The following is a 41462-nucleotide window of genomic DNA, read 5'->3' on the forward strand; positions in this document are numbered from 1 at the left end:
CGACCATGACCGAGGACCAGGACCGCGAGGACCTCGCCCGCCACGAGCGCGAGATCGAGGCGCACGAGAGCTTCAACTACGCGCTGCTGGACGAGGACGAGACCGAACTGCTCGGCTGCGTCTACGTCGACCCGCCGGAGAAGGTGGGCGACGCCGACGCCGAGGTGTCCTGGTGGGTGGTCGACCGGCTGGTCGGCACCGACGTCGAGGCGGCCCTCGACGCGTTCGTGCCGCGCTGGCTGGAGGCCGAGTGGCCGCTGCGGGCGCCCCGCTACGTCGGCCGCGACCTGTCCTGGGCCGACTGGACCGCCCTGCCCGACCGGGACTGAGCGCCCGTGGCGCGGCCGGCCCTGCGGGGAGCCGGCCGCGCCCCGCTCAGGACCCGACGCTCAGAACGGGTACTGCCGCCGGGTGTGCTGGACGCCGATCCAGTGGTCGGTGGTGAACTCGTCGATCGCCCACCCGCCGCCGAACCGGCCGAGGCCCGACTCCTTCTCGCCGCCGAACGCGGTGGTGTTCTCGTCGTTGAGCGGTGAGTCGTTCACGTGGGTCATGCCGGCCTCCACCCGCAGCGCGAACCGGACGCCGCGCTCGGTGTCGCGGGTGAACACGGCACTGGACAGGCCGTACTCGGTGTCGTTGGCGATGGCCAGCGCCTCGTCCTCGCCGGAGGCGCGGATGATCGTCGTGACCGGCCCGAGGACCTCCTGCCGGGCGGTGGCGACGTCGTCGGTGCCGAGCAGCACGTGCGGCGGCAGCACCGAGCCGATCGGGCCGGTCGGGTCGCCGCCGAGGACCTGCTCGGCGCCGTCCTCGCGGGCCTGCGCGACCTCCTCCGGATCCCCTCGGGCTGCTTGCCGTCGATGATCGGGCCGATCACCGTGTCGGACTCCCGCGGGTCGCCGGCCTCGAGCCCGCGCGCCCGCTCGACGTAGCGCTCGACGAACGCGTCGTGCACCGAGTCGTCCACGACGATCCGGTTGGTGATCATGCAGACCCGGCCCAAGCAGACCTGGCCCATGCAGACCTGGCCCTGGTGGAAGGACTTCCCGAAGACGGCGGCGTCGACGGCGAGGTCCGGGTCGGCGTCGACGTCGGCGCTCGCCTCGACCTGTGCCGTGCCCGCCCCCGACCCGGCCGGACCGGCGGTGATCACGGCGCACCTAGACTCCGACGACGTGGCCCGCACCCCGATGATCGCCCCCAGCCTGCTCTCGGCGGACTTCGCCCGGCTGGCCGACGAGGTGGCCCGCGTGGCCGACGCCGACTGGCTGCACGTCGACGTCATGGACGCCCACTTCGTGCCCAACCTGACGCTGGGCCGGCCGGTGGTCGAGGCCATCCACGCCGTCAGCACGGTGCCGCTGGACTGCCACCTGATGATCGAGGCGCCCGAGCGCTGGGCGCCCGGCTACGCCGAGCTCGGCGCCCGCAACGTCACCGTGCACGCCGAGGCCTGCACCGGCGACCCCTGCGACGTCGCCCGCGACATCCGCGCGGCCGGCGCCCTGGCGGGCCTCGCGCTCAAGCCCGGCACCCCGCTGGAGGCCTACGAGGACGTGCTGCGCGACTTCGACACCCTGCTGGTCATGACCGTCGAGCCCGGCTTCGGCGGGCAGGCGTTCATGGCCGAGGTGCTGCCGAAGGTGCGCCGCGCCCGCGAGCTCGTCGACACCGGCCACCTGCAGGTGCTCGTCGAGGTCGACGGTGGCATCAACGCCGACACCATCGCGCAGGCCGCCGAGGCCGGCGCCGACGTCTTCGTCGCGGGTTCGGCCGTCTACGGCGCCGACGACCCCGCCCGCGCCATCGCAGCCCTGCGCGAGCTGGCCACCCCGGCCGCCGGGTGACGGTCAGCCCGGCCGAGTCGGCCGCCATGGCCCGGGCGCGCGAGCTCGGCCAGAGCGTCCTCGGCACCACCAGCCCGAACCCGCCCGTGGGCGCGGTCGTCCTCGACGCCGCCGGCGCGGTGGTGGGGGAGGGCGCCACCTCCCCGCCCGGCGGCCCGCACGCCGAGGTGCACGCCCTGCGCCGGGCCGGCGAGCGCGCCCGCGGCGGCACCGCCGTCGTCACCCTCGAGCCGTGCGCGCACACCGGCCGCACCGGCCCGTGCGCCGACGCGCTGCTGGCCGCCGGGATCGCCCGCGTGCTCGTCGCCGTCCCCGAGCCCACGGGGCTGGCCGGCGGCGGCGCCGACCGGCTGCGCGCCGCCGGGGTCGACGTCGAGGTGGGCGTGGAGCGGGAGGCCGCCGAGGACGGGGCGCTGGCCGCCTGGCTGACCGGCGCCCGCGCGGGCCGGCCGTTCGTCGTCTGGAAGGTCGGCGCCACCCTCGACGGGCGGGTCGCCGCCGCCGACGGCACCAGCCGCTGGATCACCGGCCCGGTCGCCCGCGCCGCCGTCCACCGGCTGCGCGCCGGGTGCGACGCCGTCCTCGTCGGGTCGGGCACCGTCCTCACCGACGACCCGCAGCTCACCGTCCGGGACGCCGACGGCCGCGACGCCGCCCGCCAGCCGCTGCGCGTCGTGCACGACCGCCGCGGCCGGGTCCCGGCCGGCGCCCGCGTCCTCGACGGCGCCGCCCCCACGGTCGTCAGCCGCGCCGCCGGCCCCGCCGAGCTGCTCGCCGAGCTCTTCGACCGCGACGTCCGCCGGGTGCTCCTCGAGGGCGGCCCGACCCTGGCCGCGGCGTTCCTGCGCGCGGGCCTCGTCGACGAGGTGCTGGTGCACCTCGCGCCCAAGCTGCTGGGCGCGGGTCCCTCGCTGGTGGGGGACCTGGGAATCAGCACGATCGGCGCCGCGCTGTCCCTGGAGCTGCGGGAGGTCACCCCGCTGGGCGGGGACGTGCAGATCCGCCTGCGGCCCACAGGTCACACTGGGGTCGGACCGCGCGCCGACGGGAGGGACTGAGGTGTTCACAGGCATCGTCGAGGAGGTCGGCTCCCTCGCCGCGCGCGAGGACTCGGCCGACGCCGCCGTGCTGCGCATCCGCGCCCGGCGCGTGCTCGAGGACGTGCACCTCGGCGACTCGATCTCCGTCAACGGCGTGTGCCTCACCGTCACCGGCGTCGAGCCCGACGCCGACGGCAGCTCGGTGTGGTCCACCGACGTCATGGCCGAGACGCTGCGCCGCAGCAGCCTCGGCCGGCTGGCCGACGGCGACCCGGTGAACCTCGAGCGCGCCGTCGCGCCGCACACCCGCCTCGGCGGGCACATCGTGCAGGGCCACGTCGACGGCGTCGGCACGGTCGTGTCCCGCACGCCGAGCGAGCACTGGGACGTCGTCCGCGTCGCCCTGCCCCCGCAGCTCGCGCGCTACGTCGTCGAGAAGGGCTCGATCACCGTCGACGGCGTCTCGCTCACCGTCAGCGCGCTCAGCGCCGCCGACGACCCCGAGCCCTGGTTCGAGGTCAGCCTCATCCCCGCCACCCTCCGCGAGACCACGCTGGGCGGCCGCGCCCCGGGGGACCCGGTCAACCTGGAGGTCGACGTGATCGCCAAGTACGTGGAACGACTGCTGGGAGCACGCCGATGAGCGCCGTCCGGCTGGACTCCGTCGAGGACGCCATCGCGGCGATCAAGGACGGCCGCGCGGTCGTCGTCGTCGACGACGAGGACCGCGAGAACGAGGGCGACCTCATCTTCGCCTCCGAGCTCGCGACGCCCGAGCTCGTGGCGTTCATGGTCCGCTACACCTCGGGCTACATCTGCGTGTCGGTCACCGAGGCCGACGCCGACCGGCTCGACCTGCCGCCGATGTTCCGGGTCAACCAGGACCGCCGCGGCACCGCCTACACCGTCACCGTCGACGCCCGCGAGGGCGTGACCACCGGCATCTCGGCCGCCGACCGGGCGCACACCATCCGGCTGCTCGCCGACGCGGAGACCTCCTCGGCCGACCTCGCCCGCCCCGGCCACATCGTCCCGCTGCGCGCCAAGGACGGCGGCGTGCTGCGCCGGCCGGGCCACACCGAGGCCGCCGTCGACCTCGCCGTCCTCGCCGGGCTGCGCCCCTCCGGCACGCTGTGCGAGCTGGTCAGCGAGAAGGACCCGACCGGCATGGCCCGCGCCGAGGAGCTGAGGGTCTTCGCCGACGAGCACGACCTGTGCCTGATCTCGATCGCCGACCTCATCGCCTACCGCAAGCGCTTCGACAAGCTGGTCGAGCGCGTCGCGGAGGCCACCGTGCCGCTGGCGCCGGGCACCTTCACCGCCGTCGGCTACCGCAGCTCCTACGACGAGCGCGAGCACGTCGCCTTCGTCTACGGCGACATCGGCGACGGCGAGGACGTGCTGGTCCGCGTGCACTCCGAGTGCCTCACCGGCGACGTCTTCGGCTCGCTGCGCTGCGACTGCGGCCCGCAGCTGCAGGCGGCGCTGGCCGCCGTCGCCCGGGAGGGCCGCGGCATCGTGCTCTACATCCGCGGGCACGAGGGCCGGGGCATCGGCCTGCTGCACAAGCTGCAGGCCTACCAGCTGCAGGACGCCGGCGTGGACACCGTCGACGCCAACCTCGACCTCGGCCTGCCCGCCGACGCCCGCGACTACGGCACCGGCGCGCAGATCCTCGCCGACCTCGGCGTGCACACCATGCGGCTGCTGACCAACAACCCGGCCAAGCGCGCCGGGCTCGAGGGCTACGGCCTCAAGGTGACCGGCCGCGTGCCGCTGCCCAGCCACGTCACCGCCGAGAACCTGGCCTACCTGCGCACCAAGCGCGACCGGATGGGCCACCTGCTCGACATCATCGAGCCCGAGACCGAGTCCGGCCCCGCCGACGTGCCCGTGCCCGTCGCCGGGGAGCCGGCCACCGTGCCCGGCACCGACGTGCCCCTCCACCAGCAGGAGCAGCGACTGTGAGCGGTACCGGACGCCCCGAGGCGGGCGCCGTCGACGCCGCCGGGCTCACGCTCGGCATCGTCGCCACCACCTGGCACGCCGAGATCACCGACGCGCTGCTCGACCGCGCGCTCGCCGCGGCCCGCGCCAGCGGCGTCGGCGAGCCGACCGTCGTCCGCGCGCCGGGCGCCGTCGAGCTGCCCGTCGTCGCCCAGGCGCTGGCCGAGCGGCACGACGCCGTCGTCGCGCTCGGCGTGGTCATCCGCGGCGGCACCCCGCACTTCGAGTACGTCTGCGACGCCGTCACCGCCGGGCTGACCCGGGTGGCGCTCGACGCCGGCCGGCCGGTCGGCAACGGCGTGCTCACCTGCGACACCGAGGAGCAGGCGCGCGACCGCGCGGGCCTGCCCGGCTCGGCCGAGGACAAGGGCTGGGAGGCCTGCGTGGCCGCGCTGGCCACCGCGCTCACCCTCCGCGGCCTGCGCACCCCGCCGCGGTCCACCGGCTTCCAGGCCACCCCCGTCGGGCAGGGCCTGGCGTGAAGACCTTCGACGCGCTGTTCGCCGAGCTGTCGGCGAAGGTGGCCGCCGGCGACCCCGCCTCCGGCACCGTGACCGCCGTCCGCGACGGCGTGCACGCCGCCGGCAAGAAGGTCGTCGAGGAGGCGGCGGAGTCCTGGATGGCCGCCGAGCACGAGGGGCCCGAGCGCACCGCCGAGGAGATCAGCCAGCTCCTCTACCGGGTGCAGGTCCTCATGCTCGCCCGCGGGCTGAGCCTCGACGACGTCTACACCCACCTCTGATCAAGGACCCCCGCGCCCCCCACGGCGCGCTCCGCGCACTGCGGGACCCTGCGCGGGGGCCGTTCCGTCCGCTCACCGAAGGAGACAGACCAGTGCTGCGCATCGCCGTGCCCAACAAGGGCGTCCTCAGCGAGCCCGCGGCCGCGATGCTCGCCGAGAGCGGCTACCGGCAGCGGCGCAGCACCAAGGACCTCGCGGTCTACGACCCCGACAGCGACACCGAGTTCTTCTACCTGCGCCCGCGGGACATCGCCGTCTACGTGGCCGCCGGCACCCTCGACGTCGGCATCACCGGCCGCGACATGCTGCTGGAGACCGCGCCCGCCGAGGGGGAGGGCCCGACCGCCGTCGAGCTCATGCCCCTGGGCTTCGGCCGGTCCTCCTTCCGGTTCGCGAGCCCCGTCGAGTCCGGCATCGACACCGTCGAGCAGCTCGCCGGCAAGCGGATCGCCACGGCCTACCCGACGCTCCTGCAGCGCTTCCTCGCCGAGTCCGACGTCAAGGCCAGCGTGGTCAAGCTCGACGGCGCGGTGGAGACCGCCTGCCGGCTCGGCGTCGCCGACGCGGTGTGCGACGTCGTGGAGACCGGGACGACGCTGCGCGCGGCGGGGCTGCGGATCATCGGCGAGCCGGTGCTCACCAGCGAGGCGGTGCTCGTGCGCCGCGAGGGGGCCGAGGAGATCCCGGCGGTGGCCCAGCTGCGCCGCCGGCTGCGCGGCGTCCTGGTCGCCCGGCAGTACGTGATGCTCGACTACGACTGCCCGAACGAGCTGCTGGCCCGGGCCACCGCGCTCACCCCCGGCCTCGAGGGTCCGACGGTGAGCCCGCTGCAGACCGAGGGCTGGTCGGCGGTGCGGGCGATGGTCCGCCAGAACGAGACCAACCGGGTCATGGACGAGCTGTGGGAGCTCGGCGCCCGGGCGATCATCGTCACGAGCATCCACGCCAGCCGGATCTGAGGCAGGACCCCACCGCCTCACCCCGTCGGCCGGGTGGCCTTCCCGTCCAGCCAGAGGGTGTCGGACTCGTCCCGGTGGGTGCCGGTGCCGCCGACGTGCTCCGAGCTGATCGTCGGCCCGTTCTTCAGCACGTGGACCAGCGCCATGCCGTGGCCGCGGCCGAGCCCGTGCTCCTGCGCCAGCCAGGAGAGGACGTCGCCGGCCTTCGTGCCCGGGGCGTCGAGCCCGCGCTCGTGCGCCTGCGCGATCAGCTGGCGCGGGGTGAGGCCGGTCTTGTCCTCGATCGCGTCGAGGTAGGCCTGGAAGGACATCGCGTGCTCCTCGGGTGGGGGTCTGCGGGAGGGACCGGCCGGGGCTGGCGGACTCATCGGTACACGGCAGCGGCCCCCTCCCCGGGTGGGGAGGGGGCCGCTGCCGTGTCGTGGTGGTGCGGTCAGCGCCGGGTGGTGCGGTCCACCAGGTCGATCGCGGTGCACAGCCCGAGCGCCATCGCGCGGCCGCTGGTGGAGCCGGTGGCCAGCAGGCCCTCGACCGCCGGGCCCAGCGGGCGCTCGCCGACCAGACCCTGCAGCACCGCGGCGTACTCGCCGCTGACGTGGCCGGCCGCGGCGTGCCGCAGGAGCGCCCGCGACAGCTCGGTGGTGCGGCCGGCGGCCAGCGAGTAGACACCCGCGGCGAACCGCTCGGCGGCCGGGTGCCCGAGCAGGACCAGCCCGGCCATCGTGCCGGCCATGACGTCGTCACCGGCCGGGGTGAGGCCGGGGCCGAGCCCGATCAGCCGGACGGCGGTGCGCAGCGCGGCGTCGAGGTCGGCCCGGCGCACCGCGCCGCGCAGCGCCGCGAGCGGCCCGCCCGGCCCGGCCGGCAGGCCCGGCAGCGTGAACGCGCTGTGCGGCACGCCCTCGCCGTAGAGCGTGGTCCGCAGCTGGCGCACGCCCTCGGGCAGCAGCGCCGGGCGCGGGCTGGGCAGCCGCGGCCGCGGGTCCCACCAGGCCGCGGCCCGCACGACGAGGTCGCCGACCACGATCCGGCCGCCCCCGACCTCGGCCGGAGCGCCGCTCGGCAGCGCGACCAGCGGGCGGCCGTTGCTCGGCCGGAAGAGGATGCAGCCCAGGGGGAGCCGGGCCGCGTCGCTGGTGAGCACGCCGACGACGTCGGTGCCGCGGTCGGTGGGCACCTGCAGGTACACCGCCGCCGGGGCGCTCATGAGCACCCGCGCCGGGCGCACCGGGCCGCGGAGCAGGTCGGCGACGCCGGTGCTCGCCGACGCCGGGACGGCCCCCGCCGTCCGGGCGGGCGCGGCGGTGCGTACGGTCTCCTGCGCGGAACTGCGCGGCAGGGGGATCGTGGGGACGCCGGCGCGGGCCGCACGCCCCCGCTCGGTGGTGGTCGTGTGGTCGATGGTGCGCATCTGCTGGCCCTCTCCCCATCGGGACATCCGGGTGACCCTCCGCTCGAGCCCCCGTCCGGCCGGCCCTCCCGCTGGGAGGGAGGAGGGCACCGTGAGCGGTGACCGCCTACCATCCAGCGGACGGGAACCGACCGCGTCTCGAAGCTAAGCGGCGCGTCGCACGTCCTCGTATGGCGAATGTGGCCAAGAATGGGGGTGGCCGTCCAGGCACACCTGCCAGGTTCCTGCAACTCGAGAATGGGATAGGCCGACGAGGAGGGCGAGTCGTGACGCACAGTGAGGTCTCGATGACCTCGGGGTCGTACCCCACGGCGCCGCTGCCGTTCCACCGCGGGTGGCAGTCGGCCGGCGCGGGGCGGGCGGCCCCGGCGCGCGACGAGTGGCGGGACCGGGTCGGCCTGCGCGTGGACGAGGCCCTGCGGCTGCCGCGGCTGTCCGGCGTCGAGGTGGTCGCCGGGCGCTCCGGCCTGGACCGCGTCGTCCGGCACATGGTCGTGGACGACCCCGCGCGGCCGCTGGCCGCCGCCGGTCCCGACGTCGTCGTCGTCCTCGGGGCCCGGCTGCCCCCTGCCGACGTCACCGACGCCCGGGCGCTGGTGGACCGGCTCGACCAGCTCGGTACCGCGGCGCTCGCCTACCGCCGCACCGAGGGCGCGGCCGCGGTGCCGGCCGAGGTGCTCGCCGAGGCCGAGCGGCGCGGCCTGCCCGTGCTCGCGCTGCCCCCGACCGTGCGCATGGACGAGGCGGTGTCGGAAGTCCTCGGCGCGGTCGTCCGCAAGCAGGGCGAGGCGCTCACCCTCTCGGCGCGCATGCACGACCAGTTCATCGACGTCGCCCTGAGCGGCGGCGGGCTGGCCGAGGTCACCGACCGGCTGGCCACCTACCTCGAGGGCGCCGCGGTGCTGGGCCTCGGGCCCGACCGCGAGATCGTCACCACCGCCGGTCCGCCGGAGGACGTCGCCGAGATCAGCGACTGGCTGTGGCTGCTCGACGCCGAGGCCGAGGACGAGCTCGCCATGATGGCGCCGGCCAACCGCCTGTCGGGCGTGCGCGCCGACCAGACCGTGGTCACGCCGGCCGACGTGCTCGCCGACGCCGACCTCTCGCCGGCCGACGGCATCCTGCTCGTCCCGGGCCACCACGAGCTGCCCGGCGGGGTGGGGGAGTACGCCGTCGCGCCGATCATGGCCGGCGAGCAGCGGCACGGCTGGCTGGTCGCGGTGCACCGCAGCGGGCAGATGGTCGTCGGCGCCGGCGGTGTGCTGGAGCGCGCCGCCGTCGTCTCGGCGCTGTCGGTCATCCGCCAGCAGGCCGTGCACTCGGTGGAGCTGCGCTTCCAGGGCGACCTGGTGCGCCGGCTGGTCGCCGGGTCGCTGCGGCACACCGAGCGCGCGCTGGCGCAGACCCGGTCGTTCGGCTGGCGCCTCGACGGGCCGGTCGTCGTCCTGGTGACGGCCACCGAGACCGCCGCCGACCCGCAGGCCGACCCCACCCGCGCCCTCGACGTCCTGGACCGGCTGGCCGACGGCTGGCGCGCGGCGCTGGAGACCGAGGTGTCGGGTGCCGCGGTCGCCGGGCTGTCGTCGGAGATCGTCACCGTGCTGCCGCTGGACGGGCGGACGCCGGAGGAGATCACCGCGCTGGTCACCGCCGTCACCAGCCGGGTGAACGCCCGCGTGCGCCGGGTCGGGCGGGTGCTGGCCACCGGCATCGGCCGGCCGGCGGAGTCGATCTCGGCGCTCGGCGAGGCCCACCAGCAGGCGCAGCGGGCGCTCGGCGTCGGGCAGGAGATCCACGGCCCGTCGACGGTCACCCACTTCGACCAGCTCGGCGTCTTCCGGCTGCTGTCGCTGATCCCCGACTCGACCGAGCTGCGCTCCTACGTCGACGAGGTGCTCGGCTCGCTCGCCGACGCCTCCGATCCCGACTCCGCCGACCTGCGCGAGACGCTGCGGGTGCTGCTGGAGACCAACCTCAACGTCGCCGAGTCGGCCCGCCGCCTGCACTTCCACTACAACACGATGCGCTACCGCATCGGCAAGCTGGAGCGGCTGCTCGGGCCCTTCACCACCGACCCGACGCTGCGGCTGAACCTGCTGCTGGCGCTGCACGCCGCGCGGATGCGCGGGCTGGACCAGCCGCACCGGCCGCCCGTCGACTCCGGGCTGCTCCCGCCCGACGACGGCTACGACGCGCTGATCTGAGCCGGCAGGCGACGGCGCCTCTACGCCCGACCGGTTGCCGGGGACGCCGGGGCGCTGAGCTGTGGCGACCGGGCTGCGCGGACGCCGTCCGCCCGGCAGCATCGCGGGCGTGACCGCGCCGGTGGACGAGCTCGTCGCCCGCATGCAGCGCCTGCTCGACGGGCTGGAGGCCGCGCGCGACCCGGCCCGCTTCTTCCTCGGCACCTACCTGCGCACGACGCAGGCGGTGGGCGCCGCGATCGACGAGGGGCTGTTCGAGGACGCCGGCTGGGTGACCGACTGGGACGTCGACTTCGCCGGGCTCTACCTCGACGCCCTGGAAGCGCACCGCCGCGACCCGGCGTCGCCGCCGGCGCCGTGGCGGGAGGCGTTCGGCGCCGACCCGGCCACCCGCCCCGAGGGGCACGTGCTGCTCGGCATGAACGCGCACATCAACTACGACCTGCCGCAGTCGCTGGTGCGGGTCATCGGCCCGGCCGACTTCGCCGACCCCGCCGTCCTGGGCAGCCGCGCCCGCGACCACGAGCGGATCGACGAGGTGCTCGCCGGCCGCGTCGCCGCCGAGGACCGCGCCCTGGAGGAGGCGGGCTCCCGGCGGACCCTGCTCGACCGGGCCATGGCGGGCGCCAACCGGCGGGCCGCGCGGGTGCTGCTGCGCGAGTCGCGGCGCAAGGTCTGGGCCAACGCCACCGCGCTGCACGCCGCCCGGCTGGCCGGCCCGGACGCCCACGCCCGACGCGTGGCACAGCTGGAGGCGGCCGCCGCCGCGCGGGTGGCCGACCTGCGCCGGGGCGGGCCGGTGCTGCTGCGGCTGGCCGTGCGCGGCTTCGGCGTCGTCCTGCCGCCGGCCTGACCGCCGCGGGGGTCCCGTCCACGCTGCCGGATCGGCGCCCCGGGCGCAGGCTGTCCGGGGTGCCGCACCGGGCGGCGCGGGAGGAGGACCGCATGATCGAGGCCGGCCGGCCGCTGTCGGGGAAGGTGGCCCTGGTGACCGGGGCGTCGTCGGGGATCGGGGAGGCGACCGCCCTCGCGCTGGCCGGTGCGGGCGCGGCCGTGGCGATCGGTGCCCGCCGCGCCGACCGGCTCGACGCGCTGGCGGGGAGGCTGCGCGACGGCGGCGCCCGCGTGCTGACCCTCGACCTCGACGTCACCGACGAGGCGTCCTGCCGGGCCGCCGTCGCCCGCACCCGGGAGGGGCTCGGCGGGCTCGACGTCCTGGTCAACAACGCCGGCGTGATGCTGCTCGGCACGATCGTTGGCGCCGACGTCGAGGACTGGCGGCGGATGCTGTCCACCAACGTCCTCGGCCTGATGTACATGACGCACGCCGCGATCGACGGCATGGTCGAGCAGGGCTCCGGCGACGTCGTGAACGTCTCCAGCGTCGCCGGGCGCACCGCCCGCAAGGGCGCCGGCGTCTACAACGCCAGCAAGTGGGCGGTGAACGCCTTCAGCGAGTCGCTGCGCCAGGAGGTGACCACCCGGGGCGTGCGGATCTCGCTCGTGGAGCCCGGCGCGGTGGCCACCGAGCTCACCGACCACATCACCCAGCCCGAGGCGAGGGAGGCGTCCAAGCGGATGGTCGCGGACATGACGCCGCTGCAGGCCGAGGACGTCGCCCGCGCGATCGCCTACGTGGTGAGCCAGCCGCCGCACATGGCGGTCAACGAGGTGCTGGTCCGCCCCACCGCCCAGGAGCGCTGAGGACGGCGCGAGATCTGCACACCCGGGGCTCTCGGCGTGCCGGGGACCCCGGGTGTGCAGATCTCGCGGACTAGTCGGAGAAGACCTCGATCGAGGCGCCCATCTCGACCAGGCGCTCGTAGAGGTGCTCGTAGCCGCGGGCGATGATGTCGACGTTGCGCAGCACCGACGTGCCGCGCGAGGCCAGCATCGCCAGCAGGATGCACACCGCGGGCCGCAGCGCCGGCGGGCAGACGACCTCGGCGCTGCGCCAGCGGGTCGGGCCGGTCACCAGCACCCGGTGCGGGTCCATGAGCCGGACGTCGGCGCCCAGCCGGGTGAGGTCCGACAGGTGGATCGCCCGGTTGTCGTAGACCCAGTCGTGGATGAGCGTCGACCCCGTCGCCGACGCCGCGATGACGGCGAAGAACGGCAGGTTGTCGATGTTGAGGCCCGGGAACGGCATCGGGTGGATCTTGTCGATCGGGGCCTTGAGCTGCGACGGGTGGATCGTGACGTCGGCCAGCCGGGTGTGCCCGTTGTCGGCCAGGTACTCCGCGGAGCGCTCGAAGCGCAGCCCCATCTCGGCCAGCACCGCCAGCTCGATCTCGAGGAACTCCACCGGCGCACGGCGCACGGTCAGCTCGGAGCCGGTCACGATGCCCGCGGTCAGCAGGCTCATCGCCTCGACCGGGTCCTCGCTGATTGTGTAGTCGACGTCGGCGTCGAGGACGGCCCGGCCGGTCACGGTGAGCGTCGTCGTCCCGAGGCCCTCGACGCCCACGCCGAGCAGCTGCAGGTACAGGCACAGGTCCTGGACCATGTAGTTCGAGCTGGCGTTGCGGATGACGGTGGTGCCCTCGGTGCGGGCGGCGGCCAGCAGCGCGTTCTCGGTGACGGTGTCCCCGCGCTCGGTCAGCACGATGGTGCGCCGCTCGGTGACCCGCGGGTCGACCGTGGCGTGGTACTCGCCGGCGTGCGCCTCGACGTCCAGGCCGAAGGGGCGCAGCGCGATCATGTGCGGCTCGACCGTGCGGGTGCCGAGGTCGCAGCCGCCGGCGTAGGGCAGCCGGAACGTGCGGGCCCGGTGCAGCAGCGGGCCGAGGAACATGATGATGCTGCGGGTGCGGCGGGCGGCGTCGGCGTCGATGCCGGCCAGGTCCAGCTCGTCGGGGACGACGAGGGTCAGGTCGCGGCCGGCCTCGTCCCAGGTGGCGGAGACGCCGATCGAGCGCAGCACGTCGAGGATCCGGTCCACCTCGACGATCCGGGCGACGTTGCGCAGCGTCGTGCGGCCGCGGTTGAGCAGCGCGGCGCACAGCAGGGCGACGGCGGCGTTCTTCGACGACTTGACCGTGACGCTGCCGCGCAGCGGCGTGCCGCCGGTGACGCGCAGGTGGGTGGGGCCGGCCGGGCCGACGCTGATCAGCTCGCTCTCCAGCGCCTCCGACAGGCGCCCGAGCAGTTCCAGGGTCAGGTTCTGGCCGCCCTGCTCGATGCGGGCGACGGCGCTCTGGCTGGTGCCGAGGCGCTCGGCGAGCTGCTGCTGGGTGAGGCCCCGGTGGCGGCGGGCGTCGCGCACCAGCGCGCCGATCCGGGCGGCGCTGGCCGCCGAGCCGAGGGGGGAGGGGGCGGGCGAGGAGGCCGTCGTCTCGGCCGGGATCTCGGTCGCGGTCACGGGAGGCCACGTTATCTCGCACATGAGATGGGGCCGTGCGCCACGCCGGGAGGGACCGGTCCGCCCACCCGGTTCGGCAGACTGTCGGCATGGAGGTCCTCGTCACCGGAGGCAGCGGCCCGCTCGGCCGGAGGCTGGTGCCCGCCCTGCAAGCGGCGGGCCACGACGTGCGGCAGATGTCGCGGCGCGGAGCGGGGCCGGGTGGGGTGCGCGGCGACCTCGCCACCGGCCGCGACCTCGCGCAGGCGGTCCGCGGCGCCGAGGTGGTCGTGCACGCCGCCAGCGACCCGCGGGGCAATCCGTGGGAGGTCGACGTCGCGGGCACCCGCCGGCTGGTGCAGGCGCTCGACCGCGACCGGCTGCGGCACCTGGTCTACGTGTCGATCGTCGGCGTCGACCGGGTGCCCTGGAACTACTACCGCGCCAAGTTCTCCGCCGAGCAGGTGCTCCTGGCCTCCGGGCTGCCGGTGACGCTGGTGCGGATCACCCAGTACCACCACTTCGTCGACGAGATGCTCTCCACCGCCCGGCGCGGGCCGGTGCTCGTGGTGCCGATGGGCTGGAGCGCCGCGCCGGTCGACGTCGGCGAGGCGGCCGGGTTCCTCACCGAGGTGGCGGGCGGGCAGCCGACCGGCGACGTCCTGGAGTTCGGCGGGCCCGAGGACCTCTCGGCGGCCGACCTCGCGCGGGCCTGGAGCGCCGCCCGCGAACCCAACGTGCGGGTCGTGTCCACGCCGCTGCCGGGCAAGCTGTCGGCGGCGTTCCGGGAGGGCGGCGTGCTGCCCGGCCCCCGGTCCGCGCGGGGCCGGCGGACCTACGGCGAGCACCTGCGCGGCGTCTGACCGCGCGTCCGCTGCCGTTCTCCGCAGCCCGGCTGCCAGGCCCGCTGCCGCGTCGGGAAACCGCCAGCGGGAGGTCGCCGGGCCCGCCTAGGGTCCGCCCGTGCACCCCGCCCGCGCCGCCTCGCTCCCGGTCCTGTCCGCCGTCGTCGTCACCGTGCTGGCGTGGGCGTCGGCGTTCATCGGGATCCGCGCCGTCGGTGCGGACCTCTCGCCCGGTGCGCTCGCGCTGGGCCGGCTGCTGGTGGGCACGGCGGTGCTCGCGCTGCTGTCGCTCGGCCGCGGCTGGGTGGCGCCGACGCGGCGGGAGTGGGCCCTGCTCGCCGTCTGCGGGGTGGGCTGGTTCGGCGTCTACAACGTCGCGCTCAACGCCGCCGAGCGCCACCTCGACGCCGGGACGACGGCGATGCTGGTCAACATCGGGCCGATCCTCATCGCCGTGCTGGCCGGGGTCTGGCTGGGCGAGGGCTTCCCGCGCTGGCTCGTGGCCGGGCTCGCCGTCGCCTTCGCCGGCGTGCTGCTGATCGGGATCGCCGGGCGGGGGGCCGGCGGTGACCTGCTCGGGGTGCTGCTGTGCCTGGTCGCGGCGGTGACCTACGCCGTCGGGGTGGTGGCGCAGAAGCCGCTGCTGCGCCGGCTGCCGGGCCTGCAGGTGACGGCGACGGCGTGCGCGATCGGCGCGGTGTGCTGCCTGCCGTGGGCGGGCGCGCTGGTGGCCGAGGGAGCCGCGGCGCCGGCGTCGTCGGTGCTCGGCATGGTCTACCTCGGCGTGGTACCGACCGCCCTGGCGTTCAGCACCTGGGCCTACGCGCTGGCGCGCATGCCGGCCGGGCGGCTGGGCGTGACCACGTACCTGGTGCCGCCGCTGGTGGTGCTGCTGTCCTGGCTGCTGCTCGACGAGGTGCCGGCCGCGCTGGCCGTCGTCGGTGGGGTGGTGTGCCTGACCGGGGTGGCGCTGTCCCGGCGGCGGGGTCCGGTGCGCGCGGCGGCGCCGGTGCCCGCGCCGGCTCAGAGGTAGGCGCGCGGGTCCACGGCCGGGGGCAGCTCGCCGGGCACGACCCGGCGGCCGGTCACCGCCGTGGGGATCAGCCGCAGCCAGTGCCCGTGCTCGCCCGGCGCCCACGGCCGCAGGCCGGTGGCCTCGGTACGGGCGACGAGCTCGGCCCGGTGGCCGGGGCCGACCTCCTCGGCGACGGCGTGCACCACCACGCTCCAGCCGCTGCGGGTCCGGCGGTCGATCTCGTCGACCTCGAAGGTGACGTTGGCGTGGTCGGCCGCGGCGAGCTTGGTGCCCGGTGCGGTGCGGATGACCACGGTCGTGCCGTCCATGGCGTAGTTCACCGGGAAGACCAGCGGGTGCCGCTCGGCGTTGAGGGCCAGCCGGCCGATCTCCTGGCCGGCCAGCAGCCGGTGGCACTCGTCGACGGGGATCTCCTGCATCGAGGCGCTCACGGGCCCATCCTGGCCGCGCCGCGGAACGCCCGCGACCGGTTCAGCGACGGCGCGGGTCGGCCCAGGGGTCGTCGGGGTCGAGGTCGTCGTCCGGTCCGTCGTCGGGCGCCGGAGCGGACTCCCGGTGGCGGGCGGCGGCCTCGAGGGCGTCGTCGCGCTCGGCGGCGCGGCGGGCACGGGCCAGCCGCTCCTCCTCCCGCTCGGCGGCCCGGCGCTGGCGGCGGGTGGGGCCGGTGACCGGCTCGCTGCGGGTCCGGGTCAGCGACCACAGCGCCGGGCCGGTCAGGGCCAGCGCGATCGGCAGCACGTAGGCCGCGGCGCGCTCGGTGCCGCCCTCGCCCAGCAGCTCCACCACCCCGGCGCCGTAGAAGACGGTCATCGCGGTCGCGAACAGCCCCCCGAGGGCCAGCGTGGTGCCCAGCGCCTCCGACCACGGCCGCACGGCGTAGGCCAGCGCGATGACGCCCAGGGCGCCCGCGACGAGGTAGAGGACGGCCCCGGCGGTGTGCAGGGCCGGGCTGGTCAGCCGCGGGAAGACGCCGACGAGCAGGACGCCGAGCGCCGCGGCGCCGAGCAGGCCGACCGCCGGCCGGGCGGCGCGCCCGCGCAGCGCCGGCAGCAGCGCCACCGCGCCCGCGCCGATGAGCGCCGCCTGCACCACGAACGAGGTGTTCATCAGCGCCGCGCCGGGCCTGGTGGCGTCGCCGAGCGCGCTGATGACGTCGGCGGAGCGCGAGTAGGGCAGGGGCGAGCGCAGCTCGACGATCGTCTCCACGACGAAGAACTGCAGGGTCAGCACCCAGGCGAGGGCGCCCCAGGTGATCCGCTTCCGTGGCACACGACCCATCGTCCCAGCCCCCGCCCGCGGGCCGGGTCGTCAGGGGAGGAGGGCGAGGACGGCGGCGTGCTGGGCGGGGGTCAGGTAGGAGGGGTTGCTGCCGGCGGGCATGCGCAGGACCTCCGCGCCGCGGGCCACGGGGTCGGCGAGCAGGTCCGCGCGGGGCAGCGGGGCCGGCAGCAGGGTGAGCCGGACGACGGCGACCGGCCCGCGCCCGTCGGATCCGACGTCGCCCTCCAGCACCCCCGTCGCGTGCACGCCCGGGCGGTCGCGGCCGCTGAGCCACAGCAGGACCGGCGCGCCCGGCCGCATCAGCCCCACCCGGTAGGAGGCGCGCAGGCAGCGGGTGAGCTCGCGCTCCTCGCCGGGCCGCCAGCCCGGCACCAGCGCCTGCGGCGGCCGGGCGGTCTTCACCAGCCAGCAGCCGACGTCGTCGGGGCCGAGGCGGGTCACGGGGCCATCCCACCAGCACGGCACGATGGGCGCGTGCCGCCGCCGGGTCACCGCCCGGGGGACCCGGCCCTCCGGCGCGCCTCGACGGCGGTGTTCCTCGCCGGGCTCGCCGTGTTCGCCGTCCTCTACGCCCCGCAGGCGCTGCTGCCGGAGCTCACCCGCGCGTTCGGGGTGACCCCGACGGCGGCCACGCTGTCGGTCTCGGCGGCCACCGTCGGGCTGGCGCTGGGGCTGCTGGTGCTCGGGCCCCTGTCGGACCGGGTGGGGCGCACGCCGGTGCTGCGGGCCGCGCTCGCGTCGGCCGCGGTGCTCGCCGTCCTGGCCGCGCTGGCCCCCACCTGGCCGGTGCTGCTCGCCCTGCGGGGCCTGCAGGGGTTCGCCCTCGCCGGGCTGCCGGCCGTGGGCGTGGCCTACCTGCGCGAGGAGCTGCACCCCTCGGTGAGCTCGCGGGCGATCGGGCTGTTCGTCGGCGGGACGGCGATCGGGGGCCTGAGCGGCCGGGTGCTCTCGGGTGCGCTGGCCGACCTCGGCGGCTGGCGGACGGCGCTGGGCGGCATCGCCGCGCTCGCCGTGGGGTGCACGGTCGCCGTCTGGCTGCTGCTGCCCGCCTCGCGCCGGTTCACCCGGGTGCCGCGGGAGACGCCGGTGCTCCGCCAGCTCGCCCGCGGGTTCGGCGACCCGGTGCTCCTCGGGCTCTACGCGCTGGCGGCGCTGCTGATGGGCGGGAACGTCGCCGTCTACAACGCCGTGACGTTCCGGCTGGAGAGCGAGCCGTACGGACTGTCCCCGGCGCTCGCCGGGCTGGTCTTCCTCACCTACCTGTTCGGCTCGGTGAGCTCGCCGGTGGCCGGGGGACTGGCCGAGCGGGCCGGGCGGCGGCTGGTGGTGCCCCTGGCGCTGCTGGTCGCCGGGGCCGGCCTGGCGCTGACCCTGGCACGGCCGCTGGTGCTCGTCGTCGCCGGGCTCGCGGTGCTCACCGTCGGCTTCTTCGCCGCGCACGGGGTGGCCAGCGGCTGGGTGGCGGCGCGGGCCGCGCTCGGCGGGCGCCCGGTCGGGCAGGCGGCCTCGCTGTACTCGTTCTGGTACTACGTCGGCTCGTCGGTCGGCGGCACGCTGGCCGGGCGGGCGTGGGCCGACGGCGGGTGGCCCGCCGCGGCCGCCGTCGCCGGTACCGGGTTCGGCGGGGCGCTGCTGCTGGCCCTGCTGCTCGGCCGCAGCCGGAGCCTGCAGGGCCGCTGAGCCGGCGCCGCGGGGGCGGGTGGGCGCCGGCGCGGCGCCCACCCGGGGACCTCGGTCGGTGGCCTCGGTCGGTGGCCTCGGTCGGTGGCCTCAGTCGGTCGCGGCGTGGAACTCCGCGCCGGCGGGGTTGGCGTCGTCGGAGCCGACGGCCTGCCGCTCCTGCTCGGTGCGGTGCTGCAGGGCGTCGTCGTTGGGGCGCGGGTCGGCCCCCGCGTGCTCCTGGCGGTCGCGCGGCGCCGACTCCTCGGTGTCCATCACGTCGTCGAGGGTGGGGCGGTCGGGCTCGGTCATCGCGGTACCTCCGCTGCGTCATCGTCGATCGGTCCCGAACGGCCATAGCCGTGACGCCGCCCCGGTAACCGCTCAGCGCTGTTCGAGTGACGCGGCCGGCAGCCAGGCCTCGACGAGCACCGGGCCGTGCGGTCCGGGGACGGCGTAGGCCACCCGGCCCTGCCAGCCCTCCGGGTGCTGGCGCCACTCGACGAGCAGCCCCGGCACGGTGCCCGACGTGCCGGGCGGGGTGTGCACCCAGCAGTGCCGGCCGGTGCCGTCCTCGCGGGCGCGCGGTGGGACGGCCCGGGGCGGGGGAGCGGCGGGGGCCGGGCGGACGCCGGAGTCGGCGGCCCGCTCGCCCAGCGACGGACGTGAGGACCCCCGGTTCATCCCGCCTGCCACCCGGGCAGTCTGGCACGCCGGTCGAACACCCGTTCGACCGGCGGAGACGGCGGACGCCCCCCGCGAGCGGGCTCGCGGGGGGCGTCCGGGTGTGCGGTGCGGTCAGACCGCCCGGATGCGGCCCTCGCCGGCGACCGGGTAGTCCGCGGCGGTCACGGTGCCGCGGAGGTCCTCCTGCAGGTACTGCAGGAAGGCCTGCTGGTAGGTGACCGGCAGGACGGTGAAGGCGACGCCCGCGAAGGGGTAGCCGTCACCGCCGCGCAGCGTGAAGTCGTTCGTCGCGATCGAGACCGTGCTCACCGCTCCGGTCGGGACCCGGTTCTGCACCAGGTACCGGCCGTCGTCCAGCTGCAGGTCGACGATCCGCGAGCCGGCGGGCCGCGTCACGTCGTAGGTGACCCGGTACCCGGCGGCCTGGGCGAACTGCCCGGCCGCGCCCGGCAGGCCGGACAGGCCGCGCTCGACGCCCGCGATGAAGGTGGCCGCCGGCATCGCCGGCGCGACCGCGACGAAGTTGCTGAACGGCAGGACCGTGTAGGTGGTCAGCTCGCTGATCGGGCCGGCCGGGATGACCGACTCGTTGCGGATGCCCCCGCCGTTCTGGATGGCCACCACCGGGGCGGTGATCCCCGCGGCTGCCGCCTCGCGCCGGCCGGCGGCCAGCAGCGAGTCGGCGACCAGGTTCCCCAGGTTGGTCTCGCGGCTGCGCACGTCGTTCCGGACGCCGTTGAGCGGCACCTCCGTCGTGGCCACGGTCCGCTGCGCCAGGCTCGTCACGTACTGCTGCACGGGGGCGACGACGTCACGGGCGACGACGGCGTCGGCCTGCACGGCGTCGGGACCGGCGGCCACGACGGGCAGCGGACGGGAGGCCGGCTCGTCGAAGCCGATGACCCGGCCGGCGGAGTCGAAGTTCACGACCAGGCGGCCGACGTAGGAGTACAGCGCCGCGGTGGTGACCACCGGGACGACGCGGCCGTCCGCGTCGGTCGGGGTCTGCGGGTAGTCGCCGTAGCGGGGGGTGTTGTTCGCGACGACCGGGTCGTCGGCGTCGGCGAGCAGCTCGTGGCCGCCGCCGCCGACGATCACGTCGACGCCGCGCAGCTGGCGGGCCAGCGCGAGCTCGTTGTCGATGTCCTGCAGGTGCGAGACCAGCACGACCTTGTCCACGCCGGCGCGGGTGTAGGCCTGCGCCTGGGCGTTGGCGATCCGGGCGAGCGCCGGGTCGACGGTCACGCCGCGCGAGCTGGTCAGCTGCGGCAGGTCGGGCGTGGTCAGCCCGATGATGCCGATCCGCTCGCCGCGGACGTCCTGCACGGAGCTCGTGACGATGGTGCCGTCGGCCACCCGGGCGTTCAGCGTGGGCTCCGCGCCGAAGCCGAGGTTGTTCGAGACGAACGTCGTGTCGTCGACGTCGCCGAGCCAGTCGGCGAGGAACTCGGGGCCCAGGTCGAAGTCGTGGTTGCCGAGGATCGAGACGTCGAAGCCGGCCTCGTCGAACGCGATGGCGTCGTAGTTCGGCGCGCCCTCCTGCCGGCTGGCCGCGAGGTTCGGGCCGGGGAGGAAGTTGTCGCCCGCGGAGATGGTGAGCACCCCGCGCTTGCCGGCCTGTCCCGCGCCCGGCCGGCCGGTGGTGGCCGCGTGCTGCTCGCGCTGCACGAGCTCCACGAACCGGTCGACGCCGCCGTAGGTGTAGCCGGTGCTCGTGGTGGTCGGCAGCAGCGCGGACTCGAGGTCGTTCGCGTGCAGGATCGTCAGGGTGAAGTCGGGGCGGGGCGAGGACTGGCCCCCGCCGGGGGCGGCCGAGGCGGTGCCGGTGAGGACGCCGCTCGCCAGGGTCGCCGCGGCGGCGGTCAGGACGACGCCGCGGCGGATGGTGCGGTGGGACATGACGCTCCGGGGGTCGGGGGAGTGCGGGCCCGGGAACGGTCCCTCACGGAGGTGACAGGACTGTGACCGGCAGGTGAGCGGGCACCGACGAGCCGCTCGCTCGTCGTTGCCGATGTGTCACCGGCCGTCAGCGTAACCGTCACGATGGGTGTCTACGGTGGGACCGTTCCGTCACCATCCGAGAGGACCTCCGTGCACCTCCTCCCGCCCGACCGGCGCGTGCTCGCGCGCCGGATGGCACTCGGCACCGCCGCCGCGTCCATCGCCGTCGTGGGTCTCCCCACGGTCGCCTCGGCCGCCCCGCCGTCCCAGCCGTTCATCTCCGAGATCCACTACGACAACGCCGGCACGGACACCGGCGAGTTCGTCGAGGTGCAGCTCCCGCCGGGCACGAGCTCGGCCGGCCTGTCGGTCGTGCTCTACAACGGCGGCAACGGCGCGGTGTACGACACCGACGCGCTGCCGGTGGTCACGGCGCCGCCGGATGCCTCCGCGGTCGCCGTCCTGGACTACCCCGCGAACGGCATCCAGAACGGCTCGCCCGACGCGGTGGCCCTCGTGCGCGGCACGCAGGTCCTCGAGTTCCTCTCGTACGAGGGCACGATGACGGCCACCGGCGGACCGGCCGCCGGCACGTCGAGCACCGACATCGGCGTCAGCGAGGCGGGCAGCGAGCCGGTCGGCCAGTCGCTGTCGCGGACCTACGACGCCACGGGCGACCGGCTCGTGTGGGCGGCCCCGGCCGCCGCGACCCGTGCCCGCGTCAACCCCTCCGCCGCGGTGGAGCCCGAGCCGGAGCCGACCGAGCCCTGCACCGTCGCGCCGACGCACGAGATCGGTGCCGTCCAGGGCACCGGCGCCACGAGCCCGCTCGCCGGGCAGCAGGTCACCGTCCGGGGCACCGTCGTCGGCGACGTCGAGGGCTTCAGCGGCTTCTACCTGCAGGACGTCGACGGCGACGGCGACGCGGGCACCTCCGACGGCGTCTTCGTCTTCAGCCCCGTCCCGGTGGACCTCGGCGACACGGTCGCCGTCACCGGCGAGGTGACCGAGTTCGGCGGCCAGACGCAGGTCACCAGCCGCCAGGACGTGGCGGTCTGCGCCGAGGGCTCCGCCGAGGACCTCCCCGCGGCCGCCCCGCTCGACCTCCCGGCCGACGACGCCGCCCGCGAGCGCCTCGAGGGCATGCTCGTCGCGCCCGTGGACACGCTCACCGTCAGCGAGGTCTTCGACCTCACCAGCTTCGGCGAGCTCACCCTCTCCGAGGGCGGCGTCCTCGTGCAGCCCACCGAGGTCGCCCGCCCGGGCACTCCGGAGGCCGCGGCGGTCACGACCGCCAACACCCTGCGCCGCATCGTCCTCGACGACGGTCTGAGCGCCCGGGTCAGCACCACGACCCGGCCGTACCTGTCGCCGTCCACCCCGGTCCGGGTGGGCGACGAGGTCTCCTTCACCGAGCCGGTGGTCCTCGGCTACGGGTTCAGCCAGTGGCGGCTGCAGCCGGCCGACGGAACGGCGAACGGCGTCCTCGCCCCGCAGAACACCCGGCCGGCGGCCCCCGACGCGGTCGGCGGCGACGTGCAGATCGGCGCGTTCAACGTGCTGAACTACTTCCTGACCTTCGACCAGAGCGTCGGCCGCGGCGCCCGCAACGCCGCGGAGTTCGAGCGGCAGGCCGGCAAGATCGTGCCGGCCATCGCGGCGCTCGACGCCGACGTCGTCAGCCTGCTGGAGATCGAGGACACCGACTCCACGGGCCTGACCCCCGGCAACGCCGACACCGCGCTCGCCGACCTGGTCCGCCGGCTGAACACCGCCGCGGGCGCCGAGGTCTGGAGCTACGTCCCGATGCCGGCCGAGCTCTACGCCGTCGACCGGGACGTGATCCGCAACGGGATCATCTACCGCAACGACGTCGTCCAGCCGGTCGGCGCCCCGGCCGGGCTGGTCGACGAGGCGGTCTGGTCCAACGCCCGCGAGCCGCAGGCGCAGACCTTCGTCAAGGACGGCGACGCGTTCACCGTCATCGCCAACCACTTCAAGTCCAAGAGCGCCGGCGACGCGACCGGCGACAACGTGGACCGGGGCGACGGCCAGGGCCAGTGGAACGGCGACCGCGTCCGCCAGGCGGCGTCGGTGGCGGCCTTCGCGGCGCAGATCGCGCAGCGCACCGGCGACCCCGACGTCGTCCTCATGGGCGACCTCAACGCCTACACCCAGGAGGACCCGATCGAGCGGCTGCGCGACGCGGGCTTCACCGACCTCGGCGAGCGGTTCGACGAGGGCCGCTACAGCTACGTCTTCGACGACATGTCCGGCTCGCTGGACCACGCGATGGCGACGGCGGAGCTGACGGCGAAGGTCACCGACCTGGCGCACTGGAACATCAACTCGGTCGAGTCGTTCGCCTACCAGTACACCGGTGACCCGGCGCTGTACGCCCCGAACCCGTACCGGTCCAGCGACCACGACCCGATCGTGTTCGGCATCGACCTGGACGAGCGCTGCAACGGCCTCGTCCCGACGATCCGCGGCACGGCCGGGAACGACACGCTGCGCGGCACCAACGGCGTCGACGTGATCATGGGTCTCGGTGGGAACGACGTCCTCACCGGCGGCAACGGCGACGACGTGATCTGCGGCGGCGCCGGCACCGACCGGCTGGCCGGGGAGAACGGCGACGACGTGCTGCTCGGCGGGTTCGGCGTCGACACCCTCGAGGGCGGGAACGGCGACGACGCGCTCGTCGGCGGCCCCGGCGCGAACGACGTCCTGACCCAGGGCCGCGGCGCCGGCAGCAGCGAGCAGGACGGCCGCGAGTCCTGATCCGCACCTGAGAACGCGTCCGGCGCGGCACCCCGAGAGGGGTGCCGCGCCGGACGTGTCTGCGGGCTCAGGCGCCCTCGCGGGCCTCCCCGCCGGGCTGCTCGCCGATCGCGTCCTCCTCCGGGTCGGCGGTCGCGCGGACGCCGTCGGCGAGCGTGCGCGCCACCTCCTTCAACAGCGCGTGCCCGGGCAGGTCCTCCACCGTGACCGGCAGCGGCAGCGACCAGTTGGGCCGGTCGGTGGTGCCGGGCATGTTGGGACGGCGGCGCTCGGCGAGGGCGTCGTCGAGCGTGGCCGACAGCAGCAGCGACGGCGCCCGGCCGAGCAGCTCGTGGGCCCGCTTCACCGCCGTCTCCGGCCGCGCGTTCTTCCGCAGCCCGGGGAGGCGCTCGAGCAGCGAGGAGCGGCCCCGCTCCAGCTCCTCGTCCGTGCCGGTGCCGTAGCGGCGCTGTTCCTCGACGTCGGCCCCGCTCCACAGCCCGGCGACCGTCGGCAGGTCGTGGGTGGTGATGGCGGCCATCGCCTCCTCGGGCCACTCGGCGGGGTCGTCGTCCTCGAACCACAGCAGCCGGTAGCTGAGGATGCCGTGCTCGGCCATGGCCTCGCGGACGCCGTCCTCGACCGTGCCGAGGTCCTCGCCGACGACGACCGCCTGCGCCCGGTGGCTCTCCAGCGCGACGATGTCGAGCAGGTCCTCGGCGGGGTAGCGCACGTAGGCGCCGTCGGCCGCGGAGCCGCCGGTGGGCACCCACCACAGCCGGAACAGGCCCATGACGTGGTCGATGCGCAGGCCGCCGGCGCCGGCCATCGTGGCGCGGATCGACTCGACGAACGGCTCGTAGTCCCACGCCCGCAGCCGCCACGGCACCAGCGGCGGGGAGCCCCAGTCCTGGCCCTGCGAGTTGAACTCGTCCGGGGGCGCGCCGACCGTGGCGCCCTGCGCGAGCACGCCCTGCCAGGTCCAGGCGTCCGCCCCGCCGCCGGCCACCCCGATCGGCAGGTCCTGGATGACGGTCATGCCCTCGGTGGCGCGCTCCAGCTGGCGCGACAGGCACCACTGCAGCCAGGCGTGGAAGGCGACGTCGCGCTCGTGCCCGGCGACGAAGGAGGCGACGGCGTCGCTGCGCGGGTCCTGCAGCTCCTCGGCCCAGGTGTGCCAGTCGGGACCGTGGGCGTCGGCGAGCGCGCACCAGGTGGCCCAGTCCTGCAGCTTCTGCCCCTGGTGCCACCACCAGTCGGGGAAGGCGGGGTCGTCGCGGCCGGTGGCGTCGAAGACCCGGCGCAGCGCCTCGCGCTTGCGCGCCCAGATCGCGTCACGGTCGATGAGCTCGCCGTCGGAGAGGTCCGTGCCGGAGCCGACGTCGACGCGGTCGGCGCCGGGCACCTCCTCGACCCGCAGGTACAGCGGGTTGCGGAAGCGGCGGGTGGCCGGCAGGTAGGGGCTGGCCTCCTGGCCGGGTGTGGGGGCGACGGCGTGCAGCGGGTTGATCAGCACGAAGCCCGCGCCCTGGTCGGCCGCCATCTCGCGCACGGCGCGCAGGTCGGCGAGGTCGCCGATGCCCCAGCTCGCGCGGCTGCGGGTGGCGTAGAGCTGCACCGCCCAGCCCCAGGCGCGGTCCTCGGGCAGCCAGCAGCGGCCGGGCGACACGACCAGTCGCCGGCGGGGCCCGCCGGGCACCTGCAGCCAGTGGTAGCCGAGCGGGAAGTCGGCCGGCAGCTCGCCGTCGACGTGCCGGGAGGAGCCGTCCTCCAGGGTCACCTCGGCCTCGTCGACCTCCAGCACGTCCCCGGGCCGGGCCACGATGGGCGCGCGCTCCTCGAGGTCCTCCGGCGGCTCGCCGATCACCTCCCGCAGGCGGTCGATGGTGGCCTGGGCGACCTCGTGTTCCTCGTCGAGGGCGTCGAGCCAGGTGGCGTCGATGCCCCACCGGTCGGTGCTGGGGGTGCGTGTCACCCCTCGATCCTCAGGGTGCGGCCGGGTGATCGCAGCGCAGGCGCGTCGTGGTGCCGCTCTCCTCCACCGGTCGGGGCAGACTCGCCGCGTGCCGACCTGGCTGCTGGTGCACCCGCCCCTGCTCGGGCCCGCCGTCCTCGGGCCGCTGGCCGCGGAGCTCCGCGCCCGCGGGGCGACCGTGGCCGTGCCCGACCTGCGCGGGCTCGTGCAGGACCCGGCGTCGTCGTCGCCGTCGGCCGCCGGCTGGGACCGGCGCTGGGCCGCGGCCGTCCCGCCCGCCGACGTCGCCGTCGCCTTCTCCGGGGCGGGCATCGTGCTGCCCGCGGTGGCCGCCGCGGCCGGGGCGGGCCGCGCGGTGTGGCTCGACGCCGTCCTGCCGCCCGGCCCGGGGACGGCGGGGTGGCCGGACGAGGTGCGCGAGCGCATCGGCCCGCTCACCGCCGACGACGGCCGGGTCGCCGACTGGACGACGTGGTGGGGGCCCGACGCCATGACGGGGTTGCTGCCCGACGCCGGCCTGCGCGGCGCCGTCCTCGCCGAGGGGCACCGGCTGCCCGCCGACCTCTGGTCCACCCCGGTCGCGGTCCCGCCGGTGACCGCGACGGCCCGGTACGTGCACCTGTCGGCGGCCTACGACGGCGACGCCGCGGCGGCCCGCGACCGCGGCTGGCCGGTCGCCGGCGACGGGCGCGGCGAGCACCTCGACGTCGCCACCGCCCCCGCGCGGGTGGCCGAGCTGCTCGGCTGACCGGTTGCGGCACGGGCCGGTCCCGTGGCCGGGGACCGCCGACTCGGGTAGGCACGAGCGGTGACCGTGATCGGCTTCCACAATTCGCACGAGCAGGTCCACCCCGCGGCGCTGCTGGCCGCCTCGCAGCACGCCGAGGAGGTCGGCTTCACCGCCGCCATGTGCTCCGACCACCTGACGCCGTGGAACCCGCGGCAGGGGGAGTCGGGCTTCGCGTGGTCGTGGCTGGGCGCGGCGCTGGCCACCACCGGGCTGCCGTTCGGGGCGGTCAACGCCCCCGGGCAGCGCTACCACCCGGTGATCGTCGCCCAGGCGATCGCCACCCTCGGGTCCATGTTCCCCGGCCGGTTCTGGGTGGCGCTGGGCTCCGGTGAGGCGATGAACGAGCACGTCACCGGCCACGTGTGGCCGAACAAGGAGCTGCGCGACGCCCGGCTGCGCGAGTGCATCGACGTCATCCGCGCGCTGCTGGCCGGCGAGGAGGTCAGCCACGACGGGCTGGTCGTCGTCGACCGGGCGCAGATCTGGACGCTGCCCGAGCAGCAGCCCGCCCTGATCGGGCCCGCCGTCACGGCGCGCACCGCCGCCCGGCACGCCGAGTGGGCCGACGGGCTGGTCACCATCAACCAGCCGCACGACGTCCTGCGCGACGTCATCGCCGCCTACCGCGACAACGGCGGGCAGGGGACGCTGACCATCCAGGTGCACGTCTGCTGGGACCCCGACGAGGACCGCGCCCTGGAGATCGCCCACGACCAGTGGCGCAGCAACGTCTTCCCGCCGCCGCTGTGCTGGGACCTCGACACGACGACGGCCTTCGACCAGGCCAGCGCCCACGTCCGCCCCGAGGACGTGACGACGGCGGTGCGGGTGTCCTCCGACCTCGGCCAGCACGCCGCCTGGCTCAACGAGTACATCGACCTCGGCTTCGACCAGGTGTACGTCCACCACGTCGGCAAGGAGCAGACGGCGTTCCTCGACGCGTTCGGCGAGAAGGTGCTGCCGCAGCTCGGCGTCACCCGCCCGGCGCCCGCGGTCGCGGTGCGCCCGCTGCGGCCGCAACAGGAGCCGCAGCCCGCCGTCCTGAAGTAGCCGGCCGGTTGCTCGCTGTCGATCATCGGATGCGTGCAGGGGCTCCCGGCGCGTCCGCGCGTGTCGCGTGCACGCGTCCGGTGATCAACGACCGCGGACTCGCCTCGACCACCGGCACCGTTCCGTCCCGTTGCCGCGCGGGCCGTGGGCCGAGAGGCTCGCCCGCGTGAAGATCACCGACACCGCGGACCTCTGGTGGAAGACGGCCGTCGTCTACTGCCTCGACGTCGAGACCTACCTGGACTGGAACGACGACGGCATCGGTGACTTCGCGGGCCTGGCCCAGCGCATCGACCACCTCGCCGACCTCGGCGTCACCTGCCTGTGGCTCATGCCCTTCTATCCCACGGCCGAGCGCGACGACGGCTACGACATCACCGACTTCTACGGCGTCGACCCGCGGCTGGGCAGCCACGGCGACCTGGTCGAGGTCATCCGCACCGCCAACGACCGCGGCATCCGGGTGATCGCCGACCTCGTCGTCAACCACACCTCCATCGAGCACCCGTGGTTCCAGCAGGGCCGCCGCAGCAAGGACGACCCGTTCCACGACTTCTACGTCTGGCGCGACGACGAGCCGCCGGACACCTCCGACCAGGTCGTCTTCCCCGACCAGGAGGACTCCGTCTGGACGTTCAACGAGCCGACGGGGGAGTGGTACCTGCACCGCTTCTACAAGGAGCAGCCCGACCTCGACGTCACCAACCCGCGGGTCCGCGACGAGGTCGCCAAGATCATGGGCTTCTGGTTGCAGCTGGGTCTGTCGGGCTTCCGCGTCGACGCCGTCCCGTTCTTCCTCGAGACCGAGGGCGGCGCCGAGGCCGACCGCTTCCCCGACCCGCACGAGTACCTGCGGTCGCTGCGCTCGTTCCTCGGCCGCCGCACCGGCAGCGGCGTGCTCCTGGGCGAGGTGAACCTGCCGCACGAGCAGCAGCGGGACTTCTTCGGCGGTGACGACGGCGACGAGCTCACGATGCTCTTCGACTTCGTCGGCATGCAGGCGATGTACCTGTCGCTGGCCCGCGCCGACGCCGGCGCGCTGGTGAAGGCGCTGGTGGAGCGCCCGTTCGTCGACCCCGACAGCCAGTGGGCCACGTTCGTGCGCAACCACGACGAGCTCACCCTCGACAAGCTCTCCGAGGACGAGCGCAAGGAGGTCTTCGCCGCCTTCGGGCCCGAGGAGCGCATGCAGGTCTACGGCCGCGGCCTGCGCCGCCGCCTGCCGCCCATGCTCGACGGCGACCCGCGTCGGGTGCGGATGGTCTACAGCCTGCTGTTCTCGTTGCCGGGGACGCCGGTGCTCTTCTACGGCGAGGAGATCGGCATGGGGGAGGACCTCTCCGCCGAGGGCCGCCTCGCCGTGCGCACGCCGATGCAGTGGACGGCGGGCACCAACGGGGGCTTCTCCACCGCCGATCCCGACCGGCTGCCCGGGCCGGTGGTCGAGGGCGGCTTCGCGCCGGAGTTCGTCAACGTCGGCGACCAGCGCCGCGACGAGGACTCGCTGCTGTCGTTCATGAAGCTGCTCATCCGCCGCTACCGGGAGTCGCCGGAGCTCGGCTGGGGCAGCTTCCGGGTGCTCGAGCAGCCGCACGCCTCGGTGCTCGCGCACGTGTGCGAGTGGGACGACGGGACGCTGCTGGCCGTGCACAACCTCGGCCCGGAGCCGCGCACCGTGCCGCTCACCCTGGACGGCTGCGACGCCTCGCACCGGCTGGAGGACCTGCTGGTCACCCAGTCGACGCCGATCGGCGAGGGCGGCGCCGTGGAGCTGACGCTGGACGGCTACGGGTACCGCTGGCTGCGGGTGGTCGCCGAGGGCAGCCGCCGGCTCCTGTGACCACCGGTCACGGGAGCTCGACGGGCCGTACCCGCGCGCCGGGCGGGTGGGCGCGGCCCGGCGGCGGTCCCGGCGCGCCCGCGGGCCTGTGCGGCGCTGTCGGACGCCCCGCCTAGCGTGCTCAGGCGATGACCGATCCCGCCGCCCCGCAGCCGGCTCCCCAGCCCGTCCCGCACGCTCCCGGCCCGCAGCCGCCCGTCCCGCCCGCCGCCTCGCCGGGTGCCGGCGCGCCGGTCACCGCCCCGCTGGCCGCGCCCGGTGCCACCGCCGCGGGCGCGGCGACGGCCCAGGGACCCACCGTGGCGCCGTCGGTGTCGCCGTCCGTCGCACCGCCGGCGCCCGAGCCGCTGCCGCCCGGGCACCAGGGCACCGGCCCGCTGCCGGGGCGCCCGCCGGCCCCGCCGGCCGGTCCGTCGGTCGGCCCGCGCCGGCGCACGGTCCCGCGGGTGCGGATGGGCCCGTGGGCGCCGGTGGCCGGGGCGGCCCTCGGCCTGGTCGCCGGGGTGGTCGCCGTCCTGCTGCTCGCGGACCGCGCCGACGGCTACGCCGAGGGGCTGTCCCTCGTGCTGCTCGTCGTGGGGCTGACCCTGCTCGGCGCCGCCGGGGTGCTGCTGGCCGACGAGGTGCAGGTCGTGCGGCGCGGCACCCGCGACGCCGGCGTCCGCCCGCAGTGGGTGGAGGCCACGGCAGGCCTGGTCAACGGGCTCACCCCCGCCCGGCTGCTGCTGGGCACCTCGGCGTTCGTGCTGTTCCTCTCGGCCTACGCCGCCACCTGACCGCGGCCACCTGACCGCGGCCACCTGACCGCGGCCACCTGACCGCGGCCACCTGACCGCGGCCACCTGACCGCGGCCACCTGACCGCCGCGACCCGACCCGCCGCTCCCTCAGACCTCCGGGTGGTGGTCGGGGTCGCGCAGCTCGCCCGGGTCCATCCGCCCGTCGACGATGTCGTCGGCGACGTCGTCGACGACGCGGCCGGTGGCGAAGGCGTGGGCCCGCAGCACCGTGAGGGTGTCGACGACGTCGAGGTCGAGGGCCACCGAGGCGACGCCGGTGGCCTGCCAGACCCGGTTGCGGCGCCGGGCGTCGGGGGAGTCCCACCAGCGGGCGCCCTCGTCGGCCCGCGCGCCGCCCGAGGACCGCACCATCTCCTCGGTGAGCACCAGCACCGCGGCCTCCACGTCCTCGCGCGGCACGGCGGTCAGCGTGTCCAGCTCGCGGGCGTAGAGGTCGACGACGACCGTCGGGCCCAGCGGCGGCGCCAGCGGCAGCGAGAACACCGCCCGGAAGGGCGTCTCGCCGAGCAGCGCGTCGTGCAGCTCGGGCCAGTTGCGGTTGATGTCCTCGATGTCGAACACGATCGCCCGGCCGGTGTCGTGCGCGCGCAGGCACGGCCCGTCGCCGGCGGTGAACTGCAGCTGCTCGGCCCGCGAGGTGGTGCGGTCGCTGGCTCCGATCGGCGTCCGCAGGCCCGCCCCCTCGTGGATGCTCAGTGCGGCGCCGTCGACGCCGACCGCCTCCGCGAAGGCCCGTGCCAGCCGCGAGGGCGCCATCTCCGGGCGGTCCTCGCCGTCTGCCGGAGGCTCCCGCAGTGCCTCGAGGAAGCGCCCCGCCGCGTCGTCCGACGTCACCGATCCGGTCTCCTCACGTGTCGATCGCCCGACCACCTTGGCCCCCCGCCGCCGGCGGCACCACACCGGGGTGGCTCACCTGTAGGCGTCGACGGCCAGCACCACGGCCAGGGCCAGCCCGGCCACCGCGATGACCCGCCGCAGCAGCGCCTGCGGGGCCCGGCGCACCACCCGCGGGCCCAGCCGCCCGCCCGCCAGGCAGCCCAGCGCGAGGGGCAGGGCCGCGCTCCACGCCACGTCCGCCAGCACGACGAAGCCGACGGCGGCCACCGCGTTGGCCGACCCGAGGACGACGTTCTTGAGCGCGTTGCCGCGCGGCAGCGCCTCGCCGGTGCCGAGCAGGACCGTGGCCAGCAGCAGCACGCCCGCGGCCGCGCCGAAGTAGCCGCCGTAGACGGCGATCAGCCCGGTGAGCGCGACCAGCCACCACGGGTCGCGCACCCGGTGCGCCCGGCGGCCCTCGGCGGCGAGCTCCGCCGGCGGCCGCTGCAGCAGGATGGCCAGCGCCGCCGCGCCGATGAGCACCGGCACCAGCCGCTCGAACGCCTCGGCCGGGGTGACCAGCAGCAGCAGGGCGCCCGCCGTCCCGCCGAGCACGCCGGCGACGACCAACGGGACCAGCCGGCGGCCCTGCCCGGCGAGCTCGGGCCGGGAGGCGCTCACCGAGCCGACGCTGGTGAGCACCAGGGCCACGGTGTTGGTGACGTTCGCGGTGACCGGCGGCAGGCCGGTGGCCAGCAGCGCGGGGTAGCTGACCAGTGACGCGAGCCCGGCGATGCTGCCGGTGAGGCCCGCGCCGACGCCGGCGGCCACGAGCAGCAGCCACTCCAGGACGCTCACCGCGCCACCAGCACGACGACCGCGACGACGCCGAGCACGACGATCGCCGTCCGCAGCACCGCCGAGGGCAGCCGCCGGCCGAAGCGGGCGCCGAGCAGGCCACCGGCCAGCGAGCCGCCCGCCACCAGGGCCGCCGAGGGCCAGTGCACGCGGTCGGCGGCCACCAGGACGTAGGCCAGGGCCGCGACCCCGTTGACCGCGGAGGTCAGCACGTTCTTGAGCGCGTTGAGCCGCTGCAGGGGCTCGGCGAGCAGCAACCCGAACAGCCCGACCTGCAGCACGCCCTGGCTGGCGGCGAAGTACCCGCCGTAGCTGCCGGTGGCGTAGGCGGCGCCGACCAGGCCGGCCAGCCGCCACCCGCGCGGCGGCCCGGGGGTGCCGGTGCGGCGGGCGGCCAGTCGCCGGGTGAGCAGCGGCTGCACGGCGACCAGCACGACCGCCAGCCCGACCAGCGCCGGCACGACCGCCTCGAACGCCGCGGCCGGCAGGTGCAGCAGCAGGAAGGCGCCGGTGAGCGCGCCGAGCACCGAGGCCGGGAGCAGCCGCAGCAGCAGCCCCCGCTGGCCGGCCAGCTCGCGCCGGTAGCCGACCGCGCCACCCACGTTGCCGGGCACCAGGCCCAGGCTGTTGGTCACGCTCGCGGTGACCGGCGGCAGGCCGGTGGCCAGCAGGACCGGGAAGGTGACCAGCGTCCCGGAGCCGACGACGGCGTTGATCGCCCCCGCGGCGAGCCCGGCAGCGAGCACGGCGAGGGCCTCGGCGGGGGTCACGCGTCCTTGCGGCCGGCGTCGACCACGCGCATCACCAGCTCGCCGGCCTCGTCGGAGGCCGCCAGGTCCACCTCGGCGTCGATGCCCCAGTCGTGGTCGCCGGCCGGGTCGTCGAGGATCTGCCGGACCCGCCAGACGCCGGGCTCGCCGCGGTCCCACACGAGCAGCGCGGGCCCGCGGGCGTCGGCGCCGGTGCCCACCTCGGCGTGCTCGGCGAAGTAGGCGCGGACCACCTCGCCCCACCTCTCGGCGTCCCAGCCGGATCCGGCGTCGAGTTCGCCGAGGTCGTACCAGCGGCGCCGGGCCCACAGCTGGACTCGGGCGAAGAGCGCGTTGCGCACCATCGCCGTGAACGCGCGCTCGTTGCCGGTGAGCGGCCGGGCGCGGGCCGGGACGGCGACCGGCTCGTCCAGCGGCTGGTCGGGACTGGTGAGCTGCTCCCACTCGTCGAGCAGCGAGGAGTCCACCTGCCGGACCAGCTCGCCGAGCCACTCGACGACGTCGGTGACCTCCTCGGTGCGCGCGGCCGCCGGGACGCCCGAGCGCAGCGCCTTGACCGCGTCGGAGAGGTACCGCAGCACCGCGCCCTCGGAGCGGGTGAGCCCGTAGAGCGAGACGAACTCCTTGAACGTCAGCGCCCGCTCCCACATCTCCCGCACGACGGCCTTCGGCGAGGGGTGCGCGTCGCGGGCCCACGGGTTGCTGCGGACGTAGACGTCGAAGGCGTGCTCGAGCAGCTCCTCCAGCGGCTTCGGGTAGGTGACGTCCTCGAGCAGCTCGATGCGCTCCTCGTACTCGATGCCCTCGGCCTTCATCTGCGCGACCGCCTCGCCGCGCGCCTTGTTGGCCTGCGCCGCGAGGACCTGCCGCGGGTCGTCGAGGGTGGCCTCCAGGACGCTGACGACGTCGAGGGCGAAGGTGTCGCCGTCGGGGTCGAGCAGGTCGACGGCGGCGAGGGCGAACGTCGACAGCGGGGTGTTGAGCGCGAAGTCCGGCGGCAGGTCGACCGTCAGCCGGTACCGGCGGCCGTCGGCGTCGGGCTCGGGCAGCCGCTCGAGGACGCCGGCCTGCAGCAGCGAGCGGGCGATGCCGACCGCCTCGCGGATGTGCCGCAGCTGCCGCTTGCGCGGCTCGTGGTTGTCGGTGAGCAGCCGGCGCATCGCGGCGAACGGGTCGCCGGGCCGGTCGACGACGTCGAGCAGCATCGAGGTCGAGACGCGGAAGGAGCTCTGCAGCGGCTCGGGCTCGGCGGCGACGAGGCGCTCCATCGTCGCCTTCGACCACGGCACCATCCCCTCGGGCGCCTTCCTGCGCACGAGCTTGCGGCGCTTCTTCGGGTCGTCGGCGACCTTGGCGAACTGCCGCAGGTTCTCCACCTCGTGCTCGGGCGCCTGCACGACGACGGTGCCCGCGGTGTCGTAGCCGGCCCGCCCGGCCCGGCCGGCGATCTGGTGGAACTCGCGGGCGTTGAGCAGCCGGGTGCGGGTGCCGTCGTACTTGGACAGCGCGGAGAACACGACCGTGCGGATGGGCACGTTGATGCCGACGCCGAGGGTGTCGGTGCCGCAGATGACCTTGAGCAGCCCGGCCTGGGCGAGGGTCTCCACCAGCCGCCGGTACTTCGGCAGCATCCCGGCGTGGTGGACGCCGATGCCGTGGCGCACCAGCCGCGACAGCGTCTGCCCGAACGCGGAGGTGAACCGGAACCCGCCGATCGCGTCGGCGATCGCGGCCTTCTCCTCCTTGGAGCAGACGTTGACGCTCATCAGCGCCTGCGCCCGCTCGAGTGCCTGGGCCTGGGTGAAGTGGACGACGTAGACCGGCGCCTGCCGGGTGTCCAGGAGCTCCTGGATGGTCTCGTGCGCGGGCGTCGTCGCGTACCAGTGGTGCAGCGGCACCGGGCGCTCGGCGGTGGCCACCAGCGCGGTGGGCCGGCCGGTGCGCCGGCCGAGGTCCTCGCGCAGCCGGGTGGTGTCGCCGAGGGTGGCGCTCATCAGGAGGAACTGGGCGCGCGGCAGCTCCAGCAGCGGCACCTGCCAGGCCCAGCCGCGGTCGGGGTCGCCGTAGAAGTGGAACTCGTCCATGACGACGAGGCCGATGTCGGCGTCGGCGCCCTCGCGCAGCGCCACGTTGGCCAGCACCTCGGCGGTGCAGGCGATGACCGGTGCGTCCCGGTTCACCGCGGCGTCGCCGGTGAGCATGCCGACGTTGGCCGCGCCGAACACCCCGCACAGGGCGAAGAACTTCTCGCTCACCAGGGCCTTGATGGGCGCGGTGTAGAAGCTGCGCCGCCCGGCGGCCAGCGCCGCGTACTGCGCGCCGGTGGCGACCAGGGACTTGCCGGAGCCGGTCGGCGTCGCCAGGACGACGTTCGCGCCGCCGACCAGCTCGATCAGCGCCTCCTCCTGGTGCGGGTACAGCGGCGTGCCGCCGTCCTCGGCCCAGGCGGCGAAGGAGGTGAACAGCTCGTCGGGGTCGTCGCCGCGGGCCCGCAGCGCACTGAGGTCGCGGGGGTCGTCGAGCAGGGGGAGGGGCGCGGTCGCGGTCATCGTGGGGAACAGCGTGCCCGACGGCCCGGGGCTTCCCGGCGGGGCTCCCGCGGACGCCCGCAGGTAACGAAACGGCAACGACCTCTCTCGATCGCGTGTGAGGTGGCCGTCGTATGGTGAGAAGGTGAACAACAGGTGAACGCGAAGTGAGGTAGAGATGCGCGTCGAGGAACGACCCCTGATCCACTGGGTGCCCGTGACCGGCCGGGACGGCCGTCGTCACATGGAGATGCGCTGGGACGCCGCCGCCCTGGGCGTGCCGGTCGAGGCGCCGCGCCTGCGGAAGACGGCCTGAGGAGTCCGTTCGGGTTCCGCGGGCGGGTGCCCGGGTAGGCGGACGGCGACGCGGTGCGGGGGGAGACCACCCCCGGGGCCGCGCGCCGTCCACCCGTGCACCGAGGAGACCCCGTGTCGTCACCCCGTCCCGAGTCCCAGCCCGAGCAGCAGCAGACCCCGCCCGGCACGCTGGGCGAGATGGACCCCAAGCCCGACCACGGCGAGGAGACCTACCGCGGCTCGGGCAAGCTGACCGGCAAGGCCGCCGTCATCACCGGCGGTGACAGCGGCATCGGCCGCGCCGTGGCCATCGCCTTCGCCCGCGAGGGCGCCGACGTCCTGATCAGCTACCTCGACGAGCACGAGGACGCCGAGGACACCGCGAAGTACGTGCGCGAGGCCGGCCGGAAGTGCGTCCTCGTCCCCGGCGACATCTCCGACAAGGCGCACGCCAAGACGATCATCCCCAAGGCCGTCGAGGAGTTCGGCAAGGTCGACGTCCTGGTGAACAACGCCGCCTTCCAGATGACCCACGAGTCGCTGGAGGAGATCCCGGACGACGAGTGGGACCACACCCTCGCCACCAACCTCACGGCGATGTTCATCCTCTGCAAGGACGCCATCCCGCACATGCAGCCGGGCGCGTCGATCATCAACTCGTCGTCGGTGAACTCCGACATGCCGAGCCCCACGCTCGCGCCGTACGCGATGACCAAGGCGGGCATCGCCAACTTCACCGCGAGCCTCGCCCAGCTCTACGCGGAGAAGGGCATCCGGGCCAACAGCGTGGCGCCCGGGCCGGTGTGGACGCCGCTGATCCCCTCGACGATGCCCGAGGAGAAGGTGGCCAGCTTCGGTCAGCAGGTGCCGCTGGGCCGCGCCGCGCAGCCGGCCGAGCTCGCGCCGGTGTACGTGCTGCTGGCCAGCGACGAGGCGTCCTACGTGTCGGGCGCCCGCGTCGCCGTCACCGGCGGCAACCCGATCCTCTGACGTCCGCGGACCTCGCGCCGTGGTGCCCGGCCTCGCGCTGCAGCGCGAGGTCGGGCACCACGGCCTGGGGGTCGCTCAGCCGCGCAGCGCCTCCGCGAGCGCGGCGACGTCGGCCGGGCGCACCCGGCAGCAGCCGCCGACCAGCCGGGCGCCCGCGCCGACCCACGCCGCGGCGTCGTCCGGGTCGATCCCGCCGGCGCCGGTCCACCGCCGGGCCGCCGCGTCCCAGCCCTCCCCGGAGTTCGGGTAGGCCACCAGCGGCACCCCGGCCGACGACGCCGCCGCCAGCGCCGGGCCCACGCCCGCCGGGTCGGTGCAGTTGACGCCGACGGCGAGCACCTCCGGCACGCCGCGCGCCATCGCGAACACCTGCGCCGCCGGCTCCCCGCGGCGGGTGCGCGCCGCGCCGTCGACGTCGACCACGGTGGTGAGCGACAGCCACACCGGCACGCCGAGCGACGCCGCCTCGGCGAGCACCGCCTCCACCTCGGCCGCCGCGGGGAGGGTTTCGCACGCCAGCACGTCGGCGCCGGCCTCCGCGAGCGCCGCCATCCGCGGGCGGTGGAACGCGCGCAGCCGGTCGACGCCGACCTCGCCGACGTAGGCGCCGGTGTACTCCGAGCCGTCGGCCAGTGCCGCGCCGTAGGGCCCGACCGACCCGGCCACCCAGGAGCCCGGCGCGCCCTCACGGGCGAGCGCCACCGACCGGGCGACCAGCCCCAGCGCCTCCTCCCGGTCCAGGCCCGCGCCGGCGAACCCCTCGACCGTCGCCTGGTAGCTCGCCGTCGTCGCCACCTGGGCGCCGGCCGCGGCGAAGGCGGCGTGCGCGGCCACCACCGCGGCCGGGTCGTCGCGCAGCAGCCGGGCCGACCACAGCGTGGAGGAGACGTCGTGCCCGCGGGCCTCGAGCTCGGTGGACAGCCCGCCGTCCAGGACGACGGGACCGGCGGCGAGGGCGTCGGCGAGGGAGGTCACCGGTCCATCGTCCGCCCTGCGGGCCGGCCGGGGTGCCCGCAGGATCGGCGGATGGTCTTCATCTGGAGCAGCAACTGGCGGCCCCGGCGCCGGCGTCGCGGGTACGGCCCGCCGCCCGGCTACGGCTACCCGCCGGGCTACGGCTACCCGCCGGGCTACGGACACCGCCGTCGGGACGACTCGTGCCTGCGCGACCTGCTGTTCCTCAACACCGGCTGCTGCCTGGCCAACGCGATCGGGTGCGGCGTCGACGGCCTGTTCCTCGTGCCGACGACGGTCCGCCACGTCTCCGCCGCCGGCACCGGCCCGCGGGGCTCACGCGTCGCGGAGCGGCTGGTGGCCGCCGTACGCGTCTACCAGCGCGAGATCAGCCCGCGGCGCCCACCGTGCTGCTCGTTCAGCCCCACCTGCTCGGCCTACGCGGTCGAGGCCCTGGAACGGCACGGCGCCCGGCGGGGCTCCTGGATGACCGTCCGCCGGCTGGTGCGCTGCCGCCCGGGGGCCGCAGGCGGCGCGGACCCGGTGCCCACGGCCGCCTGAGGTCAGCGGGCGAGGCGGTAGTGGCTCAGCACGACGCCGGTGGTCGTGGGCACCGACTCGACCAGTTCCCAGCGCAGGTGCGCCCCGGCGGGGAAGAGCGTGCGGCCGCCGCCCAGCACGACGGGGGCGACGGCGAGCCACGCGTCGTCGACCAGGCCCGCCGGCAGCAGGGTGGCCAGCAGGTCGGGGCTGCCGAGCACGGTGAGGTCGAGGTCGGTGCCGGCCTTGAGCTCGGCCACCGTCCGCGCGGCGTCGCCGGCCAGCACGGTGGTGTTGGCCCACGTGGGCGCGTAGCCGGCGTCCCGGGTGGCGACGTACTTCTGCTTGGCGTCGAGCACCGGGCCGAACGGGTTGTCCGTGGTCCCGGCCCAGGCGGCCTGCATCGACTCGAAGGTGCGTCGGCCGAAGAGCATCGCGCCCTCGCCGGCCATCCCGCGGCCCATCACCTCGCCCAGGACCGCGTCGGGATAGGGGCCGAACCAGCCGCCGTGGGCGAACCCGCCCCGGGTGTCCTCGTCCGGTGACCCGGGGGCCTGGGCGACGCCGTCCAGGCTGACGTTCTCGACGATCGAGATGGTGGCCATGTCGCTCCTCCGCTCCGGTTGGTACGGAAGTAGTAGTAGCCGCTACGCAAGTCGTAGCGCAAGGGGTAGCCTCGTCCCATGCCCGAGCGCAGCTACGACGACCCGTGCGGCATCGCCCGCGCCCTGGACGTGGTGGGGGAGCGGTGGGCGCTGCTCGTCGTCCGCGAGCTGTTGCTCGGCCCCAAGCGCTACAGCGAGCTCGCCCGCGGCCTGCCCGGCAGCAGCCCCACGGTGCTCAGCCAGCGGCTCCGCGACCTCGAGGCCTCCGGGATCGTCGCCCGCACGACGGCCGGTCCCCCGGGAGGCGGCCGGGTCTACGCGCTGACGCCGCGCGGCCGCGAGCTCGACGACGTCCTGCTCGCGCTGGGCCGGTGGGGCTCGCGCACGGAGCAGACGTCGGCCGGCGCCCTGTCGGCCGACGCGTTCGTCCTCGCGCTGCGGACGACGGCCGACCCCGCGCGGCTGGCGGGGTGGTCGGCGCGGGTGGAGCTGCGGATCGAGGACGACGCCGCGCCCGACCGCGTCACCCTCACCGTCGACGGCGACCGGCTCGCGGCCGTGCGCGGGTCCGCGGGTGAGCCCGACGCCGTCCTCGCGGGGCCCGGCGCGGTGCTGCGCCCGGTCGCCTTCGGCCGGCGGACCCTCGACGACGCGCTCGCGGCCGGTGACCTGCGCATCGAGGGCGACGCGGCGGTGGTGCGCCGGTTACTGGGCGCCGTCGTCCCGCCGGTGCCCGCGTGACGTCCACGGCCGGACCGGAGGCGAGGGGCGTCGGGGAGACTGTCCGGGTGCCCGCGAGCGACGAGACCACCGGCGACCTCCCGGTCACCGGCTCCCTCGTCGTACCGGCGTCGGCGCTGTCGTGGCGGTTCTCCCGCTCCTCCGGCCCGGGCGGGCAGGGCGTCAACACCGCCGACTCGCGCGTGGAGCTGTCGGTCGCCCCGCTGGAGCTGCCCGGTCTCAGCGGCCCCCAGCGCGACCGGCTGGCGCAGCGCCTGGCCGGCCGGCTCGCCGACGGCGTGCTGACCATCGCCGCGAGCGAGCACCGGCAGCAGCTGCGCAACCGGCAGGCGGCCCGCGAGCGGCTGGCCGCGGTGCTGCGCGCCGCCCTCGCCCCGCCGCCGCCCCCGCGCCGGCGCACGAAGCCGACCCGCGGCTCGCAGGAGCGGCGCATCGCTGCGAAGAAGCGCCGTGGCGAGCTCAAGCGCCGCCGCGGCGGCTGGGACTAGAGCTCGGGCATCGGCACGCCGGGCGGGCGCACCGCCACCCACAGCGGCAGCTGGCCGTCGGCCGAGCGGGTCGCCTCGACCACCTCGAAGCCCAGCCCGCGGGCGAAGCGCACCACCGCCCAGGCGGGAGCGACCAGCGCGGCGGGGACGCCGTCGCGGTCGCAGCGGTCGAGCACGGGCGCGAGCACCGCGCCGCCGAGGCCCCGGCGGCGCGAGCGCGGCCGGGTGACGAGCACCCGCAGCCGCCAGTGGGGCTCGCGGGGGAGCGCGGCGGCGAGCACCTCGTCGGTGCGGGCGACGGCGTCGGCCCGGTCGGCGTGCAGCCGCGGGACCTCGCGGCCCAGCGCCGCGGCGACGTCGGCCGGCAGCGGGTCCGCCGCGCCCTCGGGTGCCTGCCAGGAGGCGACGGCGTCGACGTCCTCGCTCACCCACGTGGTGCCGGTGGCCACGCCGCGGTGCGCGTCGAGCTCGGCCAGGCGGGTCAGCCGCTGGGTGCGCCCGTCGAGCGGCAGCGCCCAGCGCACCCACCGCGACTCGGCCAGCGACACGGTCACCGTGGCGGCGACCCGGGGGACGTCGCGCGGCTCGGCGGGCCGGATGACGGGGACGCCGAGGTGGACCGTCGGCCCGGGCTCGCTCATGCCGCCATGACACCACGCCGGGCGCGGGCGGGCCCGGACACGGCGACGGGGGCCGGTCCGCAGTGGACCGGCCCCCGTCGGAGCGCGTCAGACGTCGAAGCCGGCGCGGTCGACCTTGCGGTGGTAGCGGGTGCCGAGCTTGCCGCCCAGGACCGCCCCGAGCAGCGTGACCAGGAGCGCGGCGATGCCGGCGACGATCCCGGCGGTGGTCAGGGTGTCGCCGCTGATCGGGATGCTCGGCAGGTTGAGCTGCGAGAGCACGTTGTACTCCGAGCCGAGCACCGCGCCGAGGACGGCGAGGGCGATGACGACCAGCAGGCCGATCACCCACACGGCGATGCCCTGCCGGACCCCGTCGAAGCGGGCCATGCGCCCGGCGACGTAGCCGCCGGCGAGGTAGGCCAGGAACAGCACGACCAGCAGCGTGATGCCGCCCACGAGGCCGATGGTGTCGGCCTGGGCGGTGGCCTGGTCCGCGGCCTGGTCGACGGCCTGGTCGACGCCGCCGACCTGGGTCAGGCCGAAGGCGACGCCGGCGGCGGACAGCAGGGCCAGCAGGAGCACGGCCAGGCCGTTGGCGGACAGCCAGCCGAAGAAGGCCGCTCCCCACTTGATCCCGCCGAAGCGGGCGTGCTGCGCGTCGACGGCGTCCCGGGCCTTGCCGCGGGTGGATGACGCGCCGGCCGACGCCGAGGTGGCGTCGCTTCCGTAGGAGGAGCTCATGGTGCCTTCCTGGGAACGGACGCGACCGGCCGTCCGGGGATGCCGGCCGACCGGTCGCGGGGTGTGGGCCCGGCGCCCACCGGTGGCGGGCCGGGGGGACCCCGTCCCGGCTCCGGGACCGGAGCGGGACGGGGCCTCGGCTCAGCGGCCGATCGTGCCGTCGTCGTCGCGGTCGAGGGCGTCCTTGGCCTTCTGGACGAAGCCGCGCTCGTCACGGCCGGTGGTGCCGGTCGTGGTGCCGGTGCCGGCGACACCGGTGGTGCCGCCGTCGACCTCGATCTCCTCCTTGCGC

42 protein-coding genes and 1 pseudogene (1 of these 43 running past the window's edge) are annotated in these 41462 nt (G+C 75.9%); 23 read left to right on the plus strand and 20 right to left on the minus strand.

Features of this window, described 5'->3' with window-relative positions; translation table 11 throughout:
* On the plus strand, positions 1–329 hold the 3' portion of the coding sequence (locus ACI79X_RS04615) for a hypothetical protein (RefSeq protein WP_457024240.1). The gene continues 169 nt to the left of window position 1, outside the view; the window shows 329 of its 498 coding nt (coding positions 170–498); its start codon lies off the left edge, out of view; the stop codon is at positions 327–329.
* 60 nt (positions 330–389) lie between these two features.
* On the opposite strand, the gene ACI79X_RS04620 is transcribed toward ACI79X_RS04615, so the two are convergent.
* Together ACI79X_RS04620 and ACI79X_RS04625 are read right to left on the minus strand one after the other, a co-directional pair.
* On the minus strand, positions 390–1010 hold the full coding sequence (locus tag ACI79X_RS04620; protein WP_457024280.1) for an aldehyde dehydrogenase family protein: 621 nt from the start codon (positions 1008–1010) through the stop codon (positions 390–392).
* Positions 896–1288, minus strand: a pseudogene (locus ACI79X_RS04625) (aldehyde dehydrogenase family protein); the annotation flags it as partial. The gene ACI79X_RS04620 and the pseudogene ACI79X_RS04625, both read right to left, overlap by 115 nt.
* Between ACI79X_RS04625 and rpe the strand changes: the two are divergent.
* From rpe to hisG, 7 genes are all read left to right on the plus strand, one after another.
* Entirely contained in the window at positions 1194–1850 is a 657-nt protein-coding gene (rpe, locus tag ACI79X_RS04630) for a ribulose-phosphate 3-epimerase (protein ID WP_457024281.1), read from the plus strand. The pseudogene ACI79X_RS04625 and the gene rpe overlap by 95 nt on opposite strands.
* The gene (ribD, locus tag ACI79X_RS04635; protein WP_457024241.1) at positions 1847–2908 is read left to right on the plus strand and encodes a bifunctional diaminohydroxyphosphoribosylaminopyrimidine deaminase/5-amino-6-(5-phosphoribosylamino)uracil reductase RibD; all 1062 of its coding nucleotides are present in this window, start codon (positions 1847–1849) and stop codon (positions 2906–2908) included. Before rpe ends, ribD begins: the two co-directional genes overlap by 4 nt.
* Before the next feature lies 1 nt (position 2909).
* Positions 2910–3533 carry a riboflavin synthase gene (locus tag ACI79X_RS04640; RefSeq protein ID WP_457024242.1) on the plus strand — a complete coding sequence of 208 codons (624 nt, stop codon included), beginning with the start codon at positions 2910–2912 and terminating at the stop codon, positions 3531–3533.
* Positions 3530–4858, plus strand: coding sequence for a bifunctional 3,4-dihydroxy-2-butanone-4-phosphate synthase/GTP cyclohydrolase II (locus ACI79X_RS04645; RefSeq protein WP_457024243.1), 1329 nt, complete (start codon positions 3530–3532; stop codon positions 4856–4858). The genes ACI79X_RS04640 and ACI79X_RS04645 overlap by 4 nt, the downstream gene beginning before the upstream one ends.
* On the plus strand, positions 4855–5379 hold the full coding sequence (ribH, locus tag ACI79X_RS04650; protein ID WP_457024244.1) for a 6,7-dimethyl-8-ribityllumazine synthase: 525 nt from the start codon (positions 4855–4857) through the stop codon (positions 5377–5379). Before ACI79X_RS04645 ends, ribH begins: the two co-directional genes overlap by 4 nt.
* The gene (locus ACI79X_RS04655; RefSeq protein WP_073422523.1) at positions 5376–5639 is read left to right on the plus strand and encodes a phosphoribosyl-ATP diphosphatase; all 264 of its coding nucleotides are present in this window, start codon (positions 5376–5378) and stop codon (positions 5637–5639) included. Before ribH ends, ACI79X_RS04655 begins: the two co-directional genes overlap by 4 nt.
* A gap of 92 nt (positions 5640–5731) precedes the next feature.
* Positions 5732–6598 (plus strand): ATP phosphoribosyltransferase, encoded by an 867-nt coding sequence (hisG, locus tag ACI79X_RS04660; protein ID WP_457024245.1) that lies wholly within the window; start codon positions 5732–5734, stop codon positions 6596–6598.
* A 17-nt stretch (positions 6599–6615) separates the two neighbouring features.
* Here hisG and ACI79X_RS04665 read toward each other — a convergent pair whose 3' ends face one another.
* Both ACI79X_RS04665 and ACI79X_RS04670 read right to left on the minus strand, forming a co-directional pair.
* Positions 6616–6909, minus strand: a complete 294-nt coding sequence (locus ACI79X_RS04665) for a DUF4287 domain-containing protein (protein WP_457024246.1) — start codon at positions 6907–6909, stop codon at positions 6616–6618.
* A 122-nt stretch (positions 6910–7031) separates the two neighbouring features.
* Positions 7032–8036: a DUF2877 domain-containing protein gene (locus ACI79X_RS04670; protein WP_457024247.1), complete on the minus strand. Its 1005-nt coding sequence runs from the start codon at positions 8034–8036 to the stop codon at positions 7032–7034.
* Positions 8037–8275: 239 nt separating this feature from the next.
* Here ACI79X_RS04670 and ACI79X_RS04675 point away from each other — a divergent pair, with 239 nt between their 5' ends.
* From ACI79X_RS04675 to ACI79X_RS04685, 3 genes are all read left to right on the plus strand, one after another.
* The gene (locus ACI79X_RS04675; RefSeq protein WP_457024248.1) at positions 8276–10213 is read left to right on the plus strand and encodes a PucR family transcriptional regulator; all 1938 of its coding nucleotides are present in this window, start codon (positions 8276–8278) and stop codon (positions 10211–10213) included.
* A 109-nt stretch (positions 10214–10322) separates the two neighbouring features.
* Positions 10323–11066 (plus strand): DUF5995 family protein, encoded by a 744-nt coding sequence (locus ACI79X_RS04680; protein ID WP_457024249.1) that lies wholly within the window; start codon positions 10323–10325, stop codon positions 11064–11066.
* Positions 11067–11158: 92 nt separating this feature from the next.
* Positions 11159–11917, plus strand: a complete 759-nt coding sequence (locus ACI79X_RS04685) for an SDR family NAD(P)-dependent oxidoreductase (RefSeq protein ID WP_457024250.1) — start codon at positions 11159–11161, stop codon at positions 11915–11917.
* A gap of 70 nt (positions 11918–11987) precedes the next feature.
* On the opposite strand, the gene ACI79X_RS04690 is transcribed toward ACI79X_RS04685, so the two are convergent.
* Positions 11988–13574: a UDP-N-acetylglucosamine 1-carboxyvinyltransferase gene (locus ACI79X_RS04690; protein WP_457024251.1), complete on the minus strand. Its 1587-nt coding sequence runs from the start codon at positions 13572–13574 to the stop codon at positions 11988–11990.
* Between the two features lie 89 nt (positions 13575–13663).
* Between ACI79X_RS04690 and ACI79X_RS04695 the strand changes: the two genes are divergently transcribed.
* Both ACI79X_RS04695 and ACI79X_RS04700 read left to right on the plus strand, forming a co-directional pair.
* Positions 13664–14416, plus strand: coding sequence for an SDR family oxidoreductase (locus ACI79X_RS04695; protein ID WP_457024252.1), 753 nt, complete (start codon positions 13664–13666; stop codon positions 14414–14416).
* 100 nt (positions 14417–14516) lie between these two features.
* Complete coding sequence (locus ACI79X_RS04700) at positions 14517–15431, plus strand: DMT family transporter (protein ID WP_457024253.1); 915 nt, start codon at positions 14517–14519, stop codon at positions 15429–15431.
* On the opposite strand, the gene ACI79X_RS04705 is transcribed toward ACI79X_RS04700, so the two are convergent.
* The 3 genes from ACI79X_RS04705 to ACI79X_RS04715 are packed head-to-tail and all read right to left on the minus strand — an operon-like array spanning position 15422 to position 17156.
* A complete protein-coding gene (locus ACI79X_RS04705) occupies positions 15422–15865 on the minus strand; it encodes a pyridoxamine 5'-phosphate oxidase family protein (RefSeq protein ID WP_457024254.1) in 444 nt (147 codons plus the stop codon). The genes ACI79X_RS04700 and ACI79X_RS04705 overlap by 10 nt on opposite strands.
* 40 nt (positions 15866–15905) lie before the next feature.
* Positions 15906–16712: a DUF998 domain-containing protein gene (locus tag ACI79X_RS04710; RefSeq protein ID WP_457024255.1), complete on the minus strand. Its 807-nt coding sequence runs from the start codon at positions 16710–16712 to the stop codon at positions 15906–15908.
* 30 nt (positions 16713–16742) lie between these two features.
* Complete coding sequence (locus ACI79X_RS04715) at positions 16743–17156, minus strand: hypothetical protein (RefSeq protein ID WP_457024256.1); 414 nt, start codon at positions 17154–17156, stop codon at positions 16743–16745.
* Between the two features lie 33 nt (positions 17157–17189).
* Here ACI79X_RS04715 and ACI79X_RS04720 point away from each other — a divergent pair, with 33 nt between their 5' ends.
* Positions 17190–18395, plus strand: coding sequence for an MFS transporter (locus ACI79X_RS04720; RefSeq protein ID WP_457024257.1), 1206 nt, complete (start codon positions 17190–17192; stop codon positions 18393–18395).
* 90 nt (positions 18396–18485) lie between these two features.
* On the opposite strand, the gene ACI79X_RS04725 is transcribed toward ACI79X_RS04720, so the two are convergent.
* From ACI79X_RS04725 to ACI79X_RS04735, 3 genes are all read right to left on the minus strand, one after another.
* Positions 18486–18686 (minus strand): hypothetical protein, encoded by a 201-nt coding sequence (locus ACI79X_RS04725; protein WP_457024258.1) that lies wholly within the window; start codon positions 18684–18686, stop codon positions 18486–18488.
* Between the two features lie 72 nt (positions 18687–18758).
* Positions 18759–19070 (minus strand): hypothetical protein, encoded by a 312-nt coding sequence (locus ACI79X_RS04730; protein WP_457024259.1) that lies wholly within the window; start codon positions 19068–19070, stop codon positions 18759–18761.
* Positions 19071–19172: 102 nt separating this feature from the next.
* Positions 19173–20960 (minus strand): bifunctional metallophosphatase/5'-nucleotidase, encoded by a 1788-nt coding sequence (locus ACI79X_RS04735; protein WP_457024260.1) that lies wholly within the window; start codon positions 20958–20960, stop codon positions 19173–19175.
* Between the two features lie 192 nt (positions 20961–21152).
* Between ACI79X_RS04735 and ACI79X_RS04740 the strand changes: the two genes are divergently transcribed.
* The gene (locus ACI79X_RS04740; protein WP_457024261.1) at positions 21153–23786 is read left to right on the plus strand and encodes an ExeM/NucH family extracellular endonuclease; all 2634 of its coding nucleotides are present in this window, start codon (positions 21153–21155) and stop codon (positions 23784–23786) included.
* 67 nt (positions 23787–23853) lie between these two features.
* Here ACI79X_RS04740 and malQ read toward each other — a convergent pair whose 3' ends face one another.
* Positions 23854–25740: a 4-alpha-glucanotransferase gene (gene malQ, locus ACI79X_RS04745; RefSeq protein WP_457024262.1), complete on the minus strand. Its 1887-nt coding sequence runs from the start codon at positions 25738–25740 to the stop codon at positions 23854–23856.
* 88 nt (positions 25741–25828) lie between these two features.
* Between malQ and ACI79X_RS04750 the strand changes: the two genes are divergently transcribed.
* The 4 genes from ACI79X_RS04750 (at position 25829) to ACI79X_RS04765 (ending at position 30196) form a co-directional block, all read left to right on the plus strand.
* Complete coding sequence (locus ACI79X_RS04750) at positions 25829–26488, plus strand: hypothetical protein (protein ID WP_457024263.1); 660 nt, start codon at positions 25829–25831, stop codon at positions 26486–26488.
* 60 nt (positions 26489–26548) lie between these two features.
* Positions 26549–27580, plus strand: a complete 1032-nt coding sequence (locus tag ACI79X_RS04755) for a TIGR03885 family FMN-dependent LLM class oxidoreductase (RefSeq protein ID WP_457024264.1) — start codon at positions 26549–26551, stop codon at positions 27578–27580.
* 166 nt (positions 27581–27746) lie between these two features.
* Positions 27747–29420 carry an alpha-amylase family protein gene (locus tag ACI79X_RS04760; protein WP_457024265.1) on the plus strand — a complete coding sequence of 558 codons (1674 nt, stop codon included), beginning with the start codon at positions 27747–27749 and terminating at the stop codon, positions 29418–29420.
* A 128-nt stretch (positions 29421–29548) separates the two neighbouring features.
* The gene (locus ACI79X_RS04765; RefSeq protein WP_457024266.1) at positions 29549–30196 is read left to right on the plus strand and encodes a hypothetical protein; all 648 of its coding nucleotides are present in this window, start codon (positions 29549–29551) and stop codon (positions 30194–30196) included.
* A gap of 110 nt (positions 30197–30306) precedes the next feature.
* On the opposite strand, the gene ACI79X_RS04770 is transcribed toward ACI79X_RS04765, so the two are convergent.
* From ACI79X_RS04770 to ACI79X_RS04785, 4 genes are all read right to left on the minus strand, one after another.
* Complete coding sequence (locus ACI79X_RS04770) at positions 30307–31053, minus strand: hypothetical protein (protein WP_457024267.1); 747 nt, start codon at positions 31051–31053, stop codon at positions 30307–30309.
* A 75-nt stretch (positions 31054–31128) separates the two neighbouring features.
* Positions 31129–31893, minus strand: coding sequence for a sulfite exporter TauE/SafE family protein (locus ACI79X_RS04775; protein ID WP_457024268.1), 765 nt, complete (start codon positions 31891–31893; stop codon positions 31129–31131).
* On the minus strand, positions 31890–32663 hold the full coding sequence (locus tag ACI79X_RS04780) for a sulfite exporter TauE/SafE family protein (RefSeq protein WP_457024269.1): 774 nt from the start codon (positions 32661–32663) through the stop codon (positions 31890–31892). Before ACI79X_RS04780 ends, ACI79X_RS04775 begins: the two co-directional genes overlap by 4 nt.
* A complete protein-coding gene (locus tag ACI79X_RS04785) occupies positions 32660–35212 on the minus strand; it encodes a DEAD/DEAH box helicase (RefSeq protein WP_457024270.1) in 2553 nt (850 codons plus the stop codon). Before ACI79X_RS04785 ends, ACI79X_RS04780 begins: the two co-directional genes overlap by 4 nt.
* A gap of 408 nt (positions 35213–35620) precedes the next feature.
* On the opposite strand from ACI79X_RS04785, the gene ACI79X_RS04790 reads away from it, so the two are divergent.
* Positions 35621–36478, plus strand: coding sequence for an SDR family oxidoreductase (locus tag ACI79X_RS04790; protein ID WP_457024271.1), 858 nt, complete (start codon positions 35621–35623; stop codon positions 36476–36478).
* 75 nt (positions 36479–36553) lie between these two features.
* On the opposite strand, the gene mmuM is transcribed toward ACI79X_RS04790, so the two are convergent.
* Positions 36554–37453 carry a homocysteine S-methyltransferase gene (mmuM, locus tag ACI79X_RS04795; protein WP_457024272.1) on the minus strand — a complete coding sequence of 300 codons (900 nt, stop codon included), beginning with the start codon at positions 37451–37453 and terminating at the stop codon, positions 36554–36556.
* Positions 37454–37504: 51 nt separating this feature from the next.
* On the opposite strand from mmuM, the gene yidD reads away from it, so the two are divergent.
* The gene (gene yidD / locus ACI79X_RS04800; protein WP_457024273.1) at positions 37505–37993 is read left to right on the plus strand and encodes a membrane protein insertion efficiency factor YidD; all 489 of its coding nucleotides are present in this window, start codon (positions 37505–37507) and stop codon (positions 37991–37993) included.
* Between the two features lie 2 nt (positions 37994–37995).
* On the opposite strand, the gene ACI79X_RS04805 is transcribed toward yidD, so the two are convergent.
* Entirely contained in the window at positions 37996–38577 is a 582-nt protein-coding gene (locus tag ACI79X_RS04805; RefSeq protein ID WP_457024274.1) for a dihydrofolate reductase family protein, read from the minus strand.
* Positions 38578–38655: 78 nt separating this feature from the next.
* On the opposite strand from ACI79X_RS04805, the gene ACI79X_RS04810 reads away from it, so the two are divergent.
* Positions 38656–39318, plus strand: a complete 663-nt coding sequence (locus ACI79X_RS04810) for a winged helix-turn-helix transcriptional regulator (protein ID WP_457024275.1) — start codon at positions 38656–38658, stop codon at positions 39316–39318.
* A gap of 47 nt (positions 39319–39365) precedes the next feature.
* The gene (arfB, locus tag ACI79X_RS04815) at positions 39366–39806 is read left to right on the plus strand and encodes an alternative ribosome rescue aminoacyl-tRNA hydrolase ArfB (RefSeq protein ID WP_457024276.1); all 441 of its coding nucleotides are present in this window, start codon (positions 39366–39368) and stop codon (positions 39804–39806) included.
* On the opposite strand, the gene ACI79X_RS04820 is transcribed toward arfB, so the two are convergent.
* Positions 39803–40447: an N-acetyltransferase gene (locus ACI79X_RS04820; RefSeq protein ID WP_457024277.1), complete on the minus strand. Its 645-nt coding sequence runs from the start codon at positions 40445–40447 to the stop codon at positions 39803–39805. The genes arfB and ACI79X_RS04820 overlap by 4 nt on opposite strands.
* An 87-nt stretch (positions 40448–40534) precedes the next feature.
* Positions 40535–41170 (minus strand): hypothetical protein, encoded by a 636-nt coding sequence (locus ACI79X_RS04825; RefSeq protein ID WP_457024278.1) that lies wholly within the window; start codon positions 41168–41170, stop codon positions 40535–40537.
* Positions 41171–41462: the final 292 nt, after the last annotated feature.

The organism is Geodermatophilus sp. SYSU D01119 (assembly GCF_054049975.1).

Coding starts and splice junctions, on each gene's coding strand:
- rpe (WP_457024281.1), top strand. CDS start 1,194: ATGATCGCCCCCAGCCTGCTCTCGGCGGACTTCGCCCGGCTGGCCGAC.
- ACI79X_RS04645 (WP_457024243.1), top strand. CDS start 3,530: ATGAGCGCCGTCCGGCTGGACTCCGTCGAGGACGCCATCGCGGCGATC.
- ACI79X_RS04665 (WP_457024246.1), bottom strand. CDS start 6,909: ATGTCCTTCCAGGCCTACCTCGACGCGATCGAGGACAAGACCGGCCTC.
- ACI79X_RS04670 (WP_457024247.1), bottom strand. CDS start 8,036: ATGTCCCGATGGGGAGAGGGCCAGCAGATGCGCACCATCGACCACACG.
- ACI79X_RS04685 (WP_457024250.1), top strand. CDS start 11,159: ATGATCGAGGCCGGCCGGCCGCTGTCGGGGAAGGTGGCCCTGGTGACC.
- ACI79X_RS04695 (WP_457024252.1), top strand. CDS start 13,664: ATGGAGGTCCTCGTCACCGGAGGCAGCGGCCCGCTCGGCCGGAGGCTG.
- ACI79X_RS04710 (WP_457024255.1), bottom strand. CDS start 16,712: ATGGGTCGTGTGCCACGGAAGCGGATCACCTGGGGCGCCCTCGCCTGG.
- ACI79X_RS04725 (WP_457024258.1), bottom strand. CDS start 18,686: ATGACCGAGCCCGACCGCCCCACCCTCGACGACGTGATGGACACCGAG.
- ACI79X_RS04735 (WP_457024260.1), bottom strand. CDS start 20,960: ATGTCCCACCGCACCATCCGCCGCGGCGTCGTCCTGACCGCCGCCGCG.
- ACI79X_RS04765 (WP_457024266.1), top strand. CDS start 29,549: ATGACCGATCCCGCCGCCCCGCAGCCGGCTCCCCAGCCCGTCCCGCAC.
- ACI79X_RS04785 (WP_457024270.1), bottom strand. CDS start 35,212: ATGACCGCGACCGCGCCCCTCCCCCTGCTCGACGACCCCCGCGACCTC.
- yidD (WP_457024273.1), top strand. CDS start 37,505: ATGGTCTTCATCTGGAGCAGCAACTGGCGGCCCCGGCGCCGGCGTCGC.
- ACI79X_RS04805 (WP_457024274.1), bottom strand. CDS start 38,577: ATGGCCACCATCTCGATCGTCGAGAACGTCAGCCTGGACGGCGTCGCC.
- ACI79X_RS04810 (WP_457024275.1), top strand. CDS start 38,656: ATGCCCGAGCGCAGCTACGACGACCCGTGCGGCATCGCCCGCGCCCTG.
- ACI79X_RS04820 (WP_457024277.1), bottom strand. CDS start 40,447: ATGAGCGAGCCCGGGCCGACGGTCCACCTCGGCGTCCCCGTCATCCGG.
- ACI79X_RS04825 (WP_457024278.1), bottom strand. CDS start 41,170: ATGAGCTCCTCCTACGGAAGCGACGCCACCTCGGCGTCGGCCGGCGCG.